The 57,671-nt window shown below is 48.2% G+C and carries 52 protein-coding genes (2 of these 52 running past the window's edge); 12 read left to right on the forward strand and 40 right to left on the reverse strand.

The window, feature by feature from the left end; all coding sequences use genetic code 11:
- Nucleotides 1–2,243 carry the 5' portion of a phosphoribosylformylglycinamidine synthase gene (purL, locus tag R3289_RS09035; protein WP_318925192.1) on the reverse strand. Its footprint begins 1,678 nt before the window's first position, so only the first 2,243 of its 3,921 coding nucleotides appear in the window; its start codon is at nt 2,241–2,243; the stop codon falls past the left edge of the window.
- A 350-nt stretch (nt 2,244–2,593) separates the two neighbouring features.
- Here purL and mltF point away from each other — a divergent pair, with 350 nt between their 5' ends.
- Nucleotides 2,594–4,108 (forward strand): membrane-bound lytic murein transglycosylase MltF, encoded by a 1,515-nt coding sequence (gene mltF, locus R3289_RS09040; protein ID WP_413466689.1) that lies wholly within the window; start codon nt 2,594–2,596, stop codon nt 4,106–4,108.
- Between the two features lie 221 nt (nt 4,109–4,329).
- Nucleotides 4,330–4,482 (forward strand): hypothetical protein, encoded by a 153-nt coding sequence (locus R3289_RS09045; protein WP_170107741.1) that lies wholly within the window; start codon nt 4,330–4,332, stop codon nt 4,480–4,482.
- Between the two features lie 108 nt (nt 4,483–4,590).
- On the opposite strand, the gene tadA is transcribed toward R3289_RS09045, so the two are convergent.
- Both tadA and R3289_RS09055 read right to left on the reverse strand, forming a co-directional pair.
- Complete coding sequence (gene tadA, locus R3289_RS09050; RefSeq protein WP_318925193.1) at nt 4,591–5,112, reverse strand: tRNA adenosine(34) deaminase TadA; 522 nt, start codon at nt 5,110–5,112, stop codon at nt 4,591–4,593.
- A 109-nt stretch (nt 5,113–5,221) separates the two neighbouring features.
- Nucleotides 5,222–6,091, reverse strand: coding sequence for a LysR family transcriptional regulator (locus R3289_RS09055; RefSeq protein WP_318925257.1), 870 nt, complete (start codon nt 6,089–6,091; stop codon nt 5,222–5,224).
- Nucleotides 6,092–6,315: 224 nt separating this feature from the next.
- Here R3289_RS09055 and R3289_RS09060 point away from each other — a divergent pair, with 224 nt between their 5' ends.
- A complete protein-coding gene (locus R3289_RS09060) occupies nt 6,316–7,446 on the forward strand; it encodes an S-(hydroxymethyl)glutathione dehydrogenase/class III alcohol dehydrogenase (protein ID WP_318925194.1) in 1,131 nt (376 codons plus the stop codon).
- 85 nt (nt 7,447–7,531) lie between these two features.
- Entirely contained in the window at nt 7,532–8,377 is an 846-nt protein-coding gene (gene fghA / locus R3289_RS09065) for an S-formylglutathione hydrolase (protein WP_318925195.1), read from the forward strand.
- Nucleotides 8,378–8,449: 72 nt separating this feature from the next.
- Here the strand turns inward: fghA and R3289_RS09070 are convergent, their stop codons facing one another.
- The 3 genes from R3289_RS09070 to guaB all read right to left on the reverse strand — a co-directional run bounded on the left by R3289_RS09070 (nt 8,450) and on the right by guaB (nt 13,661).
- Complete coding sequence (locus R3289_RS09070; protein ID WP_318925196.1) at nt 8,450–10,009, reverse strand: AbgT family transporter; 1,560 nt, start codon at nt 10,007–10,009, stop codon at nt 8,450–8,452.
- A gap of 489 nt (nt 10,010–10,498) precedes the next feature.
- Nucleotides 10,499–12,082 (reverse strand): glutamine-hydrolyzing GMP synthase, encoded by a 1,584-nt coding sequence (guaA, locus tag R3289_RS09075; RefSeq protein WP_318925197.1) that lies wholly within the window; start codon nt 12,080–12,082, stop codon nt 10,499–10,501.
- A gap of 115 nt (nt 12,083–12,197) precedes the next feature.
- On the reverse strand, nt 12,198–13,661 hold the full coding sequence (gene guaB / locus R3289_RS09080; protein WP_318925198.1) for an IMP dehydrogenase: 1,464 nt from the start codon (nt 13,659–13,661) through the stop codon (nt 12,198–12,200).
- A 259-nt stretch (nt 13,662–13,920) separates the two neighbouring features.
- Here guaB and xseA point away from each other — a divergent pair, with 259 nt between their 5' ends.
- Complete coding sequence (gene xseA / locus R3289_RS09085) at nt 13,921–15,270, forward strand: exodeoxyribonuclease VII large subunit (protein WP_318925199.1); 1,350 nt, start codon at nt 13,921–13,923, stop codon at nt 15,268–15,270.
- An 85-nt stretch (nt 15,271–15,355) separates the two neighbouring features.
- On the opposite strand, the gene R3289_RS09090 is transcribed toward xseA, so the two are convergent.
- A complete protein-coding gene (locus R3289_RS09090) occupies nt 15,356–15,580 on the reverse strand; it encodes a zinc ribbon domain-containing protein (RefSeq protein ID WP_318925200.1) in 225 nt (74 codons plus the stop codon).
- Between the two features lie 199 nt (nt 15,581–15,779).
- Between R3289_RS09090 and R3289_RS09095 the strand changes: the two genes are divergently transcribed.
- Together R3289_RS09095 and R3289_RS09100 are read left to right on the forward strand one after the other, a co-directional pair.
- On the forward strand, nt 15,780–17,297 hold the full coding sequence (locus tag R3289_RS09095) for a GH1 family beta-glucosidase (protein WP_318925201.1): 1,518 nt from the start codon (nt 15,780–15,782) through the stop codon (nt 17,295–17,297).
- 78 nt (nt 17,298–17,375) lie between these two features.
- Entirely contained in the window at nt 17,376–18,368 is a 993-nt protein-coding gene (locus R3289_RS09100) for a LacI family DNA-binding transcriptional regulator (RefSeq protein WP_318925202.1), read from the forward strand.
- A gap of 376 nt (nt 18,369–18,744) precedes the next feature.
- Here the strand turns inward: R3289_RS09100 and R3289_RS09105 are convergent, their stop codons facing one another.
- The 21 genes from R3289_RS09105 to trmJ form a co-directional block, all read right to left on the reverse strand.
- On the reverse strand, nt 18,745–19,620 hold the full coding sequence (locus R3289_RS09105) for an alanyl-tRNA editing protein (RefSeq protein WP_318925203.1): 876 nt from the start codon (nt 19,618–19,620) through the stop codon (nt 18,745–18,747).
- Between the two features lie 169 nt (nt 19,621–19,789).
- Nucleotides 19,790–21,274, reverse strand: a complete 1,485-nt coding sequence (der, locus tag R3289_RS09110) for a ribosome biogenesis GTPase Der (protein ID WP_318925204.1) — start codon at nt 21,272–21,274, stop codon at nt 19,790–19,792.
- Between the two features lie 171 nt (nt 21,275–21,445).
- Nucleotides 21,446–22,603 (reverse strand): outer membrane protein assembly factor BamB, encoded by a 1,158-nt coding sequence (gene bamB, locus R3289_RS09115; protein WP_318925205.1) that lies wholly within the window; start codon nt 22,601–22,603, stop codon nt 21,446–21,448.
- Between the two features lie 12 nt (nt 22,604–22,615).
- Nucleotides 22,616–23,227: a YfgM family protein gene (locus R3289_RS09120; RefSeq protein WP_318925206.1), complete on the reverse strand. Its 612-nt coding sequence runs from the start codon at nt 23,225–23,227 to the stop codon at nt 22,616–22,618.
- Between the two features lie 13 nt (nt 23,228–23,240).
- Entirely contained in the window at nt 23,241–24,509 is a 1,269-nt protein-coding gene (gene hisS, locus R3289_RS09125) for a histidine--tRNA ligase (protein WP_318925207.1), read from the reverse strand.
- A gap of 103 nt (nt 24,510–24,612) precedes the next feature.
- Nucleotides 24,613–25,728 (reverse strand): flavodoxin-dependent (E)-4-hydroxy-3-methylbut-2-enyl-diphosphate synthase, encoded by a 1,116-nt coding sequence (ispG, locus tag R3289_RS09130; RefSeq protein ID WP_318925208.1) that lies wholly within the window; start codon nt 25,726–25,728, stop codon nt 24,613–24,615.
- Nucleotides 25,729–25,740: 12 nt separating this feature from the next.
- Nucleotides 25,741–26,718: a cytoskeleton protein RodZ gene (gene rodZ / locus R3289_RS09135; RefSeq protein WP_318925209.1), complete on the reverse strand. Its 978-nt coding sequence runs from the start codon at nt 26,716–26,718 to the stop codon at nt 25,741–25,743.
- Nucleotides 26,708–27,463 carry a type IV pilus biogenesis/stability protein PilW gene (pilW, locus tag R3289_RS09140; RefSeq protein WP_318925210.1) on the reverse strand — a complete coding sequence of 252 codons (756 nt, stop codon included), beginning with the start codon at nt 27,461–27,463 and terminating at the stop codon, nt 26,708–26,710. Before pilW ends, rodZ begins: the two co-directional genes overlap by 11 nt.
- Nucleotides 27,464–27,525: 62 nt before the next feature.
- Nucleotides 27,526–28,647 (reverse strand): bifunctional tRNA (adenosine(37)-C2)-methyltransferase TrmG/ribosomal RNA large subunit methyltransferase RlmN, encoded by a 1,122-nt coding sequence (locus R3289_RS09145; RefSeq protein ID WP_318925211.1) that lies wholly within the window; start codon nt 28,645–28,647, stop codon nt 27,526–27,528.
- A 274-nt stretch (nt 28,648–28,921) separates the two neighbouring features.
- On the reverse strand, nt 28,922–29,350 hold the full coding sequence (ndk, locus tag R3289_RS09150) for a nucleoside-diphosphate kinase (protein ID WP_318925212.1): 429 nt from the start codon (nt 29,348–29,350) through the stop codon (nt 28,922–28,924).
- Nucleotides 29,351–29,423: 73 nt separating this feature from the next.
- Nucleotides 29,424–30,704: an aminopeptidase PepB gene (gene pepB / locus R3289_RS09155; RefSeq protein WP_318925213.1), complete on the reverse strand. Its 1,281-nt coding sequence runs from the start codon at nt 30,702–30,704 to the stop codon at nt 29,424–29,426.
- A 13-nt stretch (nt 30,705–30,717) separates the two neighbouring features.
- Nucleotides 30,718–32,007, reverse strand: coding sequence for an aminopeptidase PepB (gene pepB, locus R3289_RS09160; RefSeq protein WP_318925214.1), 1,290 nt, complete (start codon nt 32,005–32,007; stop codon nt 30,718–30,720).
- A gap of 400 nt (nt 32,008–32,407) precedes the next feature.
- Nucleotides 32,408–32,602 carry a Fe-S cluster assembly protein IscX gene (gene iscX / locus R3289_RS09165; protein WP_318925258.1) on the reverse strand — a complete coding sequence of 65 codons (195 nt, stop codon included), beginning with the start codon at nt 32,600–32,602 and terminating at the stop codon, nt 32,408–32,410.
- A gap of 79 nt (nt 32,603–32,681) precedes the next feature.
- Entirely contained in the window at nt 32,682–33,020 is a 339-nt protein-coding gene (gene fdx, locus R3289_RS09170) for an ISC system 2Fe-2S type ferredoxin (protein ID WP_318925215.1), read from the reverse strand.
- A gap of 2 nt (nt 33,021–33,022) precedes the next feature.
- On the reverse strand, nt 33,023–34,876 hold the full coding sequence (gene hscA / locus R3289_RS09175) for a Fe-S protein assembly chaperone HscA (protein ID WP_318925216.1): 1,854 nt from the start codon (nt 34,874–34,876) through the stop codon (nt 33,023–33,025).
- Between the two features lie 38 nt (nt 34,877–34,914).
- Entirely contained in the window at nt 34,915–35,430 is a 516-nt protein-coding gene (hscB, locus tag R3289_RS09180) for a co-chaperone HscB (RefSeq protein WP_318925217.1), read from the reverse strand.
- A gap of 82 nt (nt 35,431–35,512) precedes the next feature.
- On the reverse strand, nt 35,513–35,836 hold the full coding sequence (iscA, locus tag R3289_RS09185; RefSeq protein WP_318925218.1) for an iron-sulfur cluster assembly protein IscA: 324 nt from the start codon (nt 35,834–35,836) through the stop codon (nt 35,513–35,515).
- 152 nt (nt 35,837–35,988) lie between these two features.
- Nucleotides 35,989–36,372, reverse strand: a complete 384-nt coding sequence (gene iscU / locus R3289_RS09190; RefSeq protein WP_318925219.1) for a Fe-S cluster assembly scaffold IscU — start codon at nt 36,370–36,372, stop codon at nt 35,989–35,991.
- A gap of 46 nt (nt 36,373–36,418) precedes the next feature.
- A complete protein-coding gene (locus R3289_RS09195; RefSeq protein WP_318925220.1) occupies nt 36,419–37,633 on the reverse strand; it encodes an IscS subfamily cysteine desulfurase in 1,215 nt (404 codons plus the stop codon).
- Between the two features lie 31 nt (nt 37,634–37,664).
- Nucleotides 37,665–38,171: a Fe-S cluster assembly transcriptional regulator IscR gene (gene iscR / locus R3289_RS09200; RefSeq protein ID WP_318925221.1), complete on the reverse strand. Its 507-nt coding sequence runs from the start codon at nt 38,169–38,171 to the stop codon at nt 37,665–37,667.
- Between the two features lie 112 nt (nt 38,172–38,283).
- The gene (gene trmJ / locus R3289_RS09205) at nt 38,284–39,015 is read right to left on the reverse strand and encodes a tRNA (cytosine(32)/uridine(32)-2'-O)-methyltransferase TrmJ (protein WP_318925222.1); all 732 of its coding nucleotides are present in this window, start codon (nt 39,013–39,015) and stop codon (nt 38,284–38,286) included.
- 210 nt (nt 39,016–39,225) lie between these two features.
- Between trmJ and suhB the strand changes: the two genes are divergently transcribed.
- Complete coding sequence (gene suhB, locus R3289_RS09210; RefSeq protein WP_318925223.1) at nt 39,226–40,026, forward strand: inositol-1-monophosphatase; 801 nt, start codon at nt 39,226–39,228, stop codon at nt 40,024–40,026.
- Between the two features lie 340 nt (nt 40,027–40,366).
- Here the strand turns inward: suhB and secF are convergent, their stop codons facing one another.
- The 6 genes from secF to R3289_RS09240 form a co-directional block, all read right to left on the reverse strand.
- Entirely contained in the window at nt 40,367–41,314 is a 948-nt protein-coding gene (gene secF / locus R3289_RS09215) for a protein translocase subunit SecF (protein WP_318925224.1), read from the reverse strand.
- 12 nt (nt 41,315–41,326) lie between these two features.
- Nucleotides 41,327–43,180 carry a protein translocase subunit SecD gene (gene secD, locus R3289_RS09220; protein ID WP_318925225.1) on the reverse strand — a complete coding sequence of 618 codons (1,854 nt, stop codon included), beginning with the start codon at nt 43,178–43,180 and terminating at the stop codon, nt 41,327–41,329.
- A 26-nt stretch (nt 43,181–43,206) separates the two neighbouring features.
- Entirely contained in the window at nt 43,207–43,542 is a 336-nt protein-coding gene (gene yajC, locus R3289_RS09225; RefSeq protein ID WP_318925226.1) for a preprotein translocase subunit YajC, read from the reverse strand.
- 22 nt (nt 43,543–43,564) lie between these two features.
- The gene (tgt, locus tag R3289_RS09230; protein ID WP_318925227.1) at nt 43,565–44,692 is read right to left on the reverse strand and encodes a tRNA guanosine(34) transglycosylase Tgt; all 1,128 of its coding nucleotides are present in this window, start codon (nt 44,690–44,692) and stop codon (nt 43,565–43,567) included.
- A 241-nt stretch (nt 44,693–44,933) separates the two neighbouring features.
- The gene (gene queA / locus R3289_RS09235; RefSeq protein ID WP_318925228.1) at nt 44,934–45,986 is read right to left on the reverse strand and encodes a tRNA preQ1(34) S-adenosylmethionine ribosyltransferase-isomerase QueA; all 1,053 of its coding nucleotides are present in this window, start codon (nt 45,984–45,986) and stop codon (nt 44,934–44,936) included.
- Nucleotides 45,987–46,087: 101 nt separating this feature from the next.
- On the reverse strand, nt 46,088–47,152 hold the full coding sequence (locus R3289_RS09240; RefSeq protein ID WP_318925229.1) for a serine protease: 1,065 nt from the start codon (nt 47,150–47,152) through the stop codon (nt 46,088–46,090).
- Nucleotides 47,153–47,349: 197 nt separating this feature from the next.
- On the opposite strand from R3289_RS09240, the gene R3289_RS09245 reads away from it, so the two are divergent.
- Nucleotides 47,350–47,799 carry a CBS domain-containing protein gene (locus tag R3289_RS09245; RefSeq protein ID WP_318925230.1) on the forward strand — a complete coding sequence of 150 codons (450 nt, stop codon included), beginning with the start codon at nt 47,350–47,352 and terminating at the stop codon, nt 47,797–47,799.
- Between the two features lie 247 nt (nt 47,800–48,046).
- Here R3289_RS09245 and aceA read toward each other — a convergent pair whose 3' ends face one another.
- The 3 genes from aceA to R3289_RS09260 all read right to left on the reverse strand — a co-directional run bounded on the left by aceA (nt 48,047) and on the right by R3289_RS09260 (nt 52,538).
- On the reverse strand, nt 48,047–49,351 hold the full coding sequence (gene aceA, locus R3289_RS09250; protein WP_107285331.1) for an isocitrate lyase: 1,305 nt from the start codon (nt 49,349–49,351) through the stop codon (nt 48,047–48,049).
- Between the two features lie 73 nt (nt 49,352–49,424).
- Entirely contained in the window at nt 49,425–51,038 is a 1,614-nt protein-coding gene (gene aceB, locus R3289_RS09255; protein ID WP_318925231.1) for a malate synthase A, read from the reverse strand.
- A gap of 603 nt (nt 51,039–51,641) precedes the next feature.
- Nucleotides 51,642–52,538, reverse strand: a complete 897-nt coding sequence (locus R3289_RS09260; protein WP_318925232.1) for a hydrogen peroxide-inducible genes activator — start codon at nt 52,536–52,538, stop codon at nt 51,642–51,644.
- Between the two features lie 132 nt (nt 52,539–52,670).
- Between R3289_RS09260 and R3289_RS09265 the strand changes: the two genes are divergently transcribed.
- From R3289_RS09265 to ppk2, 3 genes are all read left to right on the forward strand, one after another.
- Nucleotides 52,671–53,273, forward strand: coding sequence for a peroxiredoxin C (locus R3289_RS09265; protein WP_318925233.1), 603 nt, complete (start codon nt 52,671–52,673; stop codon nt 53,271–53,273).
- Between the two features lie 324 nt (nt 53,274–53,597).
- Nucleotides 53,598–54,335 (forward strand): copper homeostasis protein CutC, encoded by a 738-nt coding sequence (locus R3289_RS09270; RefSeq protein ID WP_318925234.1) that lies wholly within the window; start codon nt 53,598–53,600, stop codon nt 54,333–54,335.
- Between the two features lie 287 nt (nt 54,336–54,622).
- Nucleotides 54,623–55,429, forward strand: coding sequence for a polyphosphate kinase 2 (gene ppk2, locus R3289_RS09275; RefSeq protein ID WP_318925235.1), 807 nt, complete (start codon nt 54,623–54,625; stop codon nt 55,427–55,429).
- Between the two features lie 49 nt (nt 55,430–55,478).
- Here the strand turns inward: ppk2 and phoU are convergent, their stop codons facing one another.
- The 3 genes in view from phoU to pstA are tightly spaced (at most 26 nt apart) and all read right to left on the reverse strand, a layout consistent with a single transcriptional unit that may run on beyond the window.
- Nucleotides 55,479–56,189, reverse strand: coding sequence for a phosphate signaling complex protein PhoU (phoU, locus tag R3289_RS09280; RefSeq protein WP_318925236.1), 711 nt, complete (start codon nt 56,187–56,189; stop codon nt 55,479–55,481).
- Between the two features lie 11 nt (nt 56,190–56,200).
- Complete coding sequence (gene pstB / locus R3289_RS09285; protein ID WP_318925237.1) at nt 56,201–57,019, reverse strand: phosphate ABC transporter ATP-binding protein PstB; 819 nt, start codon at nt 57,017–57,019, stop codon at nt 56,201–56,203.
- 26 nt (nt 57,020–57,045) lie between these two features.
- Nucleotides 57,046–57,671 carry the 3' end of a phosphate ABC transporter permease PstA gene (gene pstA / locus R3289_RS09290; RefSeq protein WP_318925238.1) on the reverse strand. The gene runs 1,012 nt beyond the window's last position, so only the last 626 of its 1,638 coding nucleotides appear in the window; the start codon falls outside the window, past its right edge — the gene reads right to left on this strand; it ends in the stop codon at nt 57,046–57,048.

Here is a 57,671-nt window from a genome sequence, read left to right on the forward strand (position 1 = left end):
CCTGGGTGGCCGGCAGGAGACATCCAGTTCGCAGACAGGTTGATACGCTTCATGTCGCCGATATCAGCACTTGCGATATTGGTAATGGCTTCACCGACGGCTAAGCGTGCAGACGCACCGAAATCAAGCAGGGCTACGGGCGTACGCTCACCCATTGACATCGCTTCACCATGATACGTGTCATAGCTCGCAGCAGTTACGGCGCAGTTAGCAACCGGTACCTGCCACGGACCAACCATCTGATCTCGTGCAACCAAACCTGTTACCGTACGGTCACCAATAGTGATCAGGAAGGTCTTCTCAGCAACAGCTGGCAGACGGAGCACACGGTGGGTTGCTTCTTCTAGCTTGATCGCACTGCGGTCAATGGCCTGACCTTGCACTTTTTGCGTCTTAACGTCGCGATGCATCTTCGGCGCTTTACCCAACAAGATATCCATCGGCATATCAATTGGCGTATTGTCAAAGTGACTGTCTTCCAGCGTCAGGTGACGTTCTTCGGTGGCTTCACCCACGACGGCGTATGGCGCACGCTCGCGTTTACAGATCGCATCAAATACCGCCATGTTTTCTGGTGCAACCGCCATAACATAACGTTCTTGCGATTCGTTACACCAGATCTCTAACGGGCTCATACCGGGCTCATCGTTAGGTACATCGCGCAACTGGAACTTACCGCCACGTTCGCCGTCATCAACCAGCTCAGGCAGTGCATTAGAAATACCGCCCGCCCCTACATCGTGGATAAAGGCGATTGGGTTGTTTTCACCCATCTGCCAGCAACGGTCGATCACTTCCTGGCAACGACGTTCCATCTCTGGATTTTCACGCTGTACCGACGCGAAATCTAAATCTTCCGCAGACTGACCCGATGCCATGGATGAAGCGGCACCGCCGCCCAGACCAATGTTCATCGCTGGGCCGCCAAGGACGATTAATTTGGCACCTACCGGGATTTCTTTCTTCTGTACGTGTTCTGCCCGAATATTTCCCATGCCACCGGCAATCATGATCGGCTTGTGGTAACCACGGATTTCTTCACCGTTGTGCGAGATCACTTTTTCTTCGTAGGTACGGAAATAACCTAACAGGTTAGGACGACCGAATTCGTTGTTAAATGCAGCGCCACCTAGCGGCCCTTCGAGCATGATATCTAATGCGTTAACGATACGCCCCGGTTTACCGAAGTCGGTTTCCCATGGCTGTTCAAACCCAGGAACGCGCAGGTTAGAGACAGTAAAGCCCACCAGACCCGCTTTTGGCTTACCGCCGATACCGGTCGCGCCTTCATCACGAATTTCACCACCAGAGCCGGTAGAAGCGCCAGGCCAGGGAGAAATGGCGGTTGGGTGGTTATGGGTTTCTACTTTCATCAGGATATGTGCTGCTTCCTGATGGTAGTTATATTGACGAGACTCTGGATTGGGGAAGAACCGGCCGACGTCTGAGCCTTCCATGACTGCGGCATTATCTTTGTACGCAGACAGAACGTGCTCATGGTTCTTTTCGTAGGTGTTCTTGATCATTTTGAACAATGACTTTTCCTGAACGACACCGTCGATAGTCCAGTCAGCGTTAAAGATCTTATGGCGACAGTGCTCTGAGTTTGCCTGAGCAAACATCATCAGTTCGATGTCGTTAGGGTTGCGTCCTAATTTAGTAAAATTTTCGACTAAGTAGTCGATTTCATCTTCAGCCAGTGCCAGACCTAGCCGCCGGTTCGCCTCTTCCAGCGCTTTTCGGCCGCCAGCTAAAATATCAACGCTCTGAACTGGTGCCGGCTCAGCTTGGGTAAAGAGTGCAGTCACAGCATCTAAATCAGTGAAAACCACTTCCATCATCCGATCGTGGATCAGACCTTTGAGTTCGGTTAGCTGTACATCCGTCAGAGCAGCCGTTGTGTCTACATAGTAAGCCGTACCGCGCTCTAGGCGCTTAACGTTATTTAACCCACAGTTATGGGCGATATCAGTCGATTTAGAAGACCATGGAGAGATAGTTCCCGGACGAGGGGCAACCAACAGCATCGTGCCTGTCGGCTCATGCTCAGCAATCGTCGGACCGTAGGTTAGCAGGCTTGCCAGCTTGCTTTGTTCATCAGCATTCAGGGGAGCCAATACATCAGCAAAATGCATAAACTCAGCGTAAATGCCTGACACAGGCAGATCTAACTCGCGGCAACGCTCTAGTAGCTTATTAACGCGAAACTCAGACAGTGCGGGTGAACCACGCAAAATTTCCATGTGCGTACGTCTCTCGATTAGCAGTTGAATGAAGGTGATATTGGCCTAACACCCAGTTCAGCCACTGGGCTAATTACGTCAATGCCACCTTTTTCACCAAATTGACCCGATAAATCGAAGCGACGGAAGGTCAGCGGGCCCTAGTATAAAGGAATTTTTTTTGTGACGTAACTCTTGACGCAACCGTTTGCGTGTTTTTTTTCGATCCCGCCATCATATGAGGAAAAAGACACCATCTGGCCATTGTCGATGGCAAAATGAGTAATTCTTCCCGAGATCAGGGCAGAGTCACTTTGCTGAGTTGTCTAGCTTTGGTATAAAGAACCCCAAATTATAACAATGAGCATTTTTTGTTGAGCAATGATCTGTTAATCACGAAGATTCGATACCTCTTCATCATCTTCCTGACATTTGTGCTACTCAGCGGATGTAAGAGGCAGGAGAGCACGCAAAGCGATCTTAAACAGATCCGCGAAAGTGGTGTTCTTCGGATTGGTACGCTAAACAACCAGCTGTCATATTACATTGGCCCCGACGGCCCGACGGGGCTCGATTATGAACTCGCCCAGCGCTTTGCCAGCAAGTTAGGTGTCAAACTTGAAATGCAGCCAATGTTTGCCCTGTCTGGCCTGTTTCCCGCTTTACAACGTGGCGATGTCGATATCATTGCCGCAGGGTTGACGATCATCCCTGACCGTTTGGTCTCATTCCATGCGGCACCGGCTTATTATTATGCCAGCCAGGTCGTGGTGTATAAAAAAGGACAATGGCGACCTCGCACTCCGGCCGATCTTGCCCAAAACAAAGGTCGCTTAACCGTCGTCAAAGGCTCCAGCCATGAAAAACGCTTACTCGAACTGAAAGCGGTGTATCCTCAGCTGACCTGGGAATCTGTCGAGGAAATAGACAGCGATGAACTGCTACGGATGGTTGCCGCGGGCAAGCTCGATTTCACCCTTGCAGATTCAGTTGATGTTGCCCTGAACCAGCGTATTCACCCTGATATTGCGCTGGCGATGGAGCTGACCGAAGATGAAGCGATCAGCTGGTTCGTCAATAGCACAACCGATGACAGCCTTTATGCGCTGTTAATTGAATTCTTCGGCGAATTGCAGCAGAGCGGTGAATTGGCCCGGCTGGAAGAAAAGTACTTTGGTCACGTCGACACGTTTGATTATGTTGATACCCGTGCATTCTTACGAGCGCTCGAGAGCAAGTTACCTCGCTGGGAGTCTCTGTTTAAGAAGTATTCCAGTGAACTTGACTGGCGTCTGATCGCCGCGTTGTCTTATCAGGAGTCACACTGGAACCCACGCGCAGTTTCACCCACCGGTGTCAGGGGCATGATGATGCTGACGCTACCAACCGCAAAATCGGTTGGGGTCAAAAACCGGCTTGATCCTGAGCAAAGTATCCGTGGCGGTACCCATTACCTACGCAAGATGATCGGCCGTATTCCTGACAGTATCGAAGCTCACGAAAAAGTCTGGTTTGCCCTCGCATCCTATAACATTGGCTTCGGCCATCTGATGGACGCTCGCCGTTTAACCAGACAACAAGGCGGAAACCCTGATGCCTGGAGTGATGTTAAACAGCGCCTGCCATTGTTACGCCAGCAGAAGTACTACAAACAAACTCGCTACGGTTATGCCCGCGGGGATGAAGCCCTCAACTATGTTGAAAATATCCGCCGCTACTACCAGAGCATTATTGGTTACGAACAAGCGCATAACCGTGAGCCGCAGAGCGACGAGATTCAGATGATTGATGGCTTGCAAACTATCACCCCGATCTTACCGGACAAACAGTCCAGTGATCAGAATGTGCTCAGTAAGACAGAAACGATAAGCGAAGTCAGCCAGTAGCCTCATCGCTATAGGTTCACATACTCCCCAGCAGCCCTACGTCATGTAGGGCTGTTTATTTTTCGAGCGAAGCGTTATAGCAATCGGGATAAGTATCAAGGTGAGATCTGGATCATTCTTAATTTCATATAATTACGTCACAATCCGAGCAATATACAGCATCATCCGGTGCTTACTGTGAATCAGTGTTTGACTGGCACATCTTTTCAGAAGAGAAAATAATGAGATTCTCGAAACAACATTCGGCAATGAAGCGTTTAAGACAACGCCTTACATCGGCAGCAACCCGCCGTAAACGTCTAAGTATCAATACTCATCGTAAAACACTCTGGCGCCAGCGTACTTACATTGTTGCCGCTAACATTGCCAGCTAATACCGCGGGCTGATTTCAGATACGATTGGTTTCAGATGGGTAATAATAAAGCTCGGTCATTGTTTTTTACCGGTATTTCCGAGCTTTGTGATTGGCAGCCTTATCATCTTAAGATTTAGCTTGCGCTGCCTGTCTGGCTTTTTTCTCCGCTTTTTTTTCAGCCCGGCGACGCTTAAAAAATGCCTGCAGTTGCCCCCGGCATTCCTCGGCCAGTACACCTGACTGACAACCGACATGGTGATTGACCTGATCATAACTCAGCAGGTTCATCAGACTGCCTGCGGCACCGGTTTTCAGATCATGGGCACCAAATATCACTTTGCCTATCCGACTGTGGACCATCGCCCCCGCGCACATCGGACACGGCTCCAACGTTACGTACAGTGTGGCATCAATCAAACGGTAGTTCTGCACCACTTTTCCAGCCTGACGCAATGCCATGATTTCTGCATGTGCCGTCGCATCATGCTGACCAATCGAACGGTTCCAGCCTTCACCCACAACCTGACCGTTATACACGACCACTGCACCAACCGGCACTTCCCCTTCGGCTTCCGCCAGAGACGCCAACTCAATCGCACGGCGCATATACAGTTCATCTTGGTTTATGTCTGTGTTCTGATCTGTCACGGGCTTTCTCAAATACGGTCATTTATCTGCGCGGCCGATTATATACCCAAGCCACCTCAAGATGCGAGATTCTGCATTGTACGTGGTTGGGAATAAGCCACGTTAACGCCTATGCCAATTGTCCCGCCAGATAATCCACCAGCATCCGCACTTTAGGGGATAAATGGCGGTTGTTGGGATAGAGAGCCCATATCCCTTCTTTCGGCTCCTGATAATTATCCAGCACCGATATCAGGTTGCCGGCTTTAAGCTCCTCGTCAACATAGTAATCAGGTAGCTGTACCAACCCTATCCCTTTTAACGTCGCATCGAGTAAGCCATAGCCGCTATTACAGATCAGCGTTCCACCAACCCGCACGCTCTTTTCTTTCCCTGCTTCCTGAAAACGCCAGTAATCGTGATTGCCTACTAAACAGTTATGGTGGCGAAGCTCAGATAAAGAGTGAGGAACGCCATATTTTTCCAGATATTCAGGTGCGGCGCAGACAAACTGGGTCCGGTTGGCGAGACGTTTCGCCATCATGGTAGAGTTCGATAACTTGCCTAAACGGATCGCCAGATCGTAGCCCCCTTCAACCAGATCAACCTGCCGGTTGGTGAGATCGACTACGACCTCAACCTCAGGGTAACTCAGCATAAAGTTACTTATTAGCGGCATAATGTACTTTTCGCCATACGTCACGGGCGCTGTCAGCTTCACGATCCCTTGCGGAGTGTCACGCAGATTACTGATAGCCCTCTCCGCTTCTTCCAGTCCATCCATGATCTGACGGCAATGGCGGTAATACACCGTTCCTTCTTCGGTCAATGACACCTTACGGGTCGTGCGGTAAAACAGTTTTGTACTCAGCCTGTTTTCCAGCGCACTAATTTGCCGACTGACTTGTGCGGTGGAAATGCCCAGCCGCTTCGATGCCGCCGTAAAGCTACCGGTCTCCGCCACGGCCACAAACTCGGTTACCCCTTCCCATAAAAACATTGCACGACCTGCCTGCTGACTCATCCAGCCCTGATTATTACACACTGGTAAAAGTAATTTGCATTTCAAGCTAATTATCATCCATCAGGAAACAAATACAATAGCTTCCATTGAAACAAACCACGCAGCACCACAAAGTTATTCGTTGTTACCAAAATTCTCTCCTACTGTGTATGGGTAGGAACAACAATCAAAGGCTCAGAGCCTGAACAGAGAGAACGAAAATGTCTGATCAATTTATTAAATCCAAAGCCGCAATCGCTTGGGGTCCGAATCAACCCCTCTCGGTTGAAGAAGTCGATGTGATGCTACCTAAAGCCGGTGAAGTCTTAGTGCGTATCGTCGCGACGGGTGTTTGCCATACTGATGCCTTTACACTTTCCGGCGACGATCCTGAAGGGATCTTCCCGGCAATCTTAGGCCACGAAGGTGGCGGTATTGTTGAGCAAGTCGGCGAAGGCGTCACAAGCGTACAAGTTGGCGACCACGTTATTCCCCTTTATACGCCAGAATGTGGTGAATGTAAGTTCTGTAAATCAGGCAAAACCAACCTGTGTCAGAAAATTCGCGAAACTCAGGGTAAAGGCCTGATGCCAGACGGCACGACCCGCTTCTATAAAGATGGCCAGCCTATCTTCCATTACATGGGGTGTTCGACATTCTCTGAGTACACGGTACTGCCTGAAATTTCACTGGCAAAAGTCAGTAAAGATGCGCCACTGGAAGAAGTCTGCCTGCTAGGCTGCGGAGTCACCACCGGCATGGGTGCCGTTCTGAAAACTGCCAAAGTTCAAAAAGGCGATACTGTTGCTATCTTTGGTTTAGGCGGTATCGGCCTGTCTGCCATCATTGGTGCAACCATGGCTGGCGCCAGCCGGATCATCGGGATCGATATCAATGAAAGCAAGTACGAACTGGCGAAAAAACTGGGCGCAACGGATTGTATCAACCCGAAAGATTTTGATAAGCCCATTCAGGAAGTGATCGTTGAGATGACTGACGGCGGCGTAGACTTCTCGTTCGAGTGTATCGGTAATGTTGATGTCATGCGCTCGGCGCTTGAGTGCTGCCATAAAGGCTGGGGCGAATCGGTCATCATTGGTGTTGCTGGCGCTGGTCAGGAGATTTCAACCCGCCCATTCCAGCTAGTGACAGGGCGCGTATGGCGTGGTTCTGCTTTCGGTGGCGTAAAAGGCCGCTCTGAACTGCCAGAAATCGTTGAGCGTTACATGGCGGGTGAGTTTAAGCTGGATGATTTCATCACCCATACCATGGGCCTTGAGGCGATTAATGATGCGTTTGATCTGATGCACGAAGGTAAGAGCATCCGTTCAGTGATCCACTACGACAAATAATCGTAACCACGACAAGTTAGCGCTGCTCATGCAGCGCTAACTGTTTGCATCGTTGTTAACCTTTGATAGCCATTAAGAGTCCCTCATGACCCTAGACAATATCAGCGCCAGCAAATGTTTTGGTGGCTGGAACAAGCAATACACCCATCGTTCTGCAGTATTAAATTGTGAAATGCGCTTTGCCATTTTCCTGCCGCCACAGATCAGCAAAGGGCAGAAAGTCCCCGTTCTTTACTGGCTGTCAGGGCTGACCTGCACCGATGAAAACTTTATGCACAAAGCCGGCGCACAGCGTATTGCCGCAGATCTTGGGATTGCCATCGTCGCACCAGATACCAGCCCGCGCGGCGAAGGGGTCGCCGATGATCCCGATGCTGGTTATGACTTTGGTTTAGGGGCCGGCTTCTACGTCAATGCAACTCAGGCGCCCTGGAACCGCCACTACCAGATGTATGATTACGTGGTCAACGAGCTGCCGGATCTGATTGAAGCGCACTTTCCGGTCACGCAGCAACGGGCGATCAGCGGTCACTCGATGGGCGGCCATGGGGCACTGACTATCGCCTTGCGTAACCCGCAGCGTTACAGCTCGGTATCTGCATTCAGCCCTATCTCGAATCCGATTAACTGCCCCTGGGGACAAAAAGCATTTACCGGTTACTTAGGCCAAGACAGTGAAAGCTGGAAACAATATGACGCATCAGAATTAATGAAGCAGGCTGAAACCAAGCTACCGGCTTTGATTGATCAGGGTGATCAGGACGGTTTCCTGGCAGAGCAGCTCAAACCTGAAGCGTTAATCGCAGCAGCGCAAGCCAGCCAATATCCGTTAGAACTGCGCATGCAGGAAGGTTATGATCACAGCTATTTTTTCATGGCGAGCTTTATCGAAGATCACCTGCGTTTTCATGCCAGCCACTTCGCGGCATAATTCAACGCCTGCTAAAAAGCCCGGCACCTTGCCGGGCTTTAATAGTTTCCACTGAAAATATCTCAGTAAAAATCACATGCTATAGGTGTACGGAGCCTGAATACCCAGCGGAATACCGAGTGCCCAGTAGGCCAGCAGGAAGAGGGTCCAGCCAATCAGCATCGCGATAGAGTAAGGCATCATCATTGATGCAAGAGAACCAATACCGGAGCTCTTCACGTAGCGCTGCATATAAACAACAACCAATGGGAAGAAGACCATCATCGGCGAGATGATGTTCGATACCGAGTCACCGACACGGTAAGCAGCCTGTGTCAGTTCAGGAGAAATACCGACCGCCATTAGCATCGGCACCAGGATTGGACCAATCAGTGCCCACTTCGCCGATGCAGAACCCACCAACAGGTTTATCAACGCAGTAAGCAGAATCATACCCACAATTGTCACCTGACCAGGCAGGTTCATCGCGTGAAGCATCTCGGCACCAGAAAGTGCAAGTAGCGTACCCAGGTTAGACTGGCTAAAAGCAACCAGGAACTGGGCAATGAAGAATGCCATCACCATGAAACTGCCCATGCTGCTCATTGTCGCTGACATTGACTTAATGACATCGTCGCTCGACTTGAACGTACCAGCTACTTTGCCGTAAACCACCCCGGGGATCACAAACAGAATGAAGATCAACGGCACGATAGACTGCATCAGTGGTGCTTTAAAGGCGGTAATTTCACCTGCCGGCGAGCGCAGTGGCGAGGTTTCAGGGAAGACAGCGGCAATCAGTACTACAATACCTGCAACCATTGCCCAGCCAGCACGCGAGAAGGCTTTGCTTTCGGTTTCAGTGAAAGAGCCCATATCCGGCGCTTCTTCCGCATCGTCATCAACCGCGGTATTCGCTAGACGTGGTTCAATGATTTTCTCTGTCACATACCAGCCAATAGCCACAACTAAAACTGAAGATAACCCGGTAAATAGCAAATTAGATAGCGGGTTAACAATATAGGCAGGATCGAGAATTTGCGCCGCAGACTGGGTAAAGCCAGCAAGAAGAGGATCGATCCCGGAAGGAATAAAGTTTGCAGAAAAACCACCGGAAACACCCGCGAATGCCGCAGCGATACCCACAAGAGGGTGACGGCCTGCCGCATGGAAGATGATACCACCGAGCGGGATAACCAAGACATAACCCGCATCCGCCGCAGTGTGCGATACAATCGCCACTAGGATCAGCATCGGTGTTAGCAGTTTCGCCGGGGTGAAGTTAAGCATTTTCTTCAGGCCGGTATTGATAAAGCCAGACGCTTCTGCCACACCAACACCTAGCATCGCCACCAAAACAATCCCCAGAGGGGCAAAACCGGTGAAATTCTTCACCATATTTGCCAAGAAACTGGCAAATGACTCACCCGTTAGCAGATTTTTCACTTCAACAGCCTGTCCGGTTACAGGGTGAACAAAACCAAAGTCAAATTGAGATAATATTGCGGACAGCACCCAGACAATGATTAGTCCCCAGAAGAACAGCAACGCAGGATCCGGAATTTTGTTTCCTGTTCGCTCAATTACGTTTAAAAATTTATTCATCGCACTGGAAGGTACATCCGGTGCTTTTTGTACGGCTTCGTTACTCATGGGAGCTCCATGCTCTTGATGATGTTGTTAATTTGCGGCGGTGTATTTACCTGTCGGGGTCGGCAGGTATTTTGATCTTATCGCCAGTCAATCTGATACTTTCTTGATATGAAAAAGCCACCATATATTGTAATAAAAACAACCACAAAACAAGCATGTTAAACCAATTAATCTTACAGGCTTGCTAGGTTGTATTGTAAATAAATATTAATTAAAAACATAACCCTAACAACCACAAAACAATAACACCTCACTGCTACAACAATAGGTGCTGCAAAAAAATTGCTAAATGGCTCAATTATTAATGGCATTAGTATGATTTGCTTAAACGGAATTCCCGGAGCACGCACTTATCGTGTGGCAGAAACCAAAAAAGACACCCGCAGGTGTCTTTTGAATTCATGCTTGCCGAATTGGCTCAACCAGCACGATGTATTTTACTTTCGTCGCAAGTTCATGCCAAACGCGACATCAACCCGCAAAGAAAAATTATTCCCACTCGATCGTTGCAGGCGGTTTACCCGAAATATCGTAAACCACACGCGAGATCCCATCGACTTCATTGATGATACGGTTCGAAACCTTACCTAAGAAGTCATATGGCAGGTGTGCCCAATGCGCGGTCATAAAGTCGATAGTCTCAACCGCACGCAGAGAGACAACCCAGTCGTATTTACGACCGTCACCCATCACACCAACAGAGCGAACAGGCAGGAATACGGTGAATGCCTGAGACACCTTGTTATAAAGATCGGCGTTGTGCAGCTCTTCAATGAAGATAGCATCCGCACGACGTAGCAAGTCACAATACTCTTTCTTCACCTCGCCAAGTACACGCACGCCCAGACCTGGCCCCGGGAATGGGTGACGATAAAGCATGTTGTAAGGCAGGCCTAACTCTAACCCAATCTTGCGCACTTCATCTTTGAACAGCTCTTTAAGCGGTTCGACCAGCCCCATCGCCATATCGTCAGGCAGACCGCCCACATTGTGGTGCGATTTGATAACGTGTGCTTTGCCTGTTTTCGATGCCGCTGATTCAATCACATCCGGGTAAATGGTTCCCTGAGCCAACCATTTAGCATTTTTCAGTTTCTTTGATTCTTCATCGAATACATCGATAAACACATGACCAATGATCTTACGTTTTGCTTCAGGATCGTTCTCGCCAGCCAATGCATCTAAGAAACGGTCTTCGGCTTTAACATGTATAATATTCAGACCGAAGTGGTCACCAAACATGTCCATAACCTGCTCACCTTCGTTTAAGCGAAGCAAGCCGTTATCAACAAATACACAGGTTAGCTTGTCACCGATAGCACGGTGAATAAGCATCGCGACGACGGATGAGTCAACACCACCAGACAAGCCGAGAATAACTTCATCATCACCTACCTGCTCTTTGATATCCTCAATAGCATTTTCGATGATATTGGCTGATGTCCAAAGCTTCTCACAGCCACAGATATTAAGAACGAAGTTCTCGATAATACGCATGCCCTGACGGGTATGGGTAACTTCCGGGTGGAATTGCACACCGTAGAAATGCTTATCTTCGTTGGCAATTGCCGCAAACGGGCAAGTATCAGTTTGCGCAACCTTAACAAAACCAGACGGGATTTCGACCACTTTATCACCGTGGCTCATCCACACATCCAGCAAGCCATTTCCATCTTCGGCTACTGCATCTTCGATATTTTTCAGGAATGATGTTGGTTCAATGATTTCGACTTGCGCGTAACCAAATTCACGCATTGAAGAGCCAGCAACTTTACCGCCAAGCTGCTCAGCCATGGTTTGCATCCCGTAACACACACCAAATACAGGTACACCCGCTTCAAACACATACTGTGGTGCGCGAGGTGATTCATCTCCGGTTACGCTCTCTGGCCCACCAGAAAGGATGATACCGTTCGGGTTGAAATCACGAATATCGGCTTCATCAACGTCCCAGCTCCAAAGCTCACAATAAACACCAATTTCACGGATACGGCGCGCGATCAGCTGAGTATATTGAGAACCAAAGTCCAGAATAAGGATACGTTGGTCATGAATATTTGTAGATGTAGTCATTATCGAGAAGTCTCAAAAATAAATAAAAATAGTGGGGGCAATAAACGCCCCCGATCTTATACAAGTTTCCCGCTCAGGCAAACGTTTTCGTTACGATCGAATGATCTGTAAACAATTAACGCATACGGTAGTTGGGTGCTTCTTTCGTAATGGTCACATCGTGGACATGCGACTCTTTGATACCAGCACCAGAGATACGAACAAACTCAGTTTTAGTACGCATGTCCTCAATCGTCGCAGAACCGGTCAGACCCATGCTTGAACGAAGGCCGCCCATCTGCTGATGAATGATTTCTTTGACATGGCCTTTGTAATCAACACGACCTTCAATACCTTCCGGTACCAGCTTGTCTGCGGCGTTATCAGACTGGAAGTAACGATCAGAAGAGCCTTGAGACATCGCACCGAGAGAACCCATACCGCGGTAAGATTTATAAGAACGGCCTTGATACAGTTCAACTTCGCCCGGGGCTTCTTCAGTACCCGCAAACATTGAACCGACCATTACGCATGATGCGCCCGCAGCAATCGCCTTACACAGATCGCCAGAGTAGCGGATACCACCATCGGCGATAACAGGAATACCAAAGTCTGATGCTGCTTCGACAGCTTCAGAAATAGCCGTTAGCTGAGGAACCCCCACACCGGTAACAATACGTGTGGTACAGATAGAGCCAGGGCCAATACCCACCTTAACCGCATCAACACCGGCATCGATGAGTCCGCGCGCACCGGAAGCAGTCGCTACATTACCACCGATGATTTGTAGTTCAGGGAACGCTGCACGGGTTTCACGAATGCGTTGCAGAACGCCTTCCGAGTGACCGTGAGAAGAGTCGATAAGCAGCACATCAACCCCCGCTTCGACCAATGCCTTAACGCGTTCTTCGTTCCCCGCGCCAGCACCTACCGCAGCACCAACACGCAGGCGACCTAGCTCATCTTTACATGCGTTAGGCTTACGTTCCGCTTTCTGGAAGTCTTTCGCGGTGATCATGCCTTTAAGCTGGAAGCTATCATTCACCAATAGCACTTTCTCTACACGGTGCTCTTGCATGATGGCTTCAACTTCTTCACGCGAAGCACCTTCTTTCGCTGCCGCCAACTTATCTTTTGGCGTCATCACTTGTTCAACCAGCATCGAAAGATCGGTAACAAAACGTACATCACGGCCAGTAATGATACCAACCAGCTCGTTGTTGTCAGATACAACCGGGTAACCAGCAAAACCATTAATTTCAGTCAGTTCTTTCACGTCAGCAATCGTAGCCGTTGGTTGAACCGTCACAGGTTCAGACACCACGCCAGCCTCGAACTTTTTAACCATGCGAACCTGAGCCGCTTGCTGTTCGATAGACATGTTTTTGTGAATGAAACCGATACCACCTTCCTGAGCTAACGCTATCGCGAAACGTCCCTCGGTCACTGTGTCCATTGCAGCAGAAACCATAGGAATGTTGAGCGTAATTTTCTTCGTTAGTTGGGTGCGCAGATCGGCAGTGTTAGGGAGAACCGTAGAGTGTGCTGGAACCAGCAGAACATCATCAAAAGTTAGAGCTTCTTGTTTGATACGTAACATTGCAATATCTCACACCGAGTTAGGGTTTATAGAAGGATAAAATATTGCGAACGAATTATACGTAGGGTGCAATCGTTTGGCTACAAAAAAATAATATTTTTTTATTGACACTTTTTACTTGATACGTAATATATGTCGGTTAAGTTTCCGGTGCTGCGGTCAGCCGTGTACGCCCATGATCTGTCTATAGATCTGCCTGTACACTTTTCATTCTCTTCCAGCACTTCAGTTTGCCTTTCGACAACAGGTGTCTCACCTCGTGACTATGTTCGCCCAACAGACCCAATCAAACGATCGTATCTATACCGTTTCCAGCCTGAATGCCGAAGTCCGATTATTACTCGAAAATGAAATGGGTATCGTCTGGCTGGTTGGTGAACTGTCAAACCTGTCGATACCGGTTTCCGGCCACTGGTACTTCACCCTGAAAGATTCCCGCGCTCAGGTAAAATGTGCCATGTTCCGCGGTAACAACCGCCGGGTAACCTTCAAGCCAGCCAATGGCAGCCAGGTACTGGTTAAGGCGCGTTTGTCACTGTATGAACCGCGCGGTGATTACCAGCTGATTATCGAAAGCATGCAGCCGGAAGGAGATGGTCGCTTACAGCAGCAATTTGAACAGCTAAAGATGGCCCTTGCCGCTGAAGGATTATTTGCCCAGTCACTGAAAAAAGCACTGCCGGAGCAGCCCAAGCGAGTGGGAATTGTGACCTCGAAAACGGGCGCGGCACTGCATGATATTTTGAACGTTTTACAACGCCGCGACCCAAGCCTGCCGATTGTTATTTACCCGACGATGGTACAGGGAGAAGGCGCTGCTATCTCGATAGCACAAGCCATCGGGCGTGCCAATACCCGCCAGGAATGTGATGTCTTGATTGTTGGGCGAGGCGGTGGCTCGCTGGAAGATTTGTGGGCCTTTAACGAAGAAATTGTGGCCAGGACTATCGCCGCCAGCCAGATCCCCATTGTCAGTGCGGTCGGCCACGAAGTCGATGTATCTATTGCTGATTTTGTTGCCGATGTCCGCGCGCCGACACCCTCTGCGGCGGCAGAACTGGTCAGTCGCGACATGACTCATCAGACGCAGAAGATCAACCAGAAAAGACAACAGTTACACCATGCCTTCCGTCACTATATAACGGGACACTCTGCCCGTCTGGTGCAGCTACAGCACCGTTTGGAACGCCAGCATCCGCAATTGCGATTAAACCAGCAACAGCAGCATCTGGATGATATTTCCAGCCGCCTAGAGCGCGCAATCAATAAGCTTACCGCCGGGCATCAGCAGCATTTAGATCGAATCGAATACAAACTGGCTTTACATTCGCCGGCACAAACAATTAAACACAATTCGACCCGACTGAAACAGACCGAACACCGTCTGCTCGATGCCATGGATCGCCGCCTGCTCAATGCCAGCCACAAGCTGGCCATGGCCGCTGAAAAGCTGGAAACCGTCAGCCCGCTGGCAACCCTTGGCCGCGGTTATTCCATAACCCGGGACACCAAGAATAATGTGATCCGTCGAGCTGATCAGGTTAAGCCCGGGGATGAGTTACGCACGAAAGTCGCAGAAGGCGAAATCCGTTCTGTGGTCACGGAATAACCGCAAAATACCCCGTATTCCCGCGCCAAAAACAGCGGTGCAAACGGTATTTTTTCTTTCTGAAGGCATGATAAGCGTAGATAGACTACGCTTTTTCAAACCGGATTTTAACCCGGGACTTAGATTTTAACTCATTGCAACTATTGCAGAAATAACTCGCTGAACCACATGCCTGAAGCTTTTCCATTTCATCATTGCAGTCGGGGCAAAAAGCCCTTTTCTTCACAGCATGCTGACACGAATCGCAATAATAACCATCGTTCTTCCAGCTCAGTTCTCTTTGACAGCTGGGACATAGATTACCGCTCATAACACCCTCTTTCTTTAAAATGATCTTTCCATACCTCAGGGGATCATATACCCAAACCACCTAAAAGAGCAGAGTTCAGCAAGAATTGAGCTTGTCCGGTCTATTATCAAGCGCAAACAAAATCCGGGTAACACTTCCGCCGCTTGATCCTACTTAGATACATCCACTTTAATGATCATGATCACGCAAACAGAAAGAAATGAAACCGGTTTCTGTAACCGGTTTCATTTTTCCGTTACTGTCGGTTCACTCCTTTCAACCACCTAAAGGTAAACGTGCCATGCCGAGCAGTAAAATCGTTTCAGGCTTTCCGGATAACTTCTTATGGGGAGCGGCTTCTGCAGCCTATCAAGTCGAAGGGGCTTACAATGTTGACGGTAAAGGCCCGTCAATCTGGGATAGTTTCTCGCACCAGCCAGGTACCACACATGAAGGAACTAATGGTGATGTCGCCGCCGATCATTACCACCGCTTCAAAGAAGATGTCGCTTTGATGGCAGAGATGGGGATGCAGAGCTACCGTTTTTCTATTAGCTGGCCACGTTTATTTCCTAAAGGTCGCGGCAAGGTTAACGCGGCAGGTGTAAAGTTTTACAGTGATTTGATTGATGAGTTGCTCACGCATGGCATTAAGCCCATGATTACATTGTATCATTGGGATTTGCCGCAAGCCTTACAGGATATCGGCGGCTGGGAATCTCGTGAAACCGTCGATGCCTTTGAGCAATACGCCCGCCTGTGCTATCAGGCATTTGGTGACCGTGTCGAGTTATGGTCAACCTTCAATGAAACGTTAATCTTTATCGGTATGGGTTACTTTACCGGCGCCCACCCTCCGGGTTTACATGATCCCAAGCGTGGCATCCAAGCCTGTCACCATGTATTCATTGCGCATGCCAGAGCCGTCAAGGCATTCCGCGAATACAAAAACACAGGACAAATACCGGTAAATGGGCAGATCGGCTTTGTCAACGTCATGCAACCCCACGACCCGATCACGAATAGCCCTGAAGATGTTGCGGCTTGCCATGTGGCAGACGATCTTCTCACCCATTGGTTATATGATCCGGTATTAAAAGGCGAATACCCCGCCCATATTCTCAACATCGCGCAACTGACCTGGGGCGTGCCGGAGTTTGCACCAGAAGATGAAGCGTTGCTCAAAGACAACATCTGTGACTTTATCGGCGTGAATTACTACAAACGCGAATGGGTTGCGGCGAATCCTGATGTTGATAACACCAAAATCAATACCACCGGCAACAAAGGTTCCGGGCAAGAATTTGGTATTAAAGGCCTGTTCAAATTTGTTCATAATCCCAAGTCGACCTATACCGATTGGGATTGGGAAATCTACCCTGAAGGACTGTGCGTTGGCATGATGCGCTTGAAAGAGCGTTATGGTGACATTCCGTTCTACATTACGGAAAACGGCCTTGGGGCTAAAGATCCGATCATTGACGGCGAGGTTATTGATCAGCCACGCATTGATTATCTTTCCAGCCATATTGATGCGGCTGAATCGGCCATCAAACAAGGTATCGATGTACGCGGTTACTACCCGTGGTCTTTTATTGATTTACTCAGCTGGTTAAATGGCTACCAGAAACAATACGGTTTTGTGTATGTCGATCGTGAGAATGATTTGCAGCGCAAGCGTAAGAAGTCCTTCTTCTGGTACAAAGACGTCATTGCCTCCAATGGCAGCAAACGTTAATTCACTTTGTTGATTTATATAATTGCCCGACGACGTTCGGGCTTTTTATTCGTCTCACAACACGCGGAATGAAAATCGATGGCAACCATCAACGATGTATGTACGTTAGCAGGGGTCTCGAAAGCCACTGTCTCACGGGTACTAAACAATACCGGCCAAGTAAAGAAAGCCACTGCCGAGGCCGTGTATCAGGCGATGAAATCCCTCAACTATAAACCCAATAGCCTTGCCCGTGCTTTAGCAACCAACAGTACCAATACCCTCGGTTTGGTGGTTTCTGCCTTTGAGGGGGCATACTTCAGCAGCCTGATGGAAAGAGCATCAGAAACAGCAGCTGAGGCAGGAAAGCAGCTGCTGATCATGGATGGCGGCCACAGCAGCAAAACCGAACAACAGGCCATTGAGAGCCTGGTTGAGCGTAAGGTCGACGGCATTATTCTTTATACCCGCAAGATGCCAGAAGATGCGCTAAAACAGCTGCTGATAAACTTACCGATCCCTTTGATTGTTATTAACCAACAGGTTGAAGGTTTCGAGGAACGCTGTATCAGCTTTAATCAATACCAGGCCGCACAGCAAGCCACTGAATTTCTGCTCAGCAAAGGCCATAAGGAAATCGCCTGCATTACAGGGCCGGATTCGTCAGTCAATTCCAGCCTTCGCCTGCAGGGCTTCAAAGACACGTTAGCCGCCCACAAACTCCAGTCCTGCGGTATCTATCGCGGTGATTACTTCAGGCAGAGTGGTTACCGTGCTTGTAATGACCTGCTAGCAAGCAAACAGTCTTTTAGCGCCATTTTTAGCGCAAACGACGATATGGCCATGGGGGCGATTCGTGCACTGCACGAAGCAGGATTGCGAGTACCGCACGATATTTCAGTCTTCGGTTTTGATAATGACCCGGCAGGCGAATTTACGATACCGAGCCTGTCTACCGTTATGGTGCCGATCGAGGAAATGGCACGCTCTGCTATCGCACAGGCCTTACGACTTATCAACGGACAAGAGATCAGCACTATTGCGCTTTTTTCGGGCAACTTGATCGTGCGTGAATCAGTTGATCATTTGTAAAAACTACCGCGTTCAGCGATCTGGTTCCAAAAGAACATTTATCAATACACATCCCGAAAGCATAAGTTACATGTGCTGTATATGGATTTTAAGCGATATATTACACTACTGAATGGCATTTTAATCAATGGATCCAGCAGTAGCCAAATATCATGATGTTTAAAGGCAACCTCTCATAACCCCAGTAATAATAGGCTTCCTGCCTGAACTCCCAGGATCAATGAAATCATTGGCAGCATGGCAATAGTGGCCGTTTAACGCTGTTCCAGCGACTCGAGGATGGCCCCGGATCCCAGCCTTTGATCAAAAAAATCGCCGGAAGGCGATCTTTCTTTCTAGTATAACGTGCTGTGTCATACCAACCGGTATGATGAATTTATGCTTTTGTATGGGTGATCATGACAAGCTCCTGCTCACTGGTCAGTTGAAGCTCAACAAATAGCGCACGGTACTCGGCAAGAGACTGTATATGGGTGCCACCACATGGGATCTCGATAACCTCCCCCTCTTTCAAATCACATTGCCAGAAACGGGAATCGGTTAGCGCCGGCCCCTCGCGGCGCATAATCACGGCCGCACCATTCTGACGCCAGGCCTCTAGCTGCTGGTTTATTCGCTCGCTGATATTGTTCAGGTTTTCCAGCATATCGGCCGTATTCAAACCTCGTTTACGTAACGTTTTACCCAAGCGGTAGGTATCGGTACTGCAATCTTCACTAACGATGCTTTGCTGCTGAGCATAACCATGGAAGTCATAATGCCCGAGTTCATCTTTGCGCGATGCATCTTTACGCCAATAATCACTATGCAGTACTTTATTTAACGCCAGAGATGAGAGATGACCCGCACTGTGGCCACGGCTTAATGCTTGCTGATGGGGTTTATCAACACTCAATACCACACGCTCACCCGCCTGGCACTGAACATTCTCTGCAAGATGATGAACGACGACAAATGCCCAGCCAGCTTCATCGCGCTTTACCGGGATATCACTGCCGACATAAAGCATATTGGTTGCTAAATCGACAGCACCGGTAAAACAGCCTGCAACCGAAAAACTGACCTCGCCAACAGCAATCGTCCCCTTATCTGCAGGGTGATCGGGCCATATATGGCTCACCGGATGAAAAGGTGTCTGGTTGGTCACAATCCAGGTTCCTCCTTGCCTTGCTGAAACACATAATTGAACCTCCGCTTCTGATTGCCACTGCGGAACGCTAAACAACACATGAGTAGGGGTAACAACAGACATCTTCTTTCCTTCACATTAAGTCATGAACGACTATTTTAATACCAGCCAGGATCATACCAAACTGATCCACGGCAAATCAGAATACAAACCAAAATATTTGCCTCACCACAGCTAAAAAAATACCCAGCATACAGGCTGGGTATTTTTCTATGACTCTTAGCTGGCAATATTACTTGCGACGATCTTTAATCGCACCAGTAAGTCGCTTACGTTTACGCTCTTGAGAAACGGTTAACTTCTGCTTAGAGGTTTCAAACGGGTTGTCACTGCTCTGGAACTGAATACGGATCGGTGTACCCATCATCTCCAGTGAGCGACGGTAGTAGTTCATCAGGTAACGCTTGTATGAACCCGGCAACTCATTCACCTGATTACCGTGAATAACGATAATTGGCGGATTATAGCCACCTGCGTGGGCATACTTAAGTTTCACACGGCGACCGCGAACCAATGGCGGCTGGTGATCATCCTGTGCCATCTGCATGATACGTGTCAGCAATGAAGTACTGATCCGCTTCGTTGCCGATTGGTATGCTTCCTGTACGGATTCGTACAAGTGACCCACACCCGTACCGTGCAGCGCAGAAATAAAGTGAATACGGGCAAAATCGACAAAACCCAAACGACGGTCAAGTTCAGACTTAACACGCTCTTTTACTTCATTATCAAGGCCGTCCCACTTATTTACCGCAAGCACCAGAGAGCGCCCTGCATTAAGAACAAAGCCCAGTAAGCTTAGATCCTGATCGGAGATGTTTTCACGTGCATCAATGACCAGCAGTACCACGTTGGCATCTTCTACGGCTTTGAGCGTCTGAATAACAGAAAACTTCTCAACAGCCTGATTCATATTTTTACGACGACGGACACCCGCTGTATCAATCAGGACATATTCCTGACCATCACGTTCCATCGGGATATAGATAGAATCACGAGTTGTACCGGGCATGTCATACACAACAACACGCTCTTCGCCCAGAATACGGTTCGTAAGTGTCGACTTACCGACATTTGGACGACCAATAATCGCCAGCTTGATCGGCTGTTCCTGCAGGCGTTTGTATGCCGCTTCTGCATCTTCTTCAGTCAGGTTCGCATTTTCAATGTCTTCAACCGAAGTCAGATCAACCAGACCTTCTTCAGCTTCATCTGCCTGCATTTTTTCAGCAAACGGTGCCAGTGCACGTTCCATCAGAGCCGTTACACCACGGTTCTGAGCCGCTGCGATTTGATACATCGCATCAACACCTAGCTTCCAGAAATCAGCACAAGCGCTGTCAGCATCAATGCCATCGATCTTGTTCACAACAAGGAACGTCGGCTTTTCACGACTGCGAAGGTGTTTGGCGATAGCTTCATCCGATACCGTTAAGCCCGCACGACCATCAACCAAAAATAACACCACGTCAGCTTCTTCAATCGCCATTAGCGATTGCTCAGCCATTTTGGTTTCTACACCTTCTTCCGTACCGTCAATACCGCCGGTGTCGATAACAATAAATTCATGCTCTTCGAGCTCAGCTTTACCGTATTTACGATCCCTTGTTAGGCCAGGAAAGTCCGCTACCAGCGCATCCCTTGTGCGGGTAAGACGGTTGAATAACGTCGATTTACCCACATTCGGGCGCCCGACAAGGGCAACAACAGGAATCATAACTACCTCTTACTTATAATATTTTTACTGATACTAAGTCCATTCATTGTTGTCTTCGGCAGAATCACTATTCGGCCATCAACCGACAATAATTTAGGGAACGGATATAACAATAACGGCCCCTGACTGTATAAACAGCAGGAGCCGAGATTCAATCTTAACACGTAAAGACTATGGCGTTTGCATTTTATTTATGCTGCCGTCACGCGTCACGACCAGGTAACCATCACTCAGTTTCACAGGCGGAATGGCAATACCGCTACCATCCGTTTTCTGCTGAGCAACAAACTCACCGCTGTAAGGGTCTAACCAGTGCAGATAACCTTCGCTGTCACCCAGCACGACATAGCCAGAAATCGAAGTCGGCGCACTCAGTAAACGGTATTCCAGTTCTTTGTTCTGCCAAAGTTCGGTACCACTACGAATATCAACCGCAACAATATGATCTTTATCTGTCACTAAGTATAACTGGTTACCATCAATCACAAAATCTTTTGCCGACGAGTAACTACGCTTCCAGGCAATCTTGCCCGTTCTTAGCTCAATCGACACCAGCGCACCGTTATAGCCCACCGCATACAGACGTTCGCCCGCAATCACGGGAGTGGCATCGACGTCAATCAGACGATCGATTTCAGTCGCGCCTTTCGGTGAACCAATCGGTTGCTGCCATAGCAACTGACCGGTATTGATAAGGGCACCAGCCAGACGGCCGTTCGCTTGTCCCCAGAAAATACCGCCAGAGATAGCAACCGGAGAACTGTCACCACGTAATGTCAGGGTTGGAACTTCATTACTGAGCTGCCATTTCTGTTCACCAGTATCAGCATCCAGGGCCTGAAGTACGCCACGGCTGGTATTGACAACAACCATCCCCTCGTCAACAAGAGGTGCGGCAAGCACTTCGCCTTCGACGTTGGTACGCCAGATTTCTTCGCCAGTCTCTTCATCTAAGGCAATAACCTCAGCGTTTTCGGTGCCAATGAACAATTTGCCATAGGACAACACAATACCACCCGACAGTTTTGCGGTGACATCGGTTTCGAGATCCTGTTGCCAAAGCACCTTACCGGTTTCCGGGTCGAGTGCTTTTACGATACCGTTTCGGTCGGCGGCAAAAATTTTGCCATAGCCTTCAGCCGGAGACAGATTAGAAAAGTAACCTGAGACTCCGTCACCGACGGTTTGGCTCCAGATTTTAGTCGGCGAGAAAGCACTCTCGACAACCGGTAATGGCGCCATTTGAATCGAATCTTCCTCGCTGGCACAACCGACGAGAACACCAAGAGTCAGCGCAACGGATAATGCTTGCTTGAACACCTTTTGCATATTTACCCGCCTTTACTGCGCTAGATCATCAAGCTTCATTTGCAATGCTGGCGAGGCGCCTAACTGCTGTGCACTCACGTAAGCTTCACGGGCAGCAATGGCATCACCTTTTTGCAGAAAAATATCACCTCGCAGCTCAGAGACTTTCGCCTGCCAGCTTGCAATCGTGACTTTGTCGAGTTCAGCCAACGCCTCATCGAATTTCTGCTGTTCGGCTAAAATACGTGCTAAACGAGTTGTTGCTAAAGGTAAGATTGCTTCATCCTTGGTCTGGCCAACAACCCAAGTAAGTTGCTCTGCCGCACCATCCAGATCGCCTTGCTTCACTTGCGCTTTAGCCAGCTGAAGTGCAGCAAGTACTGAGTACTGGCTACTCTCATTGGCCGCAATAAATGCTTTTACTTCAGCAATCGCATTTTCACTGCCACTGTCTAACGAATTCATGGCTTGCGTATAGGTTTCAGAAGCCTGCTCTTTCGCTGACTGAATCTCACCTTGATAGTAACGCCAGCCGTACAGACCACCCAAACCAATCACAGCACCCAGAACAACGGCTTTGCCGTTCTCTTTCCACCACGACTTAATCGCTTCAACCTGCTGTTCTTCGGTCTCGTAGACTTCCACTTGCTGTCCTCTCTTAAATCAATTCTGTGAGCTGCACTGCGACGTCATCCTGAGCCATGGTTTTTTGCTCACCACCACGCAGATCTTTTACTACCACAGTGTTATCGGCGATTTCGTTTTCACCAAGCACTAAGGCAATGGCCGCACCAACGTTATCAGCGCGTTTAAACTGTTTCTTGAAGTTACCACCACCGAAGTGGCTCATTACCCGCAGGCCCGGTACTTCTTCGCGTAGCTTCTCAGCCAGCTTCATACCTGCCATCATGGTGCCTTCACCAGCGGTAACAATGTATACATCTACTGCACGACGTACATCGGTCAGCTGAAGGGTTTCCATCAGCAGAACCAGACGTTCCAGCCCCATTGCAAAACCAACGGCTGGGGTTGATTTTCCACCGAGCTGCTCAACCAGACCATCATAACGGCCACCCGCACAGACGGTGCCCTGGGCACCCAGGCTGTCGGTGATCCACTCAAAAACAGTACGGTTATAATAATCCAAACCACGCACAAGACGTTCATTTACTTGATATTCGATACCAGCAGCGTCTAATAGTTCACAGAAACCGGCAAAATGTTCTTTAGATTCGTCATCTAAGTACTCAGAAAGCTTAGGTGCATCGACCAGAATTTCCTGTACCGCTGGGTTTTTAGTATCCAGAACACGCAGTGGGTTGGTATGCATGCGGCGCTTACAGTCGTCATCAAGCACATCAAGATGCAGCTCAAGAAAAGCGACCAATGCATCACGGTAGTTTGCACGCGCTTCCAGTGAACCGATAGAGTTCAGCTCAAGGCGAACATGCTGGTCAATACCCAGCTCGCGCCACAGACGTGCCGTCATCATGATAAGTTCAGCATCAATGTCAGGCCCGTTCAGACCAAAAACTTCAACCCCAACCTGGTGGAATTGACGGTAGCGTCCTTTTTGCGGACGCTCGTGGCGGAACATCGGACCGATGTACCACAGACGTTGCTCTTGGTTATAAAGCAGACCATTTTCGATGCCCGCTCGGACACACCCGGCAGTCCCTTCAGGACGCAGAGTCAGGCTGTCACCGTTGCGATCATCAAAGGTGTACATTTCTTTTTCAACGACATCCGTCACTTCACCGATTGCACGCTTAAACAGATGAGTAGATTCCACGATAGGCATACGAATTTCGCTGCAGCCATATGCGCTAACGACTTGCTTAATAGTCCCTTCTACTTTTTGCCAAAGAGGAGATTGCGTTGGTAGGCAGTCGTTCATGCCTCGAATTGCTTGAATTTGTTTCGCCACGTTTGTTCTCGTTAACCAATGGGGAATTAAGTCGAATATATAGGTTCTAGCAGAAATAGTGAACCACGCCCTGAGATTCAAGGCGTGATTTAAGGTTATTTCGCTATTTTTCCGTTATATCAATGCGATTATTGACATCCAGCATTGCTGCTTTTGCTCGGATTTTGGTTTCCAGCTGGTCGATAACGTTACCATTGTCAAAGCGCTCTTTCTGGCGGATACCGTCTTCATAGAAAGCACTCTTGCGATTACCACCCGCAATACCAAGGTGTGAAATCTCAGCTTCGCCCGGGCCATTCACCACGCAGCCGATCACCGACACGTCCATAGGCACCGTAATGTCTTCGAGTCGCTGTTCCAGCTCGTTAACAGTGCCGATAACATCAAACTCCTGGCGCGAACACGTCGGGCAGGCGATGAAGTTAATTCCACGAGAGCGGATACGCAGAGATTTCAGGATATCAAAACCAACTTTGACCTCTTCCACGGGATCAGCAGCCAGTGAAACACGTAAGGTATCACCAATGCCTTCAGCTAAAAGCATACCTAAACCAACCGCAGATTTGACTGCCCCGGCACGTGCCCCTCCCGCTTCGGTGATCCCCAGGTGCAATGGTTGCTTTATCTGGGCTGCCAGCCTACGGTACGATTCTACGGCCAGGAAGACGTCTGAGGCTTTCACGCTGACTTTGAACTGGTCAAAATTGAGGCGGTCAAGAATGTCAACATGGCGCATGGCTGATTCAACCAGCGCATCCGGTGTTGGCTCACCGTATTTCTGCTGGATATCTTTTTCCAGTGAACCGCCGTTGATCCCGATACGGATCGGAATATTCCTATCCCGGGCACAATCAACCACGGCACGAATACGGTCTTCATTACCGATATTGCCCGGGTTAATGCGCAGGCAGTCAACACCGTACTCAGCGACTTTCAGCGCAATACGGTAATCGAAATGAATATCGGCCACTAAGGGGATATTCACCTGTTGTTTGATTAGCTTGAATGCTTCGGCAGCATCCATCGTCGGCACAGAAACACGAACAATATCTGCCCCGACTTTTTCCAACGCCAGGATCTGTGCCACGGTTGCTTCGACATCAGTGGTTCGCGTATTGGTCATTGACTGTACGGCAATAGGCGCACCATCACCAATAGGCACATCACCGACATAGATGCGGGTTGATTGACGACGTATGATTGGAGATTCGTTATGCATTAGATTTACTCTTTACAGCGGCAGCTTGAGCTTTGCTACTTTCCCTGCAGGGTACTCACTCAGATCGACCGGTTCGCCTTTGTAGTTGATTTTTACAACACCCGGTGCTCCAAGCACGACTTTAAAGGGTGCTGTTCCATTTAGATTCAAAACATCGCCCGATTGTTTTATCCCGGTATCCAGACGCTTGCCATCTGCATCGCGTATATCAACCCAGCAGTCTCCGGCAAAGGTGATGTTCAAATCCGCGATAATCTTCGCCACATTGGCTGTGGTGATCTCTGCAATTAATTCGGCCGAATCAGGCTCAGTACTAAAACTGTCGGCGTCCGCTGTATCTTCAACCAAAACAGGGGGCTCAGTTTCATTAGTCGCAGGAAGCAAATCGGTAATTGTATCTACCAGCTCTGTGGATTCGTTGTCGATGCCAGCAACATCACCTTCTGCCACAGAGTTGACATCAGGTGCTGATATGTCATTGCCCGTTGCATCAGATAAATTTGAATTGCCGGGTGATTGACTCAGAGGCTGAGATTGCTCTGCGGCCACCGCCGAAATCTCATCGGTTGGCTCCATTTGTAAGCTCTGCCACCACCATATTGCCGTTAAACCAACAAAAATGGCCGCCAAAGCCCAGGTCAGGCTCATAATGCGACTATCATGCGCTTCACGCTTGGTACGGCGCGAAAAGCTCTGCATTTCCTGTTCTTTCGGCTGGGCGTGACCAAGCTTATCGAGCTGTTCCAACATAACCTTGGCGTCTAAGCCAACAAATTTGGCATAAGAACTCACATAACCACGGGTAAATGTGGCCAATTGTGATTTGGCAAAATTGTTGTCTTCAATGTCATTGATAACTGAAACTCGCAAACGCAGGCGGCTGGCAATATCCTTTTGTGAATAGCCGAGCTGCTCACGTGCCTTACGTAGCGTATCTCCGGGACGAATGACTTCTTCTGTTGCTCGTTCTTCGTTCTGTTCAGTATTCATTGGCTAGATATTTCTGATATTGCTGAGAGTCCGGGAATTGCTGCTTGAGCAAATCGGCGTATTTATCTGCCTGAGTTAGTCGTCCAGCCTGATTTTCTAACTGAATGAGTAACCACAAGCAATCCGCCTTGTACCCATATCTCTTATTAAATTTAAGCAGCATAGCGCGCGCGTCTTTGTAATTCTGAAATTCAATTTTCATCTGCGCCAGCTGCAACATTGACTTCGGCCGGTATGGGTCATGAGACAGTGCTTTCTCAAAATACCGTAGAGCCAGCTGTTTATTGCCGTTATCCAGGCTGCATAGCGCTGCATTCTCATAACTGGCTGATGTCAAATAGTAATCCGGTTGCTCTATCGCCTTTAAAAAGGCGGCAGTGGCTTCGTCGTAACGCTGCTCACTACACAAGAATACACCATAGTTATTCAAAGTATCGCCACTTTTAGGGGAATCTTGTAAGGCTTGCTTATACATTGCCTCTGCAGCATCCGGTTCATCGACTCGTTGATAGTAATACGCCATGGCATTTTGCGCCCGATAATGCTTAGGCCCGTATATTAAGGCCTGCTCAAGGTTTTCGCGAGCACGCTGCCATTGACCCGTTTCTAAATATCGAAGACCAAGAGCGATCCTGGCCTCTGATGCATCGATACTATTAAACTCTTTTTTATTGCTTGTTTCTTTAACGGTGACGCAACCAACCAATAAACTACACAATAAAGGGTACACCGTCCATCGTACCATATTTTTCCCAACCCAACGTCCATGCCTAATCTATGCTTATGTTTTTAGGCTGATTTTAACTTTTAGACTGCTTTTACCGGAATTTGTTCAGCATTGTTCAGTTTTGCTTGTGTCCGTTTTGTGCGGTCAATCACATCACCGACCAATTGACCACAGGCTGCATCAATATCGTCACCCCGTGTCTTACGTACTGTGACGGTAAAATCGTATTCCATAAGGGTTTTCATGAAACGATCAATCCGGGAATTGCTCGGCTTGCGATAAGGAGACCCCGGATAAGGGTTAAATGGGATCAAGTTAATCTTCGCTGGTGTATCTTTCAGCAGTACTGCCAGCTGACGCGCATGCTCCATGTCGTCATTAACATGATCTAACAAAACATATTCGACGGTAACACGTCCGCGGTTCGCATTTGACTGTGAAACATAGTTACGAACCGACTCTAAAAATGTCGCGATATTGAACCGGTCATTGATTGGCATGATTTCAGAACGCAGCTCGTCGGTGGGTGCATGCAGCGAAATCGCCAGTGCAACATCGATGGTTCCTGTCATCTGGTCAAGGCCAGAAACAACACCCGATGTGGATACGGTGACACGGCGCTTAGACAGACCAAAACCAATATCATCCAGCATAATTTCCAGTGCCGGGATCAGGTTTTTCATGTTAAGCAATGGTTCGCCCATCCCCATCATAACGACGTTAGTGATCGGGCGGCGACCCGTCTCTTTTTCGATACCAATTTCTTTTGCGGCACGCCATACCTGGCCAATGATCTCAGACACACGTAAATTACGGTTAAAGCCTTGCTGTGCTGTTGAACAAAAAGTACAAGCCAGGGCGCAACCAACCTGAGAGGAGACACATAGCGTCGCACGGTCACCGTCAGGGATATATACCGTTTCGACATCTTGGTCGCCAACGCGCATCGCCCATTTAATGGTGCCATCAGTAGAGTGCTGCGCTTCAGAAACATACGGGGCGCGAATTTCAGCAACCTGCTTCAGCTTCTCGCGTAATTTCTTGTTGATGTTCGTCATTTGATCGAAATCATCACAACCGAATTGGTAGATCCACTTCATGATCTGATCGGCACGAAAGGCTTTTTCACCCAGCTCGTCAGCAAAGTATTTACGCAGCCCTTTGCGATCGAAATCCAGCAGATTGGTTTTGACTGTTGTCATCGGTTGTTGCCTCATTGTAAAACGACTGATTCTATGCCTTGGCAACCCACTGGCTGCATGTCACAGGACAATTCAAGGCGCGAAATTGTACAGCCTTTGCCCTTTAGTTTCCACTGTATCCCAAAACTACCTTAAGATGCAGGATATCGCCTCTATGGTTATTTTAGCAATGGATCATAACCCCGCAGGGAAACAGACCTGAAACGGTCAGACATAACAACGGGAAGCCGAAGCTTCCCGTTCGTAATTTGCTTTATATGGTATTCAAGCGCAATTAGTCGCGCGGACAGATTTCATCATCAGCAAAGAAATAGGCAATCTCTCGTTTAGCCGATTCAGGGCTATCTGAACCGTGCACTGAGTTATAGCGCATGCTTAACGCGAAATCTGCACGGATTGTCCCGCACGCGGCTTCTTCCGGATTGGTTTTTCCCATCAGTTCACGATAGCGATAAATCGCACCTTCACCTTCCAGCACCTGTACCATTACCGGGCCTGACGTCATGAACTCAACAAGTTCGTTAAAAAACGGCTTGCCTTCATGTTCTGCGTAAAAGCCTTGCGCTTTTTCCGCATCTAAGCGAACCATTTTCGCCGCAACAATATTCAATCCCGCATTTTCAAAACGCTGGTAGATTGCACCAATTAAGTTTCGCTTTACCGCATCGGGCTTTACGATCGAAAAAGTTCTTTCTATTGTCATTATTCTTCCTTTAAGTCTGTTCGGTATTGCCACAGTATGTCACAGCAAGCTTACCCAGCCTGCTCCGCCACGGTTATGACAACAACAATGCGGCGATATTGGCTACGCCCAATCCTGTAGCGCCTGCTGCCCAACGGCTATCTGCGCTGTCTCTAAAACAAGAGGCTAAATCAAAATGCACCCAACGGCTGGTTTCGCTGTCAACAAAACGGGACAGGAACGCCGCGGCATTTGATGCACCGCCCATACCGCCACCTTTCTGCGAGCGGCTGTTGGCTGTATCAGCATAGAACGACGGGCAATTTGCCTGGTGCCATTTCTCTAATGGCAGTGACCATGCCGGTTCATTCACCAAGTCTGATAACTGCTGGGCCTTCAGCAATAGCTGCTTATCAAAACCAAAAATGGCATTGTAATCTGTTCCCAGAGCCATCATTGCTGCACCCGTTAAGGTCGCCGCATCAATGATTAATGGGGTATTGGTTTCACTGGCTGCAATCAGTCCGTCGGCAAGTACCAGCCGCCCCTCGGCATCAGTATTAACCACTTCTACGGTCAAGCCGTTTTTATACGTTAACACATCACCTAGCTTGTAAGCGTTACCGGCGACCATGTTTTCTGCGCAACACAAGATCAACTTCACACGCTGATTCAAACCTTGCTCAATGGCATAACCGAGCGCTGCCGTTACTGTTGCCGCCCCTCCCATGTCACACTTCATGGTCACCATACCGGCACTTGACTTCAGACTGTAGCCGCCAGAATCAAAAGTGATGCCTTTCCCTACCAGACAAGCAGCAACCGGAGCATCGGCATCACCTGTCGGGTTATAGTCCAGCTTCACCATCACGGGTGGACGGCTGCTCGCACGACCCACACTGTGAGTACCGATCCAGCCATGATCAAGTAACTGATCACCCGTTAACATTGTGTGGCTAATTTTGCCTCCCGCAATAGCAGACAAGAAAGCAACAGCGTCATTGGCCAGCTTTTCCGGATACATATCTTCCGGTGTCGCGTTGACCACCTGACGCACCCAGTCAGCACTGCGGCGGCGAGCATTCAATAGCTCCAGTTCATCATCATCGATTGATGCCCACTTGAGCTCAACCGATGTCATGGTTGCCGCAAAACCACAGTAGAACGCCCACTGACGCTCATAGCTCCACCCTTCCCCCTCAAGGCTCGCTTTTTCGGCACCTTGTGATTGCAATTGGCGTGCAGCCTGTTGAATACGGCGCAACGGGAAGTCACCACTGTAATGAATCTCTGCGCCATCGTCTTTGTAACTCAGCAGTGCCTTTTCTCCCCAGACACCAGCGCTGGCTTCAGCTGATAATGTGATCCGTAACATGACAGCTCCCGTATTACGCTTCTGAAGACAGAATATTGGCTAGTGTACGCACACCCATCCCGGTTGCGCCCGCACCCCATTTGTCGCTGGCGCTCTTACGGTATGCTCCGCTGCAGTCGATGTGCATCCAACCCTTTTTATAGTCTTCAACGAAGTAAGATAAGAAAGCGGCCGCTGTACTGGCACCCGGCATAAAGTCACCGCTAGAAATATTGGCCAGATCAGCAAAGTTAGACGGCATCATGCTACGGTGGTGATCCGCTAGCGGTAGCGGCCATAGGCCTTCTTGCTCTTCACTTGCCGCCAGCAAGGCTTGCTGTGCCAGCTCATGATCAAAACTGAATAAGGCATGGTAATCATTACCCAGTGCATTTTTCGCTGCGCCAGTCAGGGTGGCACAGTCGATGATCACTTCCGGATTTTGCGAACTAGCGTAGATAAGACCGTCAGCCAAGACCAGGCGACCTTCAGCATCGGTATTGAGTATTTCAACAGTCTTACCATTTTTGTAAGTAATAATATCGCCCAGTTTAGCCGCACGACCTGAGATCATGTTCTCTGCACAGCACAGGATCAACTTAATACGCTTATTCGTACCACGCGAAATAGCCAGAGCCAGACCACCGGTTGCGGTTGCCGCGCCGCCCATATCGGCTTTCATTGCTATCATGCCAGCAGAGGGCTTCAAGCTGTAACCACCTGAATCAAAAGTGATACCTTTGCCTACCAGGCAAGTATGTACCGGAGCATCAGCATCACCTGTTGGATTGTAGTCAAGACGTAACATTGCGGCCGAACGCTCTGAACCACGGCCTACGGTATGCGTCCCCATCCAGCCTTCGTCCAGCAGATCGTTACCCTTAATAATTTTATACGTCACATGCTCAGGGGCCAGTGACTTGATAAACTCACCCGCGCGAGAAGCTAACTGAGATGGACGAACCACATCTGCTGACTGGTTAATCACTTCACGTACCCAGTGAGTGGCTGTAATACGCGCTTTCAGTTCCGCTTCATCTTCATCAGCTAACGCTTTCCAGGAAACTTGATTACCCGGCTTGGCATTATGGTGGCCTTGAACAAAGGCCCAAATTGCATCCAAATCCCACTCATCACCAACCAGTGATATGTGCTTGATCCCTTGCGCATCTAACTTACGACCAGCACGCTGTAGCGCACTATGCTGATATTCGTCCGTCAGGTGAATAGTAACGCCATCGGCAACAAAAGAGATAAGGGCATTTTTACCCCATTGCTCGGCTGCTGCTTCATGAGATAAGAATACAGACATACAGGCAGACATGAAAAACTCCTTGGGTTCTGATGCCAAACTGATCCGTTTGATGATCTCAGTTTGGTATGAATTTAGGTTTCAGCGTAGGTAATTCCAATCGGGATAAGACAGACATGGGATAGCGATTCCCCACCAAATCATTTTCCCCTTCAATCGCGAACTGAGAACACGTTCGCTCGACATCGCCGACCCGGTAACATCTAAGGAACATATGAGGAACATTCGTTGCTTCGCTGTTACTCGTCCTTCAACAAGTTATGGGGGTAACGGTTTGGAATTACAAGATAATAGCTGGCTGAAATACAACAAAGCGGACCATTAGGTCCGCTTTTATCTCTATTTCGTTCACTTTGCCCTTTTGCTCATCTATAAACAAGTTGTTTACATCAAGACTAAGAGCAAGATCATACTAGTCAGCTTCTTCCATCCAGCACAACTGCACAGCTTCTAATACACGCTCACCACTGTGGTTTGGATCATCATCGAAATCATCTAAATCGATGATCCATTGACGAAGATCGGTAAAGAGAACCGTTTGCGGGTCGATGTCAGGAAAACGTTCAGACAGTTCAATCGCTATTTCTCTAGAATCCGTCCATTTCAAGCCCATGATACTGCCTTCTTATTTAATATAACCGTCTTACGAGAAGTCTAGCCTGTCTGTTTGGAAATGCTTACTCAGACTAGTGTTTTTCTGACGCCAGATTAATCGTGTAACGTGGAATTTCAACCACCAGATCATTGTCTGCCACTTTAGCCTGACAACCCAGCCGAGACTCAGGCTCCAGACCCCATGCTTTATCGAGCATGTCATCTTCAAGCTCATCACTTTCTTCGAGAGAATCAAAACCTTCCCGAATAACAACGTGGCAGGTCGTGCACGCACAAGATTTCTCACAGGCGTGCTCAATACCGATACCGTTACGTAGCGCGACATCAAGTACCGTTTCACCGGTTTGGGCGTCTAAAACTGCACCCTCAGGGCAAAGTTCTTCGTGGGGTAATACAACAATTTTAGGCATGCCTAAACCTCATCAATCGATTGACCAGCCAGTGCCTGACGAATGGATTGATCCATTCGACGTGACGCAAATTCCTGGCTTGCTTTATCTGTTTTCTTTATACCTGCTTCAATTGCATGGGCATCAGTACCCTGACGCAATTGCACAAGCTCCATCATTACGGTTTCCAGATCTTCACGCTCTTGTTTCGATAGCAAGGTCTCACCATCGATAGCCAGCGCGGCGATCAGCCCCTCAAGGACGCGATCTGCTTCCACTTGCTGCTCGGCAAGTGTACGTGCATCTTTATCTTCCTGGGCATGAGTCATCGACTCACGGAGCATTGTTGCAATTTCATCATCGGTTAAGCCATAAGACGGTTTCACCTGGATCGATGACTGCACACCACTGCTCTTTTCCATCGCCGTTACCGACAACAGGCCATCCGCATCCACCTGGTAGGTGACACGGATATGCGCAGCACCTGCTGCCATTGCGGGAATCCCCTGCAAGGCGAATCGAGCCAATGAACGGCAATCACTCACCATTTCACGCTCACCTTGCACCACGTGAACAGACATCGCTGTCTGACCGTCTTTGAAAGTAGTGAACTCTTGTGCGCGAGCGACAGGAATCGTGGTGTTACGAGGAATAATTTTCTCGATCATTCCGCCCATGGTTTCAATGCCCAGAGACAACGGGATCACATCAAGTAATAACATGTCTGAATCTGGCTTGTTACCCGCTAAGATATCAGCCTGAATGGCAGCCCCAATCGCAACGACTTTATCCGGATCAATCGATGTCAGTGGTTCTTTTCCAAAGTAGCTTCCGACCATCTCACGTACCAACGGGACACGAGTCGAGCCTCCCACCATAACAGCTTCGATCACACCGTCGATCTCAATGCCGGAATCTTTAATGGCACGTCGGCATGACATCAGGGTTTTCTTCACTAACGGCTGGATCAGCGCATTAAACTGCTCCCGGCTCACGGAGCCCTGCCAGCCAAGCACATCGATCGGCGCTTCTTCGGCATCTGTCAGAGCCAGTTTTGCATCCGTGGCGGCATCTTGCAAAATACGTAGCTGCTGCGCGGTTAAATCATTGGAAAAACCCGCTTGTTGTTTGATCCAATCCGCGAGTAAGTGATCAAAGTCATCGCCTCCCAGTGCTGAATCACCGCCGGTCGCCAAGACCTCAAAGACCCCTTTAGACAGGCGCAGAATAGAAATATCGAACGTGCCGCCGCCTAAGTCATAAACCGCAATCACCCCTTCCTGACCTGAATCTAAGCCATAGGCAATCGCTGCCGCTGTCGGCTCGTTCAAAAGACGAAGTACATTCAAATTTGCCAGCTTAGCTGCATCTTTTGTGCCGGCACGCTGGGCGTCATCAAAATATGCAGGAACCGTGATCACCACGCCTTCCAGATCACCGCCTAAGGTCGCTTTCGCGCGCTCGCTCAGTGACTTCAGGATCTCGGCGGAGACTTGGATCGGGTTGACGTTTCCGCCTCGAGTCACAAGCTGCGGCAAACCATTCTCTGATGCTTCAAACTGATACGGAAGATGAGGATAACGCAGCTGGATATCCGCCATCGAGCGGCCGATCATGCGTTTTACTGAAAAGATAGTATTGACCGGATCTTGCTGAGCAAGCTCTCGTGCATCATGACCAACAAGCAGGGCTTCTTCACCGTAGTGAACAACTGAAGGCAGAATAGAACGGCCATGCTCATCGTTTAACGTTTCTGGAACGCCGCTGCGCACGGCAGCAACGAGAGAGTTTGTGGTACCCAAATCAATACCCACCGCCAATCGATGTTGATGCGGTGCAGCACTCTGACCGGGTTCAGCAATCTGTAACAGTGCCATTATCGTTCCTGTAGAGTTAGTGCGCGAGTGAGAATAGATTAATCGAGTAACGTCTCTTCAAGACGTTCAATTTCATAACGCAGCTTATCAATAAATTTCAGCTTACGCACGGCATCTGCCGCCAGTTGCCAATCTTCCTGATTTAGCCATTCTTCAAGCTCTGCAAGCCGAGATTGATACAGTGCTGAAATTTGCTTGTCAAAATCACATAGCGCATATTCAGGATCACTGGCAGACGGAATATCTTCGAGTGCTTCTCGCAGTTCCATCTGCTGCATTAAGAACTCAGGATCATGTAACGTCTTTTGCTCGCCACGAATATCGATGTCTTTCTCCGACAGCATATACTCTGCGCGTAATATCGGATTCTTTAGCGTTTGAAATGCATCGTTAATTTGCGCCGCTTTCTGAACCGACATCAGGCGATCGCGTTCTGACGCTGTGGCGAAATTGTCAGGATGGAAACGACGTTGCAGTTCCCGGAACTGAGTTGCAAGAAGGCTACCATCCAGTTCAAATTGGAAAGGTAGCCTAAATAATTTGAAATGATTCATATTGCATCTGGTATCTGTAGGTTCTAACCCTGGCCGCCACTTACTGCGTAGCGACCAGGTTCAGTGGAAACAACTTTAGCGACTATACGTTGAAGCTTTCACCACAACCACACTCACTTGATACGTTCGGGTTGTTGAATTGAAACCCTTCATTTAGCCCTTCTTTGGCAAAATCCAGTTCGGTACCGTCAAGATAAACAAGGCTTTTCGCATCAATCACGATTTTTACGCCCCGCTCTTCAAATACCTGATCCTCTTCATTCACTTCATCGACAAACTCGAGCACATAAGCCATTCCTGAACATCCTGAAGTACGGACCCCTAAGCGCAGGCCAAAGCCTTTGCCGCGGTTCTCAAGGAAACTAGCTACGCGACGTGCCGCCGCCTCAGTAATAGTAATGGCCATACAACAACCTCGGAAATTAATGTATTCAGCAGACTTTCGCTGCTGTTCCGCTCGCGGCTATTTCAGTCAAGAGCAAAGAAAATGGGGCACTTTATCAGAATAAAGTGGCATTTTCGATCTCGCAATTGAACGAAATAGCAATGCGGTAAAAGTTACTCTTGGTGTTTCTTTTTGTAATCACTGACTGCGGCTTTAATTGCATCTTCCGCAAGAATTGAGCAGTGAATTTTTACCGGTGGCAGCTCAAGTTCTTCAGCAATAGCCGAGTTTTTAATTGCTGCCGCTTCATCAAGGCTCTTACCCTTCACCCATTCGGTGATTAATGAGCTTGAAGCGATAGCTGAACCACAGCCGTACGTTTTAAACTTCGCATCTTCAATGATGCCGTCATCGGACACCTTGATTTGAAGTTTCATCACGTCGCCACAAGCAGGAGCACCTACCATGCCGCTACCGATGTTTTTGTCGTTTTTATCGAATGAGCCCACATTACGCGGGTTCTCATAATGCTCGATGACTTTTTCACTATATGCCATGATAATTTCCTCGACATGTCTATGTCACAAGTTTATGACCGCAAGATTAGTGGTGTGCCCACTCAACGGTGTTCAAATCAATGCCTTCCTGGTACATATCCCACAATGGAGACATTTCGCGTAGTTTCTCTACCGCTGTACGGATCTGGCCGATTGCATAGTCAACTTCTTCTTCTGTCGTAAAGCGACCGAAAGAGAAGCGAATCGAACTGTGTGCCAGCTCGTCATCAAGACCAAGTGCACGAAGTACGTAAGAAGGCTCCAGGCTTGCAGATGTACATGCAGAACCCGATGAAACAGCAAGATCTTTCAGTGCCATCAATAACGATTCACCCTCGACGAAGGCAAAACTGATATTCAGGTTACCGGCTACACGCTGTTCTAAGTCACCGTTAATATGAACGGCTTCCATGTCTTTAAGACCATCAAGCAGACGAGTGCGTAAGGCTAAAGTATGCTGACGATCTTGTTCCATCTCTTCTTTAGCAATACGACATGCTTCACCCATACCGACGATCTGGTGAGTTGCAAGGGTGCCGGAACGCATACCGCGCTCATGGCCACCACCATGCATTTGCGCTTCCAGACGAATACGTGGCTTACGACGTACGTATAGAGCACCAATACCTTTAGGACCGTAAATTTTGTGCGCAGACAGAGAGATAAGATCAACTTTCATCTCTTGCACGTCGATAGGTAATTTACCTACAGACTGAGCGGCATCGACGTGGAATATAATTTTGTTTTCACGACAGATTTCACCAATCGCGGTGATGTCCTGAATGACACCGATTTCGTTATTGACGTGCATGATTGACATCAAAATTGTATCTTCACGAATGGCATCACGCAGCTTCGCAAGATCAAGCAAACCGTTTGATTCAGGCTCCAGGTAAGTCACGTCAAAACCTTCACGTTCTAGCTGACGACATGGGTCGAGAACAGCTTTATGTTCAGTTTTACAAGTAATAATATGCTTACCCTTCTTGCCATAGAAGTGTGCTACACCCTTAATTGCCAGATTATCGGACTCAGTTGCGCCTGATGTAAAAACAATCTCACGCGGGTCGGCATTGAGCAAATCAGCAATATTTTCACGGGCTGTATCAACAGCTTCTTCTGCCTGCCAACCGTAGCGGTGAGAACGAGAAGCCGGGTTACCGAAGTTACCATCCATCGTCAAACATTGCATCATCTTCTCTGCAACGCGAGGATCTACTGGGCAAGTAGCGGAATAATCAAAATATATAGGCAGTTTCATTATCATCTCCGAAAACACGGACGTCTGGTCTCTAAGAGCGGACATCGACACCTATTGTGGCGCTGTCGTGTGTTTTTTTATGTCCAAATGACGTTTTTTGTAGAATCTGATCCTGGCGACCAGAAATTTCTTTTACGTCATTATCTGTCATCAACTCACCAAGAGTGATGTTGTTCAAAAAGCCACTGATGCGAGAGCTAAGATCATGCCACAGAGTATGTGTCAGACAGCGCGTACCGCCCTGGCAGCCACCTCTTCCATGGCATTTAGTAGCATCAACCGATTCATCAACAGCTGCGATAACCATACCTACTGCTATGTCATTCGCATCTTCGCCTAAGCGGTAACCACCACCCGGGCCACGAACACTAGCGACCAGACCGGCTTTACGCAGGCGTGAAAAAAGTTGTTCTAAGTAAGACAGTGAAATACCTTGGCGCTCAGAAATATCAGCTAAAGGTACTGGACCACCTTGAGAATGCAGGGCGACATCTAGCATCGCGGTTACCGCATATCTTCCTTTTGAAGTCAATCTCATAACACACCGCTACCCACTTATGTATATGGTGGCAGTGTTACATACCCGACTAAAATGGTCAAGTATTTACCTGACTATTTTAGTCAGGCTTTTAACCTTGTCTCTAATAAGGCTATTTTTCGTCTTTTGGTAAGATTCTTTCGACGGAAGTAAGTATGCCTCGCAAAATATTTAGCTCCTGCTGCTCGGGACGAGCGCGAGTAAATAAACGGCGGAGTTTGGCCATGACCATGCCAGGGTGTTTCTTATTTATGAAATTGGTTCCTGAAATGACTTTTTCAAGGTGTTCGTAGAACAATTCCAGCTCTTTTGCACGAGGATACTCTTCAACCGTCGTTTCACCAGCGGATTTTTGCTGCTCAAGGTAAGCCATTCGGATTTCATAGCTGACGGTTTGGACGGCCATCGCCAGGTTTAAAGAGCTATATTCAGGGTTAGCCGGTATGTAGACATGGCAGTGACATTTTTGTAATTCATCATTTGTCAGGCCTGTACGCTCGCGACCAAACAGAATCGCAACCGGATGAGACGCCACTTCATTAATTGATCTAATCCCACATTCACGTGGGTCAAGCTGTGGCCATTCCAGAGTTCGAGAACGGGCGCTTGAACCAATCACTAAACCACAATCAGCAACTGCTTCATCTAACGTCTTAACAATCTTCGCATTGGCAACAATATCTGCTGCACCCGCCGCCAAAGCAATGGATTTTTCGTCAATCTCACAAGCGGGGTCAACCAGAACAAGATTCGTTAAGCCCATCACCTTCATGGCTCGGGCTGCCGAACCAATGTTTCCCGGATGGGAGGTACCAATTAAAACAACGCTGATTTTATCTAACATGGCGTAGCATCTTTCCGACTATATTTAAAAGCGTGGAGATTTTAGCACAGCCTCTAAAAAAGTGGGGAAAACATGCAAAACTAACCCGTGTTTTTGTGAAACTTTTGACACAAGGTGAGCTCGACCAAAAAATAACCACTTCCCTTTTCCGTAAGCTCTGTTATACTCGCCGCCGCTTTTTAGTTCTTTAACATCCGTTGGGAAGATCCTATGCATCCGATGCTTAATATCGCCATTCGCGCTGCGCGAAAGGCTGGTGACCATGTCATTAAATCGTTAGAAAAACCTCAAGGCATTGAAGTTGCCAATAAAGGTAATGATGTTGTTACCAACATCGATCATGAAGCTGAAGCTATCATTATCGCCTCAATTCTTAAGTCTTACCCTGACCACTGCATCATTGCAGCAGAGTCTGGTACTAAAGAAGGCCGTGACAAAGAGTGTCAATGGATCATCGACCCACTGGATGGCACCAAAAACTTCGTTCGCGGTTATCCTCACTATGCTATTTCAATTGCACTGCGCATGCGCGGCCGTACTGAAATTTCTGTAGTCTACGACCCGTCTCGTAACGAACTCTTCACTGCTACTCGTGGTTCAGGCGCTCAGCTTAACAGCCAACGCATCCGAGTTTCTCAGCCACGCGATCTAACGGGTACAGTTATAGCAACAAGCCTGCCTTTCGCCGCTAAGCAATTCTCTGAAAGCTACTTCAAGATTCAAAATGCAATGTTCGTTGAATGTGACGACATGCGTCAGTCTGGTTGTACAGCACTTGATCTTTGCTACCTGGCAGCCGGCCGTGTTGACGGCGTATTCAAACTAGGCCAGAAGGCTTGGGAATTAGCTGCCGGTGAGCTTATTGCACGTGAAGCGGGTGCTATCTGTACTGACTTTACTGGAAACACTAACTACCTGACATCTGGCAATATCGTTGCTGGTAATGCTCGCGTCGTTAAGCCAATGCTGGCTAAAATCCGTGAACACGGTAGCGAAGCATTAGCTAAGTAATCGCTCATAACGATTCAAACATTTGAAAGCCCCGGCAGCAATGCCGGGGCTTTTTGTGTTTAAGGTCATAGGTATCTAGGGACGAGTGGCGAGTGGCGAGTGGCGAGAAAAAGGGTCTAAAAACGAATAATACTATCAAGTTATTGCTGCTACCTTCCCAAAACAGAAACCCTGCTCTTTCGAGAATCTCGTAACTCGTATCTTTTCCATCGAACCATAGATCCGCGTTTTCTGCTGTTTCCATAAGGTATAGAACAAAAAAACGGAGCCTTTCGGCTCCGTTTTTATTCAGCTCAATCTGGCAAGTCTCGTATCTCGACACCCGCTTCTCGAAACCGAATTAAGGCATCGCATCAAACTCCTCGCCTTCTTTCTCAACTTGCGGCGGCATCAGGTGTTCACGAGTGATACCCAATTTCAGAGCCACTGCCGAAGCAACATAGATCGACGAGTAAGTACCGACCGTAATACCGATAAGCAACGCCGCGGCAAAACCGTGGATCATGGTGCCGCCTTTCATAAACAGCGCAATAACCACAAATAAAGTCGTCGCTGATGTGATCAAGGTACGACTCAATGTTTGGGTGATTGAGCTGTTCATAATGTCAGCGGGCTCACCTTTACGCATCTTACGGAAGTTCTCACGAATACGGTCGAAAACAACAATCGTATCGTTGAGCGAGTAGCCGACAACGGTTAGCAAGGCTGCAACAATCGTCAGGTCGATTTCAATCTGAGTGAAAGAAAAGATACCGATGGTAATGATCACGTCGTGAGCCAGTGCCAATACCGCACCAGCAGCCAGACGCCATTCAAAACGCATCGAAACATAAAGCAGAATACAGATCAGCGCAGCCAGAATCGCCAGCCCCCCCGCTTCTGCCAGTTCATCACCCACATTAGGCCCAACAAACTCGATACGGCGCATTTCAACGTTCTGGCCAGTGCCCACTTTCAAAGCATCGATGATCTGGTTGCCCAGCTTCTCACCTTTGGCATCTTCTCGCGGTTGCAAACGGACGATCACATCACGTGCAGTACCAAAGTTCTGCACGATAGCATCGCCAAAGCCTGCACCTTCCAGCGACTCACGGATACGTGATAAATCTACCGGCTGCTCAAAGCCCACTTCAATCAGGGTACCGCCGGTAAAATCCAGCCCCCAGTTAAGCTTTTGAGTCGCAACGGTGCCAATTGCCCCCACAATCATTAAGATCGAAAAAACAAAAGCCACTTTCGACCAGCGCATAAAGTCGATCGCGTTACCCGCTTTCAATATTTGAAACATGTCAGCGTCTCCTTAGATCGACAGCTTATCTACGCGCTTACCGCCATAGATAAAGTTAACGACAGCACGGGTACCCACAATCGCAGTAAACATAGAAGTCAGAATACCGATTGAAAGAGTAACAGCGAAGCCTTTAATTGCACCTGTACCTACCGCAAACAGAATAATTGCAGTAATTAAGGTCGTGATATTAGCATCGGCAATCGTACTGAACGCATTTGCGTAACCTTGCTGAATCGCATGCTGAGGGCTTCGGCCCTCTTGTAGCTCTTCACGGATACGCTCAAAGATCAGTACGTTAGCATCAACGGCCATACCGACAGTCAATACGATACCGGCAATACCCGGCAGGGTCATGGTTGCCCCCGGGATCATCGACATCACACCGATAATCAGTACCAGGTTCATCGCCAGTGCCATATTGGCAATCAGACCAAACTTACGGTAGTACACTAGGGTAAACAGCATTACTGCAATCATGCCCCAGATACATGCCTGAATACCCATATCGATATTCTGCTGGCCCATAGACGGGCCAATGGTACGCTCTTCGACAATAGAGATTGGCGCAATCAATGCACCGGCACGCAGTAACAACGCCAGGTTATGTGCTTCAGCCTGTGAATCAATACCGGTAATACGGAAGTTACGGCCCAGTGCCGTCTGGATAGTAGCCTGGTTGATCACTTCTTCGTGCTTCTGAAGAATAACCTTGCCATCCGGATTACGTTTACCGCTGTCTTTATACTCGGTAAACACCGTTGCCATCAGCTTACCCACGTTGTTACGTGAGAATGCTGTCATCTTGCTACCACCTTCGCTATCTAGCGAGATGTTAACCTGAGGACGACCATATTCATCAGCACTTGAGCTGGCATCAGTGATGTGAGAACCCGCAAGAATAATGCGTTTCTTCAGTACTGCCGGACGCTTGTCACGGGTGTACTTCACTTCACTTCCAGCCGGCACACGACCAGCAGCGGCAGCCGCAAGATCTGCGGTACTGTCCACTTCCCGGAACTCAAGGGTTGCTGTCGCACCAAGAATCTCTTTGGCACGAGCAGTATCCTGAACACCAGGCAGTTCAACAACAATACGGTTTGCACCCTGACGCTGTACCAGAGGCTCGGCAACGCCTAACTCATTAACACGATTACGAAGAATAGTAATATTCTGATCGACGGCGTAGTTACGGACCTCTTTCAAACGCTCTTCAGTAAATACCGCCGTCAGTACAAAACGGCCATTGCGGTCACTGTCAGTGAACAGCATATCCGGATGCAGTTTAGCCAGCGCAACTTTCGCTTCATCCAACTGCTCTGCATTTCGCAGACGCACCTCTACCGATGAATCAGTTTTGCTGATGGCGCGATAGCGCACTTTGGCTTCACGCAGTTCGGTACGGAAAGTCTCTTCTTGTTGACCAAGCAATTTTTCCATCGCCGCGTCCATATCCACTTCCATCAGGAAGTGCACACCGCCGCGCAGATCAAGGCCCAGCTTCATTGGCGTCGCACCAATGGATTCAAGCCAGTCAGGTGTTGATGCAGCCAGGTTCAGCGCAACAACATAACCTTCGCCAAGTTGATCATTAAGAATATCGCGAGCACTGATTTGAGTATCAGTATCGTGAAAGCGAACCAGTACAGTACCGTTTTCGAAAGCGACAGATTTATAGGAGATTTGGCTTTTTTCTAAATCTTCGGTGACAGTATCCAATGCAGACATATCAACCGAGGCGCCACGCGCCCCGGTGATTTGAATCGCTGGATCTTCACCGTAAACATTGGGAAGTGCATAAAGCAAACCGATAAGCAGTGCAAACACCACCATCAGATTCTTCCACAAGGGATAACGGTTTAACACTGCTGTGATCCTTCAAAGCGAATAAACTATAGAGATTTCATTGTGCCTTTTGGCAGAACTGCTGTAACAAAATCTTTCTTGATTGTCACTTCAGTGCTGTCATTCAGGGCAATAACAATGTAATCGCTCTCTTCAGAAACTTTAGTGATTTTACCAAGCAAACCACCACTGGTTAGTACTTCATCGCCTTTGCCCATAGCAGACATCAGGCTCTTGTGTTCTTTAACACGCTTCGCCTGTGGACGATAAATCATAAAATAGAAAATAACTGCGAAAAGACCCAGCATGATGAATAGCTGCATGCTGCCACCCTGTGGAGCACCTTCAGCTGCGGCGTGTGCCTGAGAAATGAAAAGACTCATTTAGTAACGTCCTCGTTGATTGTTAAGCGTTTTTTAATGGTGGAACTTCACGGTCACGACGCGCGTAGAATTCTTCTACAAACGCATCGAAACGATCTTCTTCAATCGCATTACGAATACTGGCCATCAAACGCTGGTAGTAACGCAAGTTGTGGATTGTGTTAAGGCGCGATCCCAGGATTTCGTTACACTTATCCAGATGATACAGATATGCCTTTGAATAATTACGACAAGTGTAACAGTCACAATGTGGGTCCAGAGGGGTTGTATCCGTTTTATGTTTCGCATTACGGATCTTGATCACACCACCGGTCACAAAAAGGTGTCCATTACGGGCATTTCGGGTCGGCATTACGCAGTCGAACATGTCGATACCACGGCGTACACCTTCCACAAGGTCTTCCGGTTTGCCAACCCCCATTAGGTAGCGAGGCTTATCTTCAGGCAGTTTAGGGCAGGTATGCTCTAAGATACGATGCATATCTTCTTTTGGCTCGCCAACCGCCAGACCGCCAACGGCATAACCGTCAAAACCAATGTTCGTCAGGCCTTCAACAGAAACGTCGCGTAAGTCTTCATATACACTACCTTGGACGATGCCAAATAGCGCATTTTTATTTTCTTGCTTGTCGAAATGGTTACGGCTTCGCTGTGCCCAGCGCAGTGACATTTCCATTGACTGCTTCGCTTCGTCATGTGTCGCGGGATACGGTGTACATTCGTCAAAGATCATAACAATGTCAGAACCCAGGTCGTACTGAATTTCCATCGACTTCTCAGCGTCCATGAAAATCTTGTCACCGTTTACCGGGTTACGGAAATGTACACCTTCTTCGGTGATCTTACGAATATCACCAAGGCTAAACACCTGAAAGCCGCCTGAATCAGTCAGGATAGGACCTTTCCACTGCATAAAGTCGTGCAGATCACCATGCATTTTCATGACTTCCTGACCAGGGCGAAGCCACAGGTGGAAAGTATTACCGAGAATGATCTGCGCACCGGTCTCTAGCACTTCTTCCGGCGTCATGCCCTTAACCGTACCGTAAGTACCCACAGGCATAAATGCCGGCGTTTCAACCGTACCACGTTCAAACTGCAGGCGACCGCGACGTGCGCGTCCCTGAGTTTTATCTAATTCAAATTTCACTCAACCTCCAAAAGCCAGAGAAACAATCTGACATCAATTCCCACTAAAGGACTTAAGCACAACAGGTCATTCGCCTGGTGTACGTATTACATTTGTCGCCACGCCATAAAGCCTGGCGGAAGAAAATTTAAGAGTCATGGCAAATCTGCCATCGCTCTTTTGTCGATGCTATAAACCGACAAAGGCTGCGATTTTAACAAAAGCAGCCTTAAGAGACACTGAATTAACACCCTAAGTTCAATTATTTGTTTTTTCGAGTGATGAACATCGAGTCGCCATAACTGAAGAAGCGGTATTTATTTTCAACCGCCTGATGGTAAGCATTCATGGTATGTTCATAGCCTGCAAATGCACTTACCAGCATAATAAGTGTTGATTCGGGCAGGTGAAAATTCGTTACCAAAACATCCACTAGCTGGAATTCATAGCCGGGGAAAATAAAAATATCGGTATCGCCGAAAAATGGCTTCAGCTCAGTTCCCTTTTTCAGCGCATCCTGAGCGGCACTTTCAAGTGAACGGACGGAAGTCGTTCCCACCGCTACGACACGGCCGCCGTTGGCTTTGGTTGCATTGATCGCATCAACGACCTCTTGCGGTACTTCGACGTATTCGGCATGCATGTGGTGATCGTCAATATTATCAACGCGTACAGGCTGGAACGTTCCGGCCCCGACATGCAGTGTTACAAAAGCGAAATTAACCCCTTTCGCTCTGAGCGCATCCATCAAGGTATCATCAAAGTGCAGCCCCGCGGTCGGAGCAGCAACAGCCCCGGGCTTGGCATTATAAACCGTTTGATAACGCTCTTTATCGGCATCTTCGTCTGGACGGTCAATATAAGGCGGTAGCGGCATATGCCCGACATCTTCCAGAATTTCCAACACTGTTTTATCGCTATTAAAACGAATTTCAAACAGCGCATCATGGCGTGCTACCATTTCTGCCCGATATTCGTCATTTTCACCCAGCAGCAACTCATTGCCCGGTTTTGGCGATTTTGATGCACGTACATGCGCCAGGATGCTCTTGTCATCTAACATCCGTTCAACAAGGACTTCCAATTTTCCGCCAGAGGCTTTACGGCCAAATATCCGGGCAGGGATCACACGGGTATTATTAAAGACCAGCAAATCACCAGGCTGAACCAGATCAAGCACATCTTTAAAGCCTTTGTGCTGGATCTCACCTGTATCGCCAGTGAGTTGCAGAAGGCGACTCGCTGTCCGCTCAGGTTGTGGATAACGAGCAATAAGCTCATCAGGAAGGTCAAAATGAAAATCAGAAACTTGCATCGTTATATGCCTCAAATTACAGCAGGCAGGTAGTATAGGCTGCCTTACTGCAATTTCAAGGAAAGATGGGATTTGCAGGCTAATTTGCGGATATTATCTGTTTATTCTCGCCCCCGTGAAACTCGCCGCCAATAGACCACCAACATCAGTAATAGCAAACTTATCATTCCGACACTGCCGCCGCTGTCTGATTTTACGACTGGCACCCTACCGGCATTACGATAATCCGACAGAAACGGGTTAATACTAAAGTCCCTTTCGGGTAATGTGCCAATCGTGCTCCCCGTTTCATCTTCAATCCAGGGAATATAATACGCCACCTCGGTATACACTCCGGGCAGATCGCTCGCACAGCCTTCGCCGAAGCTGACCAGACCGATTAACCGTAAACCAAAATCACGGTCACCGGCTGCCTGCGGATCTTGCCAAACCAAGGGGCCGCCCGAGTCACCAAAACAACTATCCCGACCTAACAGAGGTGAGGGTGAACTCGCGCATACATAAATGCTGTAATCACTTACAGTGATATTTGACTTCCACATAACGTCGCAGGTGGGATCAGGTACGCCGGATAGCAGCGTCTGCATTAACAACGTTGACGATGTGCCACTACCATCGGTACTTCCCCAACCAGAGACCAGTAAATTAGCAGGTCGGTCACTGTTTGCTACCCAACCATTCTCAAATTCATTATCCGCTCGCTTCTGGGTTTCCGTATTGGCAACCTGAATCGGTATCGCACCGGCTGACGCCGGTTCCGACAGCACTAATAGCGCAATATCATTCCTAAAACTGATCGGATCAAAATCAGGATGCCGGACTCTTTTGTCCACCGCAATTGCGTTGGTGCTACTGGCACTGAAAACACTGGTAATACCTGCCCATACCTGGATATTTTCAGTTGACACGAGCGCTGAACCATTTTGTATACAGTGCGCTGCAGTTAGCACGACCTTAGGGGTAATCAAGACACCACCACAAATGAATGTCTGCCCCCCCGCAGAGCCAGGAAAAGTCAAGTTAATGTAAACCTGCCAGGGAATTTCATTGGTGGATGATTCAATTCCTCCAATTATTTTAGGGGTCACCGTCTGCTCAGCAGCAAACACTTGAATCGCGAACAGCGTATTCCAATACAACAGGAAGCCTAGCAACAACTTAGCCATGGAATAATACCCATTGGGGATACCGTTCATTGATTATATGACACAAATCACTTTTTAACCGTCAAATAACACAGCCCCTACCAAATGGTAACTTTGCGTTTTTTTGACTATGGTCATAGGTAGTTACGTCAATATTCGCTACATTCAGAGAGGACAAGGAAAGAATAATTTTTGTCTTATTGCAGCTGGAGGTTTGTATGTTTACTGTCTCAGATATGATGACTCCTCATCCTCATACGCTTAGTCCCTCTCATACCCTGGCCGATGCCAAAAAAATGATGGCAGAGCAAGGGATACGACATATCCCCATCACCAATGATGAAAACCAGCTGGTCGGTTTAGTGACTCAGCGGGATGTATTAGCCGCTCAGGAATCAAGTTTAGAGCATTTTAGCAAAGCCAACGCGATCTCCACCTTGGATGTCTCGCTGGATCAATGTATGAACCGGACATTGCTCAGCGTCAATTCTCATGCAGGCTTAAAAGAAGCGGCCACCTATATGCAAAAGCATAAAATTGGTTGTTTACCTGTTACTCATCAGAAGAAACTGGTGGGGATCATTACCGATTCCGATTTCGTGTCTATTGCAATTAACCTGCTAGAAATTCAGGAAGAAATTGAACCGCTGAATGAAGACGAAGCCTAATTGGTTTTAGTTTTGTTATAAATCGCGAATTTCCTAACTCACGGGCATCTTGCTGCCGCTAAACAGCAACGCAAACGCCAGTTGTCATATATCTAACCAGCTCAACATACAGCGAAAGCCCTGAATCTCGTCTCTTGAGCTGAGTTGGAGATAACCCCCATAAAAAAGGGGGAGCAACGAGTGCTCCCTGACTTACCAAAAACGATAACAACGATTTGCTAGGATAGATTGTACAAAACCAGTCTGGTTAGAATTGATCTTCTTCCGTTGAGCCGGTCAGTGCGGTGACTGACGACTGGCCGCCCTGGATGGTATTGGTCATTTTATCGAAATACCCCGTGCCCACTTCCTGCTGGTGTGCAACGAAGGTATAACCACGCTCAGCAGCGGCAAACTCCGGACGCTGTACCTTTTCAACATAGTGCCGCATGCCTTCACCCTGCGCATAAGCATGCGCCAGCTCAAACATGTTGAACCACATGTTATGAATACCTGCCAGTGTTATAAACTGATACTTGTAGCCCATGTCTGACAGCTCTTGCTGGAACTTAGTGATCGTTTCAGCATCAAGATTTTTCTCCCAGTTAAAAGACGGCGAGCAGTTGTATGCCAGTAACTGATCCGGATACTGAGCATGAATGGCTTCGGCAAACTTACGCGCCTCTTCCAGACAAGGTTTTGCGGTTTCGCACCAGATAAGATCAGCATATGGTGCGTAAGCCAAGCCACGAGAAATAGCCTGATCTATGCCCGCACGTACACGGTAGAACCCTTCCGCGGTACGTTCGCCAACAATAAAGTCGTTATCATATGAATCACAATCTGACGTTAACAAATCAGCCGCGTTAGCATCAGTACGGGCAATAACAAGTGTCGTGGTACCTGCCACGTCAGCGGCTAGGCGTGCTGCAACTAACTTTTGCACCGCTTCCTGGGTCGGTACCAGTACCTTGCCCCCCATATGACCACATTTTTTCACTGAAGCAAGCTGATCTTCAAAGTGTACCCCTGCCGCTCCGGCATCAATCATATTACGCATCAATTCATAGGCGTTCAGCACCCCGCCAAAACCGGCTTCGGCATCTGCGACAATCGGCAAGAAATAATCAATACCTTCTTCCGGGCTGCCGCCATTTGCCCACTGGATTTGATCGGCACGACGGAATGCATTGTTAATACGGGTTACGACGGCAGGTACGGAATCAACCGGATACAATGATTGATCAGGGTACATAGTCGATGCGGTATTATTATCAGCAGCAACTTGCCAGCCTGATAAATAAATCGCTTCAATGCCCGCTTTTGCCTGCTGAACCGCCTGACCACCGGTTAGCGCCCCCAGACAGTTAACATATCCCTTTTTCGCCGAGCCATTGACCAGATCCCACAGCTTATCTGCACCGCGCTGGGCAATCGTATTAGCCGGGGCAAATGAACCACGTAGATTTATCACTTCCTCTGCGGTGTAAGTACGCTTTACGTGCTTCCAACGTGGATTTTCAGCCCAGTCTTTTTCAATAGCTTCAATTTGCTGCTGGCGAGTCAATGTCATAATGATGTCCCTCGTTTCATTTGGCGATAATCAACTTAACGCAATCGTTAATGTTTATTTTCTTTGGCAATGATTACGGTAAGTATTCATAGCCGGGTACAGTCAGGAAATTCACCAATTCATCACTGGTCGTGATTCGCGACATTAAATTCGCCGCTTCCTGATATTGTCCTTGTTGGAACCTGTCCCGTCCCAGTTCCTGTTCCAACACGATCAACTCTTCTTGTAACATCTGTTCAAACAAGGCCTTCGTCACAACGCTACCGTTGCTCAGCGACTTTCCGTGTTTAATCCACTGCCAGATTGATGCCCGTGAAATTTCCGCGGTGGCGGCATCTTCCATCAGACCGTAGATCGGTACACAGCCATTGCCGGTGATCCAGGATTCGATATATTGCACCGCAACGCGAATGTTATGCCGCATCCCCTCTTCAGTACGTTCGCCTTCGCAAGGTTCTAGTAATTCGGCAGCGGTAATTGGGGCGTCTTGTTCGCGGCTAATGTCCAACTGGTTGCTACGATCACCCAGCACTTTGTCAAAAACGGCTTTTGCCGTATCAGCCAGCCCGGGGTGTGCAACCCAAGTACCGTCATGGCCATTTTTCGCTTCCAGTGACTTGTCGGTCTGAATTTTATTCAGCACCCATTCATTACGATCAGGATCTTTGGACGGAATAAAGGCCGCCATACCGCCCATCGCAAACGCCCCTCGCCGGTGGCAGGTCCGAACCAGTAATCGTGAGTAAGCATTAAGGAAGGGTTTTTCCATGGTGACCACCTGACGATCCGGCAAGACCCTGTCAGGGTAATTACGTAATGTTTTGATATAGCTAAATATATAATCCCAACGCCCACAATTGAGGCCTACAATATGTTCTTTCAGGCTGTAGAGAATTTCATCCATCTCAAACACTGCTGGCAAAGTTTCAATCAATACCGTGGCTTTAATGGTGCCGCGAGAAAGACCGAATTCATCTTCGGCAAAACTGAACACATCACTCCACCAGGCCGCTTCCTGATAAGCCTGCAGCTTAGGCAGATAAAAATACGGACCACTGCCTTTAGCCAGCAACTGTTTGTAGTTATGGAAAAAATACAAGGCAAAATCAAATAATGCCCCGGGGATCGGCTCCCCCTGCCATAACAGATGTTTCTCAGGCAAATGAAGGCCGCGAACCCGGCAGATCAGCGCCGCAGGATCATCGCAGAGCTTGTACTCTTTCCCATTTTCCGGATTGGTATAACTTATCGTTCTATTGATCGCGTCGCGAAGGTTTCGCTGCCCATCCAGCACCTCATCCCAGGCTGGTGAAAAGGAGTCTTCAAAGTCAGCCATGAACACTTTCACGTTCGCATTCAGGGCATTGATCACCATTTTCCGATCAACCGGTCCGGTAATCTCGACCCGGCGATCCTGTAGATCGTCGGGGATCCCCTGAATCGTCCAGTCACTATCACGAATATGCGAAGTTTCAGGAAGAAAATCCGGTAACGTACCGGCATCGATTGCAGCCTGACGAGCCTCGCGGGCAGCTAGCAGTTCAGGCACTCGGGAAGCAAAGCGCTGTACTAAGCGCTCTAAAAACTGCAGAGCCTCATCGCTAAGGATCTCTTGTTGTTCTGATGTCAGCGTCGTCTGTAATGACAGCTTAACATGGTGATTCGGTATACTTCCTTTATCCGTCATCGCTCCCTCCCCTACCTTCACTTGTAACTTAATCACTACTTTTATCAGTAATGACCGCAATTACTCTTATCCCACCAGCTACCTTAACGGCTTCTTTACGTTGCCGTAACAAATCTGCAAAAGCAAGTAGATATTTTTTGCTCACATCAAACCAACCACACCTGATGGCAATAAAAACAGTAGCTTAATAAGTGTAGAGCAAAAACTCAAAACGCCAAATTAAAACAAAAATCAGGAAAAAGTTCGGTAGGCATTATGCTCACCGAACGACGGTATATTTGTAATGAGTTACGTAATTAAATTACACAAAAGGTGAGATCTAACGCGAAATAAAAAACCGTTTAAAACATGGGATAAGTAAAACGAGTCTAAAAAACAAACAAATAACAGGCACTTATAAATACAATCTGCTCACAATTCATACCAAAAAAGCATACCTGCTTATTCACCCTGTTTCATTTATTCGCGAAGCGAAATAGAATAAACCTACAAAATGGCAACCTTGACGCCCCTTTCAGGAAGATGAAATATACCAATAAATGCTAAATTAAAAGAATATCATGCTGTCAAAAAGGAAGGACTGACAGCACGGCCTCAACATTGCTACAAAAGCCCTTCAACAATATCTGCCAAGCCATTAAATGTCTGAATCCGACTGGACGTCGGCCGCCAAACCAAGCCAATTTGACGATATGCTGCCTGGCCCGGAGGTTCGACAACGACTAGGTTTTGATTATCCAGCAAACCATGATCAATCGCCATCTGGGGAATAAAGGTAGTGCCCAAACCATTGGCCACCATTTGGACTAAGGTATGTAAACTGGTTGCGGTAAAAGGATTAATTTTCTCTTTGGTTGTGAGTTTGCATGCTGAAACCGCGTGTTCAGTTAAGCAATGTTCTTTCTCCAGCAGGAAAACAGATTCATCGGGTAAATCAGCATATCGAAGTGGAACGTTCACTTTTTCCGCCTGATTTTTACTGATCACCATTTTGAACGCATCACGGCCAACAATCTTGCTATGCATACCGTTAATCTCAATGGGCAAGGCGAGGATCAAGACATCCATTTCACCATTTCTCAGCGCTGCCAGCAGATTCGTCGTGGTATCTTCTCGTAATAACAAGTGAAGGTTTGGATGCAGCCGGTTTACCTCTTGCACTAAGTCACACAGAAGAAAAGGGGCGATCGTCGGAATACAGCCCACCCGCAACTTTCCTTCCATACCATCACCGGTACATTTAGACAGTTCCATTAAATCCTGGCTACGCGCCAGTAACTCACGGGATCGGGTAACCACCTCTTCGCCCATAGAGGTGAAAACCAGAGATTTATTATCGCGCTCGATCAGTTGACTACTCAGCAACTCTTCCAGGTTCTGAATACCAGAGCTCAAAGTAGACTGACTGACAAAGCATTTTTTTGCCGCCTCACCAAAGTGACGGGTTTCAAACAGCGTCACCAGATAGTGAAGCTGTTTTAGAGAGGGAAACTTTGTCATCGTTTTTTCCGATTGCTTCAATCTGTTTATTCCGCTTTTTTCAATCTACCAGTTTCGCTATAGTTTGTCTCGTCCAAACAAGGAGCCCACCGAAAAGGTCGGCACCAAAACGAATATTGTAGGAGCACCAAAATGGTACTAGTAGGTCGTCAAGCACCAGATTTTACTGCTGCAGCTGTTTTAGGTAACGGCGAAATCGTTGATAACTTCAACTTTGCAGAGTTTACTAAAGGTAAGAAAGCGGTAGTTTTCTTCTACCCACTAGACTTCACTTTTGTTTGCCCATCAGAGCTAATTGCTTTTGACAAGCGTTTTGAAGATTTCCAGGCTAAAGGCGTTGAAGTTATCGGTGTTTCTATCGATTCTCAGTTCTCTCATAACGCATGGCGCAACACGGCTGTTGAAAACGGCGGTATCGGTCAGGTTAAATACCCGCTAGTTGCGGATGTGAAGCACGAAATCTGCAAAGCGTACGATGTCGAGCACCCAGAAGCAGGTGTTGCTTTCCGCGGTTCTTTCCTAATTGACGAAGACGGTGCAGTACGTCACCAAGTGGTTAATGATTTGCCTCTAGGCCGTAACATTGACGAAATGCTACGTATGGTTGACGCACTTAATTTCCACCAGAAAAACGGTGAAGTTTGCCCGGCACAGTGGGAAGAAGGTAAAGCGGGTATGAACGCATCGCCAAAAGGTGTTGCTGACTACCTGTCTGAGCACACTGCAGACCTGTAAGTCTCAGCAAGCACAAGAATGCTACAAGCAGCACCCCGCTCAACGGTGTTGTGGCAACAAACGCGATAGCGTAAAGCCAAAGTCAGCCGCAAGGCAAAAAAATAATGAGGCCCGGACCACCGGGCCCTTTTTCGATCTAAGTTCGGGGTTTCGAACGACTACTCCCCAAAGACTCTCGCATCTTGCATCTCGCATCTCGCATCTCGCATCTCGCATCTCGCATCTCGCATCTCGCATCTTAAGATAATATCTCGCGCTTCCTTGTCGCCACTCCTTAAGCAATGAATTACACTGCCAATATGTTCCCAACCGTTTTGTATCACTATGATTAACCATATCGAAGTCTGTATCGATAATCTCGAATCGTTGCATTATGCCCGACACGGTGGCGCAACCCGCATTGAGCTTTGCTCATCATTAGCGCTTGGCGGCTTAACCCCCAGCCTCGGTTTTATGAAGCAAGCCATAAAACATGTCCATATTCCTGTGTATGCCATGATCCGCCCTCGTCAGGGGGACTTTTTGTTTTCAGATGATGAAATTGAACTGATGCTGGAAGATATTCATGCCGCCAAACAAGCTGGCCTGCAAGGTGTCGTGGTCGGTGTTTTAACCGCCCAAAGCCAGATCAACCGAGATGTACTGGCAACGCTGGTAAAAGAAGCCAAGGGGTTAGGCGTTACTTTCCACCGCGCAATTGATCAGTGTCTGGAGCCTTTTGAAGCCCTGGATACGATTATGTCGGCAGGTTGTGAGCGAGTACTTACATCCGGACTTAAAGCCAATGCTCTGGCAGGTGCTGATACTATTGCCCGTATGGTGCAGCATTGCGGAAATCATTTGAGTATCATGGCCGGAGCCGGTGTTACGGCGGAGAACGCGGCGGAAATTATCGCTAAAAGTGGTATCAAAGAAATCCACCTCTCCGGTAAAAGTACCCGCCCCAGCCATATGATCAACGTTGCCCGTCAGGCACATATGGGCAGTGCTGATATTGATGACTTCCTTATCCCGGTAACCTCTGCCGAGAAAATTGCGGCGGTGGTAAAAGCAATTCGATAATAATAGCGATTTAATCACCCGCTAACAAAGAGCCTGAAATTGCAGGCTCTTTCATCTATACGGTTACCAGCCAATCACCTCTTTTGCCGGATACCGGGCATCCAGCATTACCGTATATGTCTTAACGGATACATCATTAATCCTTATTTATTCTTTTTCGCATCAACAATACAGAAAGACCTACTAATAGCTGATGTGAATTTGTCACAACGTTTAATTCGTCACCGTGCTGATCTGGCATTACTCTTAATAACAATGAGGAGTGTAATAACTGAGCGGAGTCTGACATGACCAATAGTCCATCAGCCAAAAAACTAAAAAAGAAAGATTATGATCGTGAGCTCAAACGGTTACAGGTTGAGCTGGTTAAGCTGCAGGAATGGATTAAGCACCGCGGGCTTAAAGTGGTCGTCATTTTTGAAGGGCGGGACGCGGCGGGAAAGGGCGGCGTGATAAAACGGATCACAGAAAAACTTAACCCTCGGGTATGCCGGATCGCAGCCTTACCCAAGCCAACCGAGAGAGAGAAAACCCAATGGTATTTCCAGCGCTATGTCGCCCACCTTCCCTCGGCAGGAGAAATCGTGCTGTTTGACCGCAGCTGGTACAACCGGGCAGGAGTCGAAAAAGTGATGGGGTTTTGCAGCGATGAGGAATACGATGAGTTTCTCCGTTCATGTCCTGAATTTGAGTGCATGCTGCTGCGCTCCGGAATTATATTGCTGAAATACTGGTTCTCAGTTTCCGATGAAGAGCAGGAAAGTCGCTTCCTTAAGCGCATTCATACCCCGATAAAACGCTGGAAATTTAGCCCGATGGATCTTGAATCACGAGGCCGCTGGGCTGAATACTCAGCCGCGAAAGATCGCATGTTTGACCATACCGATACCAGGCAATGTCCGTGGTGGGTGGTAGACGCAGATGACAAGAAAAAGGCGCGGATCAATTGTATCTCACACCTGCTGTCCCATATCCCTTATGAAGAGCTCCACTACCCTCATATTGAGCTGCCGGAAGTCAACAAGGAGCGATATATTCGAGCCCCTGCAGACAGCCAGACCTTTGTGCCCAACCGGTTTTCCGATCATAAATGATAAGAAGAAAAGTGAGAAATAACACATCAAGAAATCGAAGCAAACCGGATTATTTTAAGACATTTTCGAACTCATCCGGGTTAGTGTGCCGTATATCTTTGCCTTTAACGAAATAGATAATGTATTCGCAAATATTCTGACAGCGATCACCGACACGCTCGATTGAACGTGCCGACCACATCACCTGCAGCACATTCGGAATAGAGCGTGGATCTTCCATCATATAGGTCATCAGCTGGCGAATAATGGCCTCGTATTCCCGATCAATGCGATCATCCTCTTGATAGACTTCAATCGCGGCTTTGACGTCCATACGGGCGAAGGCATCTAATACCTCATGCAACATTTTAACCGCATGCTGACCCAGAGACTCCAGCGATACCAATAAGGTGTACTGCTTATTGGTAAAATTCTCCAGCGCCACTTTCGCAATGCTTTCCGCGACATCGCCAATACGTTCCAAATCCGTAATGGTTTTGATAATCGCAATCACCAGGCGCAAATCACTGGCGGTTGGCTGACGTTTAGCAATAATACGGGTGCATGCCTCATCAATCGCCACTTCCATGGCATTGACCTTGTGATCACCTTTTATAACCCGCTTAGCCAGTTCAGCATCTTGCCGGTGCATCGCTTTCAGTGCATCTGCCAGTTGCTGTTCAACCAGTCCTCCCATGGCTAAGACATGGGTACGTATACTTTCTAACTCGGCATTAAACTGGCCAGATATATGTCGGCCCAGGCTTAAATTATCCAACATGTTGCGACTCCCTAACCGTATCGGCCGGTAATGTAATCTTCGGTGCGTTTCTCTTTCGGAGTGGTAAAAATATCGTTTGTATTGCTATATTCCACCAGCTCTCCCATATGCATGAAGGCGGTTTGATCTGACACCCTTGCGGCCTGCTGCATATTATGAGTCACAATGATCACTGTATATTTGGTTTTCAATTCATTGATCAGCTCTTCAATCGTCAGCGTTGAGATCGGATCCAGTGCTGACGTTGGTTCATCGAGTAATAATACCTCGGGCTCAATCGCTATCGCCCGGGCAATTACCAAGCGCTGCTGCTGACCACCCGACAAACCAAACGCATTCTCATGCAGGCGATCTTTCACTTCATCCCACAAGGCCGCGGCCCGTAGCGAGCTTTCAACTGCATCATCTAAGACTCGGCGGTCGCGGCTCCCCTGCAGCCGCAGACCATAAACCACATTTTCATAAATTGATTTAGGAAACGGGTTAGGACGCTGAAAGACCATGCCAACCCGACGGCGTAACGAAGCCACATCGACCTTGCTATCATAGATATTCTGGCCATGAAGCATGATTTCCCCATCAACACGACAGCCTTCAACCAGCTCATTCATCCGGTTGATACAGCGTAATAAGGTTGACTTACCACACCCCGACGGGCCGATAAAAGAGGTCACCTGGCCTTTGGCAATCCGCATATTAATATTAAACAGTGCCTGCGTATTACCGTAATGCAAATCCAGCCCTTTAATCGACAGCGCGGTTTTCTCTTCGGGCAACGAGGCTAAATCTAATGGCTTAAAAAATCCCATTGTAGTGTTAACTGAAAGCATGTATTTACTCGCTATTGCTCGACTCGTTACTGCTCCAAAGAGCGGAACTTCTCACGCAGATGATTTCGAATCCCGATCGCGGTTAAATTCAACCCGACAATCACCGTAACCAATAAAAATGACGTTGCGTAAACCAGCGGGCGTGCCGCTTCAACATTGGGGCTCTGAAAACCGACATCATAAATATGATAGCCAAGGTGCATAAACTTACGATCCAAATGCACATATGGAAAATGACTGTCGACCGGCAGGGTCGGTGCCATTTTTACCACCCCCACCAACATGAGAGGGGCGACTTCGCCGGCCGCTCGGGCCACGGCTAAAATTAACCCGGTCATGATTGCCGGACTGGCCATTGGCAGTACAATACGCCATAAGGTTTCCGCTTGGGTTGCCCCTAAAGCCAGAGAGCCATGACGTACCGAATTAGGAATTCGAGCTAACCCTTCTTCGGTCGACACAATCACAACAGGCAACGTAAGAATCGCCAGGGTTAACGCCGACCACAAAATACCCGGTGTGCCAAACGTTGGCGTCGGCAGTTGATCCGAGAAGAAAACGTCATCAATGGTTCCCCCCACCATATAAACGAAGAAGCCTAAACCAAACACCCCATAAACGATAGAAGGTACACCGGCAAGATTAATCACAG

It is taken from the genome of Photobacterium sp., from assembly GCF_033720175.1.
Classification (GTDB): Bacteria; Pseudomonadota; Gammaproteobacteria; order Enterobacterales; family Vibrionaceae; genus Photobacterium.

Coding starts and splice junctions, on each gene's coding strand:
- R3289_RS09045 (WP_170107741.1), top strand. CDS start 4,330: ATGAGATTCTCGAAACAACATTCGGCAATGAAGCGTTTAAGACAACGC.
- R3289_RS09055 (WP_318925257.1), bottom strand. CDS start 6,091: ATGTTTTTATGGGAAGGGGTAACCGAGTTTGTGGCCGTGGCGGAGACC.
- R3289_RS09060 (WP_318925194.1), top strand. CDS start 6,316: ATGTCTGATCAATTTATTAAATCCAAAGCCGCAATCGCTTGGGGTCCG.
- fghA (WP_318925195.1), top strand. CDS start 7,532: ATGACCCTAGACAATATCAGCGCCAGCAAATGTTTTGGTGGCTGGAAC.
- R3289_RS09070 (WP_318925196.1), bottom strand. CDS start 10,009: ATGAGTAACGAAGCCGTACAAAAAGCACCGGATGTACCTTCCAGTGCG.
- guaA (WP_318925197.1), bottom strand. CDS start 12,082: ATGACTACATCTACAAATATTCATGACCAACGTATCCTTATTCTGGAC.
- guaB (WP_318925198.1), bottom strand. CDS start 13,661: ATGTTACGTATCAAACAAGAAGCTCTAACTTTTGATGATGTTCTGCTG.
- R3289_RS09090 (WP_318925200.1), bottom strand. CDS start 15,580: ATGAGCGGTAATCTATGTCCCAGCTGTCAAAGAGAACTGAGCTGGAAG.
- R3289_RS09095 (WP_318925201.1), top strand. CDS start 15,780: ATGAAACCGGTTTCTGTAACCGGTTTCATTTTTCCGTTACTGTCGGTT.
- R3289_RS09100 (WP_318925202.1), top strand. CDS start 17,376: ATGGCAACCATCAACGATGTATGTACGTTAGCAGGGGTCTCGAAAGCC.
- R3289_RS09105 (WP_318925203.1), bottom strand. CDS start 19,620: ATGTCTGTTGTTACCCCTACTCATGTGTTGTTTAGCGTTCCGCAGTGG.
- der (WP_318925204.1), bottom strand. CDS start 21,274: ATGATTCCTGTTGTTGCCCTTGTCGGGCGCCCGAATGTGGGTAAATCG.
- bamB (WP_318925205.1), bottom strand. CDS start 22,603: ATGCAAAAGGTGTTCAAGCAAGCATTATCCGTTGCGCTGACTCTTGGT.
- ispG (WP_318925208.1), bottom strand. CDS start 25,728: ATGCATAACGAATCTCCAATCATACGTCGTCAATCAACCCGCATCTAT.
- rodZ (WP_318925209.1), bottom strand. CDS start 26,718: ATGAATACTGAACAGAACGAAGAACGAGCAACAGAAGAAGTCATTCGT.
- pilW (WP_318925210.1), bottom strand. CDS start 27,463: ATGGTACGATGGACGGTGTACCCTTTATTGTGTAGTTTATTGGTTGGT.
- R3289_RS09145 (WP_318925211.1), bottom strand. CDS start 28,647: ATGACAACAGTCAAAACCAATCTGCTGGATTTCGATCGCAAAGGGCTG.
- ndk (WP_318925212.1), bottom strand. CDS start 29,350: ATGACAATAGAAAGAACTTTTTCGATCGTAAAGCCCGATGCGGTAAAG.
- pepB (WP_318925213.1), bottom strand. CDS start 30,704: ATGTTACGGATCACATTATCAGCTGAAGCCAGCGCTGGTGTCTGGGGA.
- pepB (WP_318925214.1), bottom strand. CDS start 32,007: ATGTCTGCCTGTATGTCTGTATTCTTATCTCATGAAGCAGCAGCCGAG.
- fdx (WP_318925215.1), bottom strand. CDS start 33,020: ATGCCTAAAATTGTTGTATTACCCCACGAAGAACTTTGCCCTGAGGGT.
- hscA (WP_318925216.1), bottom strand. CDS start 34,876: ATGGCACTGTTACAGATTGCTGAACCCGGTCAGAGTGCTGCACCGCAT.
- hscB (WP_318925217.1), bottom strand. CDS start 35,430: ATGAATCATTTCAAATTATTTAGGCTACCTTTCCAATTTGAACTGGAT.
- iscA (WP_318925218.1), bottom strand. CDS start 35,836: ATGGCCATTACTATTACTGAGGCGGCGGCACGTCGCGTAGCTAGTTTC.
- iscU (WP_318925219.1), bottom strand. CDS start 36,372: ATGGCATATAGTGAAAAAGTCATCGAGCATTATGAGAACCCGCGTAAT.
- R3289_RS09195 (WP_318925220.1), bottom strand. CDS start 37,633: ATGAAACTGCCTATATATTTTGATTATTCCGCTACTTGCCCAGTAGAT.
- iscR (WP_318925221.1), bottom strand. CDS start 38,171: ATGAGATTGACTTCAAAAGGAAGATATGCGGTAACCGCGATGCTAGAT.
- trmJ (WP_318925222.1), bottom strand. CDS start 39,015: ATGTTAGATAAAATCAGCGTTGTTTTAATTGGTACCTCCCATCCGGGA.
- suhB (WP_318925223.1), top strand. CDS start 39,226: ATGCATCCGATGCTTAATATCGCCATTCGCGCTGCGCGAAAGGCTGGT.
- secF (WP_318925224.1), bottom strand. CDS start 41,314: ATGTTTCAAATATTGAAAGCGGGTAACGCGATCGACTTTATGCGCTGG.
- yajC (WP_318925226.1), bottom strand. CDS start 43,542: ATGAGTCTTTTCATTTCTCAGGCACACGCCGCAGCTGAAGGTGCTCCA.
- queA (WP_318925228.1), bottom strand. CDS start 45,986: ATGCAAGTTTCTGATTTTCATTTTGACCTTCCTGATGAGCTTATTGCT.
- R3289_RS09240 (WP_318925229.1), bottom strand. CDS start 47,152: ATGGCTAAGTTGTTGCTAGGCTTCCTGTTGTATTGGAATACGCTGTTC.
- R3289_RS09245 (WP_318925230.1), top strand. CDS start 47,350: ATGTTTACTGTCTCAGATATGATGACTCCTCATCCTCATACGCTTAGT.
- aceA (WP_107285331.1), bottom strand. CDS start 49,351: ATGACATTGACTCGCCAGCAGCAAATTGAAGCTATTGAAAAAGACTGG.
- aceB (WP_318925231.1), bottom strand. CDS start 51,038: ATGACGGATAAAGGAAGTATACCGAATCACCATGTTAAGCTGTCATTA.
- R3289_RS09260 (WP_318925232.1), bottom strand. CDS start 52,538: ATGACAAAGTTTCCCTCTCTAAAACAGCTTCACTATCTGGTGACGCTG.
- R3289_RS09265 (WP_318925233.1), top strand. CDS start 52,671: ATGGTACTAGTAGGTCGTCAAGCACCAGATTTTACTGCTGCAGCTGTT.
- R3289_RS09270 (WP_318925234.1), top strand. CDS start 53,598: ATGATTAACCATATCGAAGTCTGTATCGATAATCTCGAATCGTTGCAT.
- ppk2 (WP_318925235.1), top strand. CDS start 54,623: ATGACCAATAGTCCATCAGCCAAAAAACTAAAAAAGAAAGATTATGAT.
- phoU (WP_318925236.1), bottom strand. CDS start 56,189: ATGTTGGATAATTTAAGCCTGGGCCGACATATATCTGGCCAGTTTAAT.
- pstB (WP_318925237.1), bottom strand. CDS start 57,019: ATGCTTTCAGTTAACACTACAATGGGATTTTTTAAGCCATTAGATTTA.